The sequence below is a fragment of the Thermococcus sp. genome (genome assembly GCF_026991495.1).
Taxonomy (GTDB): Archaea; Methanobacteriota_B; Thermococci; order Thermococcales; family Thermococcaceae; genus Thermococcus.
Genome location: NZ_JALXBJ010000040.1, coordinates 1 through 56145 on the forward strand (window position 1 = coordinate 1; position 56145 = coordinate 56145).

The 56145-nt window shown below is 55.5% G+C and carries 58 protein-coding genes and 2 tRNA genes (1 of these 60 only partly in view); 35 read left to right on the top strand and 25 right to left on the bottom strand.

Annotation, left to right across the window (positions count from 1 at the left end):
- Positions 1 to 118: 118 nt before the first annotated feature.
- The 7 genes from thpR to MVB78_RS05150 form a co-directional block, all read right to left on the bottom strand.
- Positions 119 to 673, bottom strand: coding sequence for an RNA 2',3'-cyclic phosphodiesterase (thpR, locus tag MVB78_RS05120; RefSeq protein WP_297488748.1), 555 nt, complete (start codon positions 671 to 673; stop codon positions 119 to 121).
- Positions 674 to 732: 59 nt separating this feature from the next.
- Positions 733 to 2115, bottom strand: a complete 1383-nt coding sequence (locus tag MVB78_RS05125; RefSeq protein WP_297488750.1) for a hypothetical protein — start codon at positions 2113 to 2115, stop codon at positions 733 to 735.
- Positions 2116 to 2318: 203 nt separating this feature from the next.
- Positions 2319 to 2783 carry a phosphoribosyltransferase gene (locus MVB78_RS05130; protein WP_297488753.1) on the bottom strand — a complete coding sequence of 155 codons (465 nt, stop codon included), beginning with the start codon at positions 2781 to 2783 and terminating at the stop codon, positions 2319 to 2321.
- Between the two features lie 149 nt (positions 2784 to 2932).
- On the bottom strand, positions 2933 to 6805 hold the full coding sequence (locus tag MVB78_RS05135; protein ID WP_297488755.1) for an adenosylcobalamin-dependent ribonucleoside-diphosphate reductase: 3873 nt from the start codon (positions 6803 to 6805) through the stop codon (positions 2933 to 2935).
- Between the two features lie 176 nt (positions 6806 to 6981).
- The gene (locus MVB78_RS05140; RefSeq protein ID WP_297488758.1) at positions 6982 to 7428 is read right to left on the bottom strand and encodes a ferritin family protein; all 447 of its coding nucleotides are present in this window, start codon (positions 7426 to 7428) and stop codon (positions 6982 to 6984) included.
- On the bottom strand, positions 7425 to 8240 hold the full coding sequence (locus MVB78_RS05145; RefSeq protein ID WP_297488760.1) for an HAD-IIA family hydrolase: 816 nt from the start codon (positions 8238 to 8240) through the stop codon (positions 7425 to 7427). The genes MVB78_RS05140 and MVB78_RS05145 overlap by 4 nt, the downstream gene beginning before the upstream one ends.
- An 8-nt stretch (positions 8241 to 8248) precedes the next feature.
- A complete protein-coding gene (locus tag MVB78_RS05150; RefSeq protein ID WP_297488763.1) occupies positions 8249 to 9259 on the bottom strand; it encodes a DUF1616 domain-containing protein in 1011 nt (336 codons plus the stop codon).
- 221 nt (positions 9260 to 9480) lie between these two features.
- On the opposite strand from MVB78_RS05150, the gene MVB78_RS05155 reads away from it, so the two are divergent.
- Positions 9481 to 10236 (top strand): hypothetical protein, encoded by a 756-nt coding sequence (locus MVB78_RS05155; protein ID WP_297488766.1) that lies wholly within the window; start codon positions 9481 to 9483, stop codon positions 10234 to 10236.
- A gap of 49 nt (positions 10237 to 10285) precedes the next feature.
- Here MVB78_RS05155 and MVB78_RS05160 read toward each other — a convergent pair whose 3' ends face one another.
- Positions 10286 to 10963 carry a metal-dependent hydrolase gene (locus tag MVB78_RS05160; RefSeq protein WP_297488892.1) on the bottom strand — a complete coding sequence of 226 codons (678 nt, stop codon included), beginning with the start codon at positions 10961 to 10963 and terminating at the stop codon, positions 10286 to 10288.
- Positions 10964 to 11128: 165 nt separating this feature from the next.
- Here MVB78_RS05160 and MVB78_RS05165 point away from each other — a divergent pair, with 165 nt between their 5' ends.
- The 5 genes from MVB78_RS05165 to MVB78_RS05185 all read left to right on the top strand — a co-directional run bounded on the left by MVB78_RS05165 (position 11129) and on the right by MVB78_RS05185 (position 16440).
- Positions 11129 to 12508, top strand: coding sequence for a CoA-binding protein (locus MVB78_RS05165; protein ID WP_297488895.1), 1380 nt, complete (start codon positions 11129 to 11131; stop codon positions 12506 to 12508).
- Positions 12508 to 12654 carry a hypothetical protein gene (locus MVB78_RS05170; RefSeq protein ID WP_297488768.1) on the top strand — a complete coding sequence of 49 codons (147 nt, stop codon included), beginning with the start codon at positions 12508 to 12510 and terminating at the stop codon, positions 12652 to 12654. Before MVB78_RS05165 ends, MVB78_RS05170 begins: the two co-directional genes overlap by 1 nt.
- 18 nt (positions 12655 to 12672) lie before the next feature.
- Positions 12673 to 14616, top strand: a complete 1944-nt coding sequence (gene iorA, locus MVB78_RS05175) for an indolepyruvate ferredoxin oxidoreductase subunit alpha (RefSeq protein WP_297488771.1) — start codon at positions 12673 to 12675, stop codon at positions 14614 to 14616.
- A 1-nt stretch (position 14617) separates the two neighbouring features.
- Positions 14618 to 15226: an indolepyruvate oxidoreductase subunit beta gene (locus MVB78_RS05180; protein WP_297488774.1), complete on the top strand. Its 609-nt coding sequence runs from the start codon at positions 14618 to 14620 to the stop codon at positions 15224 to 15226.
- 107 nt (positions 15227 to 15333) lie between these two features.
- Positions 15334 to 16440: an ATP-binding protein gene (locus MVB78_RS05185; protein WP_297488777.1), complete on the top strand. Its 1107-nt coding sequence runs from the start codon at positions 15334 to 15336 to the stop codon at positions 16438 to 16440.
- 1 nt (position 16441) lies between these two features.
- On the opposite strand, the gene MVB78_RS05190 is transcribed toward MVB78_RS05185, so the two are convergent.
- On the bottom strand, positions 16442 to 17443 hold the full coding sequence (locus MVB78_RS05190; protein WP_297488780.1) for a histone deacetylase family protein: 1002 nt from the start codon (positions 17441 to 17443) through the stop codon (positions 16442 to 16444).
- Positions 17444 to 18046 carry a DNA-binding protein gene (locus MVB78_RS05195; protein ID WP_297488783.1) on the bottom strand — a complete coding sequence of 201 codons (603 nt, stop codon included), beginning with the start codon at positions 18044 to 18046 and terminating at the stop codon, positions 17444 to 17446. It lies immediately after the preceding gene.
- A 75-nt stretch (positions 18047 to 18121) separates the two neighbouring features.
- Between MVB78_RS05195 and speB the strand changes: the two genes are divergently transcribed.
- The 3 genes from speB (at position 18122) to MVB78_RS05210 (ending at position 20964) form a co-directional block, all read left to right on the top strand.
- Positions 18122 to 18982, top strand: coding sequence for an agmatinase (gene speB / locus MVB78_RS05200; protein WP_297488897.1), 861 nt, complete (start codon positions 18122 to 18124; stop codon positions 18980 to 18982).
- A gap of 183 nt (positions 18983 to 19165) precedes the next feature.
- The gene (locus MVB78_RS05205) at positions 19166 to 19660 is read left to right on the top strand and encodes an HPP family protein (protein ID WP_297488786.1); all 495 of its coding nucleotides are present in this window, start codon (positions 19166 to 19168) and stop codon (positions 19658 to 19660) included.
- A complete protein-coding gene (locus MVB78_RS05210) occupies positions 19648 to 20964 on the top strand; it encodes a cation:proton antiporter (RefSeq protein WP_297488788.1) in 1317 nt (438 codons plus the stop codon). Before MVB78_RS05205 ends, MVB78_RS05210 begins: the two co-directional genes overlap by 13 nt.
- Before the next feature lie 12 nt (positions 20965 to 20976).
- Here MVB78_RS05210 and MVB78_RS05215 read toward each other — a convergent pair whose 3' ends face one another.
- Positions 20977 to 21447, bottom strand: a complete 471-nt coding sequence (locus MVB78_RS05215) for a hypothetical protein (RefSeq protein ID WP_297488900.1) — start codon at positions 21445 to 21447, stop codon at positions 20977 to 20979.
- A 77-nt stretch (positions 21448 to 21524) separates the two neighbouring features.
- Between MVB78_RS05215 and MVB78_RS05220 the strand changes: the two genes are divergently transcribed.
- The 11 genes from MVB78_RS05220 to MVB78_RS05270 all read left to right on the top strand — a co-directional run bounded on the left by MVB78_RS05220 (position 21525) and on the right by MVB78_RS05270 (position 32640).
- The gene (locus tag MVB78_RS05220) at positions 21525 to 23243 is read left to right on the top strand and encodes a chloride channel protein (RefSeq protein WP_297488789.1); all 1719 of its coding nucleotides are present in this window, start codon (positions 21525 to 21527) and stop codon (positions 23241 to 23243) included.
- 9 nt (positions 23244 to 23252) lie between these two features.
- Entirely contained in the window at positions 23253 to 24509 is a 1257-nt protein-coding gene (locus MVB78_RS05225; protein ID WP_297488793.1) for a TIGR00375 family protein, read from the top strand.
- Between the two features lie 114 nt (positions 24510 to 24623).
- Entirely contained in the window at positions 24624 to 25559 is a 936-nt protein-coding gene (locus MVB78_RS05230) for a thiamine-phosphate kinase (RefSeq protein ID WP_297488795.1), read from the top strand.
- A 21-nt stretch (positions 25560 to 25580) separates the two neighbouring features.
- Positions 25581 to 25967 (top strand): metalloregulator ArsR/SmtB family transcription factor, encoded by a 387-nt coding sequence (locus MVB78_RS05235; RefSeq protein ID WP_366940202.1) that lies wholly within the window; start codon positions 25581 to 25583, stop codon positions 25965 to 25967.
- A 9-nt stretch (positions 25968 to 25976) separates the two neighbouring features.
- Positions 25977 to 26252, top strand: coding sequence for a MazG nucleotide pyrophosphohydrolase domain-containing protein (locus MVB78_RS05240; RefSeq protein WP_297488798.1), 276 nt, complete (start codon positions 25977 to 25979; stop codon positions 26250 to 26252).
- A 90-nt stretch (positions 26253 to 26342) separates the two neighbouring features.
- The gene (locus MVB78_RS05245) at positions 26343 to 27503 is read left to right on the top strand and encodes a glycosyltransferase family 4 protein (RefSeq protein ID WP_297488801.1); all 1161 of its coding nucleotides are present in this window, start codon (positions 26343 to 26345) and stop codon (positions 27501 to 27503) included.
- Positions 27481 to 28197, top strand: coding sequence for a polysaccharide deacetylase family protein (locus MVB78_RS05250; RefSeq protein WP_297488804.1), 717 nt, complete (start codon positions 27481 to 27483; stop codon positions 28195 to 28197). Before MVB78_RS05245 ends, MVB78_RS05250 begins: the two co-directional genes overlap by 23 nt.
- Before the next feature lie 23 nt (positions 28198 to 28220).
- Positions 28221 to 29270: an AmmeMemoRadiSam system radical SAM enzyme gene (gene amrS, locus MVB78_RS05255; protein WP_297488806.1), complete on the top strand. Its 1050-nt coding sequence runs from the start codon at positions 28221 to 28223 to the stop codon at positions 29268 to 29270.
- On the top strand, positions 29271 to 30041 hold the full coding sequence (locus MVB78_RS05260) for a hypothetical protein (RefSeq protein ID WP_297488809.1): 771 nt from the start codon (positions 29271 to 29273) through the stop codon (positions 30039 to 30041).
- Between the two features lie 63 nt (positions 30042 to 30104).
- Positions 30105 to 31979, top strand: a complete 1875-nt coding sequence (locus MVB78_RS05265; protein ID WP_297488812.1) for an S-layer protein — start codon at positions 30105 to 30107, stop codon at positions 31977 to 31979.
- Between the two features lie 22 nt (positions 31980 to 32001).
- Positions 32002 to 32640 carry a hypothetical protein gene (locus MVB78_RS05270; protein ID WP_297488815.1) on the top strand — a complete coding sequence of 213 codons (639 nt, stop codon included), beginning with the start codon at positions 32002 to 32004 and terminating at the stop codon, positions 32638 to 32640.
- A 5-nt stretch (positions 32641 to 32645) separates the two neighbouring features.
- Here the strand turns inward: MVB78_RS05270 and MVB78_RS05275 are convergent, their stop codons facing one another.
- Positions 32646 to 33221 carry a TATA-box-binding protein gene (locus MVB78_RS05275; protein WP_297488819.1) on the bottom strand — a complete coding sequence of 192 codons (576 nt, stop codon included), beginning with the start codon at positions 33219 to 33221 and terminating at the stop codon, positions 32646 to 32648.
- A 128-nt stretch (positions 33222 to 33349) separates the two neighbouring features.
- A complete protein-coding gene (locus tag MVB78_RS05280; RefSeq protein WP_297488822.1) occupies positions 33350 to 34198 on the bottom strand; it encodes an ATP-dependent Clp protease proteolytic subunit in 849 nt (282 codons plus the stop codon).
- Between the two features lie 109 nt (positions 34199 to 34307).
- Here MVB78_RS05280 and MVB78_RS05285 point away from each other — a divergent pair, with 109 nt between their 5' ends.
- The gene (locus tag MVB78_RS05285) at positions 34308 to 34727 is read left to right on the top strand and encodes a DUF356 domain-containing protein (protein ID WP_297488824.1); all 420 of its coding nucleotides are present in this window, start codon (positions 34308 to 34310) and stop codon (positions 34725 to 34727) included.
- 163 nt (positions 34728 to 34890) lie between these two features.
- Here the strand turns inward: MVB78_RS05285 and MVB78_RS05290 are convergent, their stop codons facing one another.
- On the bottom strand, positions 34891 to 35430 hold the full coding sequence (locus MVB78_RS05290) for a multiprotein bridging factor aMBF1 (protein WP_297488906.1): 540 nt from the start codon (positions 35428 to 35430) through the stop codon (positions 34891 to 34893).
- A 68-nt stretch (positions 35431 to 35498) separates the two neighbouring features.
- Between MVB78_RS05290 and MVB78_RS05295 the strand changes: the two genes are divergently transcribed.
- Positions 35499 to 36002, top strand: a complete 504-nt coding sequence (locus tag MVB78_RS05295; protein ID WP_297488826.1) for a GNAT family N-acetyltransferase — start codon at positions 35499 to 35501, stop codon at positions 36000 to 36002.
- A gap of 14 nt (positions 36003 to 36016) precedes the next feature.
- The gene (locus MVB78_RS05300; protein ID WP_297488829.1) at positions 36017 to 36310 is read left to right on the top strand and encodes a hypothetical protein; all 294 of its coding nucleotides are present in this window, start codon (positions 36017 to 36019) and stop codon (positions 36308 to 36310) included.
- Between the two features lie 276 nt (positions 36311 to 36586).
- Here MVB78_RS05300 and MVB78_RS05305 read toward each other — a convergent pair whose 3' ends face one another.
- From MVB78_RS05305 to MVB78_RS05315, 3 genes are read right to left on the bottom strand one after another with little or no spacing between them, the layout of a single operon-like run.
- A complete protein-coding gene (locus MVB78_RS05305; protein ID WP_297488832.1) occupies positions 36587 to 36991 on the bottom strand; it encodes a Zn-ribbon domain-containing OB-fold protein in 405 nt (134 codons plus the stop codon).
- Position 36992: 1 nt separating this feature from the next.
- Positions 36993 to 38159, bottom strand: coding sequence for a thiolase domain-containing protein (locus MVB78_RS05310; protein WP_297488836.1), 1167 nt, complete (start codon positions 38157 to 38159; stop codon positions 36993 to 36995).
- A gap of 10 nt (positions 38160 to 38169) precedes the next feature.
- Positions 38170 to 39222 carry a hydroxymethylglutaryl-CoA synthase gene (locus MVB78_RS05315; RefSeq protein ID WP_297488910.1) on the bottom strand — a complete coding sequence of 351 codons (1053 nt, stop codon included), beginning with the start codon at positions 39220 to 39222 and terminating at the stop codon, positions 38170 to 38172.
- A 171-nt stretch (positions 39223 to 39393) separates the two neighbouring features.
- Between MVB78_RS05315 and MVB78_RS05320 the strand changes: the two genes are divergently transcribed.
- Positions 39394 to 40800, top strand: a complete 1407-nt coding sequence (locus MVB78_RS05320; RefSeq protein ID WP_297488839.1) for a CGP-CTERM sorting domain-containing protein — start codon at positions 39394 to 39396, stop codon at positions 40798 to 40800.
- Positions 40801 to 40809: 9 nt separating this feature from the next.
- On the opposite strand, the gene MVB78_RS05325 is transcribed toward MVB78_RS05320, so the two are convergent.
- The gene (locus MVB78_RS05325) at positions 40810 to 41490 is read right to left on the bottom strand and encodes a fibrillarin-like rRNA/tRNA 2'-O-methyltransferase (protein WP_297488841.1); all 681 of its coding nucleotides are present in this window, start codon (positions 41488 to 41490) and stop codon (positions 40810 to 40812) included.
- Positions 41491 to 41495: 5 nt separating this feature from the next.
- Positions 41496 to 42764 (bottom strand): C/D box methylation guide ribonucleoprotein complex aNOP56 subunit, encoded by a 1269-nt coding sequence (locus MVB78_RS05330; RefSeq protein WP_297488844.1) that lies wholly within the window; start codon positions 42762 to 42764, stop codon positions 41496 to 41498.
- Positions 42765 to 42906: 142 nt separating this feature from the next.
- On the opposite strand from MVB78_RS05330, the gene MVB78_RS05335 reads away from it, so the two are divergent.
- Positions 42907 to 43929, top strand: a complete 1023-nt coding sequence (locus tag MVB78_RS05335) for an SPOUT family RNA methylase (protein WP_297488912.1) — start codon at positions 42907 to 42909, stop codon at positions 43927 to 43929.
- A 57-nt stretch (positions 43930 to 43986) separates the two neighbouring features.
- On the opposite strand, the gene MVB78_RS05340 is transcribed toward MVB78_RS05335, so the two are convergent.
- The 3 genes from MVB78_RS05340 to lonB form a co-directional block, all read right to left on the bottom strand.
- The gene (locus MVB78_RS05340; protein WP_297488847.1) at positions 43987 to 44703 is read right to left on the bottom strand and encodes a DUF92 domain-containing protein; all 717 of its coding nucleotides are present in this window, start codon (positions 44701 to 44703) and stop codon (positions 43987 to 43989) included.
- Between the two features lie 106 nt (positions 44704 to 44809).
- On the bottom strand, positions 44810 to 45259 hold the full coding sequence (locus MVB78_RS05345; RefSeq protein WP_297488915.1) for an Lrp/AsnC family transcriptional regulator: 450 nt from the start codon (positions 45257 to 45259) through the stop codon (positions 44810 to 44812).
- Positions 45260 to 45531: 272 nt separating this feature from the next.
- Positions 45532 to 47430: an ATP-dependent protease LonB gene (gene lonB / locus MVB78_RS05350; protein WP_297488850.1), complete on the bottom strand. Its 1899-nt coding sequence runs from the start codon at positions 47428 to 47430 to the stop codon at positions 45532 to 45534.
- Between the two features lie 156 nt (positions 47431 to 47586).
- On the opposite strand from lonB, the gene MVB78_RS05355 reads away from it, so the two are divergent.
- The 6 genes from MVB78_RS05355 (at position 47587) to MVB78_RS05380 (ending at position 51114) form a co-directional block, all read left to right on the top strand.
- Positions 47587 to 48378, top strand: coding sequence for a DUF2666 family protein (locus tag MVB78_RS05355; RefSeq protein WP_297488918.1), 792 nt, complete (start codon positions 47587 to 47589; stop codon positions 48376 to 48378).
- 12 nt (positions 48379 to 48390) lie between these two features.
- Positions 48391 to 48759 carry a Mov34/MPN/PAD-1 family protein gene (locus MVB78_RS05360; RefSeq protein WP_297488854.1) on the top strand — a complete coding sequence of 123 codons (369 nt, stop codon included), beginning with the start codon at positions 48391 to 48393 and terminating at the stop codon, positions 48757 to 48759.
- Positions 48760 to 48808: 49 nt separating this feature from the next.
- Positions 48809 to 49246, top strand: coding sequence for a metal-dependent transcriptional regulator (locus tag MVB78_RS05365; protein WP_297488921.1), 438 nt, complete (start codon positions 48809 to 48811; stop codon positions 49244 to 49246).
- Between the two features lie 143 nt (positions 49247 to 49389).
- Positions 49390 to 49695, top strand: a complete 306-nt coding sequence (locus tag MVB78_RS05370; protein WP_297488857.1) for a Gar1/Naf1 family protein — start codon at positions 49390 to 49392, stop codon at positions 49693 to 49695.
- 6 nt (positions 49696 to 49701) lie between these two features.
- Positions 49702 to 50613: a transcription initiation factor IIB gene (locus MVB78_RS05375; RefSeq protein WP_297488860.1), complete on the top strand. Its 912-nt coding sequence runs from the start codon at positions 49702 to 49704 to the stop codon at positions 50611 to 50613.
- Between the two features lie 9 nt (positions 50614 to 50622).
- Positions 50623 to 51114: a metallophosphoesterase gene (locus tag MVB78_RS05380; RefSeq protein WP_297488863.1), complete on the top strand. Its 492-nt coding sequence runs from the start codon at positions 50623 to 50625 to the stop codon at positions 51112 to 51114.
- Positions 51115 to 51151: 37 nt separating this feature from the next.
- On the opposite strand, the gene hpkB is transcribed toward MVB78_RS05380, so the two are convergent.
- On the bottom strand, positions 51152 to 51355 hold the full coding sequence (gene hpkB, locus MVB78_RS05385; protein ID WP_297488866.1) for an archaeal histone HpkB: 204 nt from the start codon (positions 51353 to 51355) through the stop codon (positions 51152 to 51154).
- Positions 51356 to 51706: 351 nt separating this feature from the next.
- On the opposite strand from hpkB, the gene rbcL reads away from it, so the two are divergent.
- Positions 51707 to 53041, top strand: coding sequence for a type III ribulose-bisphosphate carboxylase (gene rbcL, locus MVB78_RS05390; RefSeq protein ID WP_297488869.1), 1335 nt, complete (start codon positions 51707 to 51709; stop codon positions 53039 to 53041).
- On the opposite strand, the gene MVB78_RS05395 is transcribed toward rbcL, so the two are convergent.
- Together MVB78_RS05395 and MVB78_RS05400 are read right to left on the bottom strand one after the other, a co-directional pair.
- Entirely contained in the window at positions 53042 to 53221 is a 180-nt protein-coding gene (locus MVB78_RS05395; RefSeq protein WP_297488924.1) for a class III signal peptide-containing protein, read from the bottom strand.
- Positions 53222 to 53271: 50 nt separating this feature from the next.
- Positions 53272 to 54480 (bottom strand): hypothetical protein, encoded by a 1209-nt coding sequence (locus MVB78_RS05400; RefSeq protein ID WP_297488873.1) that lies wholly within the window; start codon positions 54478 to 54480, stop codon positions 53272 to 53274.
- Positions 54481 to 54576: 96 nt separating this feature from the next.
- Here MVB78_RS05400 and MVB78_RS05405 point away from each other — a divergent pair.
- From MVB78_RS05405 to MVB78_RS05415, 3 genes are all read left to right on the top strand, one after another.
- A tRNA-Thr gene (locus tag MVB78_RS05405) sits at positions 54577 to 54653 on the top strand.
- Between the two features lie 9 nt (positions 54654 to 54662).
- Positions 54663 to 54740 (top strand) — tRNA-Pro (locus MVB78_RS05410).
- A gap of 140 nt (positions 54741 to 54880) precedes the next feature.
- Positions 54881 to 56145: the 5' portion of an ABC transporter substrate-binding protein gene (locus tag MVB78_RS05415; protein WP_297488927.1), read on the top strand. It continues 583 nt past the right edge of the window; 1265 of the gene's 1848 nt are visible here — the first part of the coding sequence; the start codon lies at positions 54881 to 54883; its stop codon lies off the right edge, out of view.

The window sequence follows — 56145 nt, forward strand, 5'->3', positions numbered from 1 at the left end:
AATTCATTCTAACGTGGGTTTTCCACTTAGAACCGATCAAAAGAAGGCCAAGTAAAAAAGTTGTATGGGTGTATAACAGGATGAAAAGGATTGGTCAAGATCTGTAGCTCCCCCAGCTTCATTCGGCCAGCTCGAACCTCGCCACCGTCTCGTAAATCGGCCCCTTCGGCGTCAGCGTGCTCTTCTTCAGCTCTATCGCGTTAACCTCGAACTCCCCGAAGTCCTCGTTGGCGAGGTCTTTAAGGGCCATCGCGAGCTTGGTCTTATCCCTGACGAACTTAACGCGGCCAATGGTGATGTGCGCCACGAAGTCCTTGTCCTTCTTGAAGCCGAGTCTCCTCATCTCCCTCTCCACATCCTGGGCAATCGCCTTTATCCCTTCGTCGTTCTCTATTCCGGCCCAGATGACGCGGACGTAGTTTGGATTCGGGAAGACGCCTATTCCCTTAACGCGAACGCGGTGCTTCTTGTACTTCTTTGCTATCTCCGCCAGGGATTTCTTGACCTCTTCAGCTAAAGCTTCGTCTATCTCCCCGAGGAACTTCAGCGTTACGTGGAGGTTCTCCCTTTCAACGAACTTTATCTTCGCTGATTTAGTCCCTATTCTCTCCTGCGCTTTGAGGAGGTTGTCCCTAACTTCTTCGCTGACATCTATAGCTATGAACGCCCTCATAGCACCACCGGGAAAAGTTGGGGAAGGGGGTTAAAGGGGTTTTGGAAATAAAAAGCAGTTCAACTGTAGTCGGCTTCCACGTAAAGACCGATTGGAACGTTCACATCCTCGTGCGATGTCCAGAACCAGTGTTTCACTGGAATCTCGACCTTATACTTGCTCTCCATCGCGTGGAAAGTTACGGTGCTGGAAGGCCCTTTGTTTTTTACGTGGCCAAGCATGACGTAGCTGGAGTAATCGCTGACACTGAAGCCGACCGTTACCGTTGCAAACCATGGTGGAAGACTGCCATCTGCCAGAGCATCTAAGATTGCCCCAACGGGTACGCCCACACAGAAACTGCAACCGTTACTTCCCGTATAGATTTCTCCATAGAAGTCCGCAACATAAATCGGTCTGTTGAGGGTTCCATTAATTCCACTTGATCTCTCCATCCAGCTGCTTGGAAAGTTGTATGGTGGCTTCCCGAGTGTTGAACCGCTCGTTATGTGTTTGACATTCCCACTGACCCTGTCTATGGTGAAGCTGTCTATCTTTGCAAAGTATCTTTCATTTCCGGTAAATAGGCACGTTGGCTGTGGGTGATAAGCGCTTTTGTAGCAGAAGTACTCTTTCTGGTAGATGTAGTGAACGGTCCCTTTAATCCACACATAGCCCCACCGGTATTCTTTGGGCACTGTAATGTCGTCCCCTCCAGCGTAGTAGTCTGTTATCGACCTTTCAAGGACTTTAACTTTTATGGAGCTCGGATCAAACTTAACCTTCTCCGATATCATGTCTCCAAATGCCACTGTAACGTCCGGCCCCCAGTACTTCAGGGCAGTTATCCCAATATCTGCCGTGCCAAAGATGTCACTCCAAACGTTGTTGTGGATGATGAGAATAGGTATCTTGACGTTTTGGAACCTCTGCTCCCTTATTGTTCTCCATTCATACCAGTGCTTTGTTGGGCTCTCTGGTGTGATTCCTTTTGATAGAGTTTTTATCCTCGCATGAGGGATGGGTACTGCGGAAGCATCTTTTAAGTTTAGCGTGAGTTCTATGCTCTTCTCAAATCCCCATCCACTTAAGGCACTCAGGGGCTTATCAACCCCATCAATCAAACTGTACACTTTACCATCCTTTTCTATCCACAGATCCACCCCTATGAAGGAGGTTTTTGAGCCAATGGTCTCCGCACTATTTTTAATCTTCTGAAGTTCACCTTTAGACAGATAAATACTGTTTTTAAAGAAGAGGTGACCACCGAGCGTGCCCCTCTTTATGACTACAATGCTTCCATTCTTGGTGAATGTCCATATGTCGTAGTACACTTTGGCTCCCTGTAAACCCTGCGGTGTGGAAACTTTTACATCAATCTTACCAATTGGTGTGGCACTTGCTATTATAGTTAGGAAGATGGAAGCTGTTAATAAGACTCCTACGAGTAGCTTCCATCGCACCAAGCTCACCTCCGAAAGTTTTTGCATTATATTTTGACCAACTTCATCTTATAAGTTTTTCTTTTTACTATACGTAAAAGCTCTTCCTTTTTTTCGGGTATAAATTCATTCCGAGTTTCATTTTTCTCTTAGAACAAACCAAAAGAAGCCTGAGTAAAAGAGTTGCATGGTGATGCAAAGAAAGAGCAAGGGGTAAAAAGAGCTCACCCCCTCACGACAACCGGGAACTCCTCCCAGGGGAAGACGATCCACTTGTCGGTCCTGAAGACGTAGAAGTCGGGAACGACCTTCGTCCAGGGCTTCATGCTGAGGCAGGCAACCTTGACCTCGCTCGCCCCGGCCTTCTTGACCTCCTCGATGACGACCTCAAGCGTCTTTCCGGTGTCGCTGACGTCGTCCACTATTACAACTTTCTTCCCTTCCAGCGAGCCGTGAAGGGGGATCGTTATGACCGGCCTCTCCATCCTCTCGTTTATGTCCTTGTAGAACTTGACGTCTATGACCTTGACCTCGACGTCGCCGAGGATGTGACTGAGCCTGACCGCTGGGATCAGGCCCCCCCGGGCTATGCCTACAATGACGTCCGGGGTGAAGCCCTTCCTCAGCTCGTCCGCTAAGGCAAAAACTGCCCTATCAACCTGCCACCACGTGAGGTAAACCTTGTCCATCTCCTCACCCCCGAATGGCGGGAGCCATCCCGACCCCACCTAAGGCTTTCCTTTGGATAATGGACGTTGAAATATTGAGGTTAAAAAGGCTATCTTAACAGGAAGCTGTCAACCCAGTCCGGAAAATGGGAAGGGGAGAAAAGGTGAACTCAGCTTATGACGCACTTGCTCCAGCCGCAGCGCGGGCAGGTGGCGCAGCCGCTCTCCATCCTGAGCTCAACTAAGACGCCGTCCTTCTCGTAGCAGACCGGACAGTAGGCAACACCGAGCAGCTCCTGTATCTTCTCCTCCGGGATCTCCGGCTTCTCGGCGTGGTGTGGATGTTCATGGGGCGGTTTTGGAGCGGAGACGTGGGAGACCGAGAAGGTCAAGCCGGGCTGAGGTTCCTTCTTCCCGTTCGTCCCGTTGATTATGGCCTCAACGTTGATGAATCTTGAAAGCCAGGGCTCGGCCTCGACCACGGCCTTCAGCTTCTCAACCGCGTACTCGCTCGGCTTCGCCTTGACGCGCTGCTTCTTCTCACCTTCAACGCTGTAGACCTGGACCGAGAGAGAGCCGTCGCGGTAGACGGTGACTCCCTTGCATCCGAGTTTGTAGGCCAAGATGTAAGCGGCTTTTACGTCCTCAACGGTGGCGTCGTTGGGCATGTTTATCGTCTTGCTCGCAGAATCAGTGAGCCAGAGCTGGATGTTTGCCTGGGCTAATATATGGTCGAGCCAGTGGATGTCCAGGGAGGTTACGAAAACGCGCTGCATCTCCTCCGGGATCTCCTCAAGGCCCTGTATTGAGCCGTAGTTGTCGCTTATCTTCTTGAGGAGCTCGTCACTGTAGAGTCCGCGCTTCTTCAGCTCGGCTTCGAAAACCGGGTCCACGTAGTAGAACTCGCCAACGGTCACGCTCTTCTTGTAGACGAGGGCGAATATCGGCTCTATTCCGCTGGACGTATCTGATATCATCGAGACGCTCCCCGTCGGCGGGCAGGTCGTGACCATGGCGTTCCTGACGCCGTGTTTCCTGATGTCCTCCACGAGATCGTCCCAGGGAAGGTTCCATATCTCACGGTGGTAGAAGCCCTCTATGGGGAGGTCTCCCTCAGGGTATTTCGTCCTCTCGTAGAGCGGGAAGCTTCCCCTCACTTTGGCCGTCTCGACACTCTGCCGGTAGGCGTAGAAAGTTAGGTACTCCGTTGCCTTCCTCATGAAGGCGAATCCCTCTTCGCTGTTGTATGGAATGCCGAGCTTGAAGAGCGCATCCGCTAAGCCCATCATCCCAACGCCTATCCTCCTTGTGAGCTTCGTGTTGCGGTCTATCTCAGGGAGCGGGAACTTGTTGACATCTATTGCGTTGTCGAGGTACTTCGCGACCTTCCGGATCACGTAGGCGTACTCGTCCCAGTCGAAGTAGGGCTTCCCTTCGTCGTCATACTTTACGAACTTGGCGAGGTTTATGCTGGCTAAATTGCAGGATTCATGGTCGTAGAGGGGCTCTTCTCCACAGTTGTGGCTCATGAAGCCGTTGCTTATGTAGGAGTGGTGCTCAGGCACCGTGAAGTCGTAGACGATTTCCTCTCCGAGGACTTCGACGCTCTCAACCGTGACGACCGGTTCGTCAATCTTCGTCTTCTTGAGGCTGAGCTTCTCCGTCTTGTAACCTTCGAAGCCTATCCTCTCCGCGAAGAGCTTCCTGCTGTAGTTCGCTATGACGAGCTCGTAGTAGCCCTCGGCCCTGTAAGTCCTCTCCTCGCCGTCCTTTGTGGTGTAGTGGAACTCTCTCTCATAGGGCCTCTCGTAGATTTTGGAGAGGATTCCAAAGAGCAAGAGCAGGTCCTGAACCTCCCTTAGGAGGTTCCTGTCCTTTGAGGTGAGTCTTACCGCTATGTCGTTGTCCACGTAGCCGTCGGCGCTGAAGAGGCCCCTCAGGAAAGCCGCTATCTCCTTCGGTTTGAGTCTGTAAACTATCTCTGGAACCCTCTTCTCGTTGCCCTTTACGAGGCTCTCAAGCCATCTGTACACCTCCCCGCGGACGCCGAGCTTTATCTGGTTGCCGTAGCGGTGGGGTTCCGCCTTGATCCTGAAATGCTTTGCGAGTATCCCCCTGATCTTCCAGGCGGTTTCTTCTTCCTTCTCGACGTTGAAGTAAAACCAGGCCCTCCTGTCGTTCACGTTGAGGTAGCCGTCTCCGATGAACCAGCCGAGGACGAATGCCAAGTCCTCCCCTATGCTCTCGCTTCCGAATTCGTCCTCCACTTCAAAGCGCGGTAGGAGGATTCTGTCTCCTTTTTTGAGCTCACCGACCTCTCTCCAGCCCTTGGGGGTCATGAGCCTATGGTCGAGGGTCGCGGTGATCTCGTAGCCCTCCTTCGTCTTGATCCTTGCGACCTTCTTCCTTCCGACCTTCCATACGTAGGCGGGGACTGCAACCGGATCAGCAACGGCAAGGGTTTTTCCGTGGATGGTTTCATATTTGACTTCCTCTCTGCCCGGCAGAAGAATCTCGACCGAGTAGGCGTAGGGTTCTCCACCCTCAGCTATCCCTTCAACTGCAACTGCCTCCTTTTTGCCTCTCTCCTTTGAGAGACTGAAGAGTTCCTCCGCCTTCAAGTAACCTTCCGGCGTCAGAACCCTCGTGTTCCCAACAACACATGGGTTAGTTGCCCTTATCTTCTCGCCCTTCGCAGGCTCCAAGACGTTCCTTCTGTTTATCACATCAAAGAACACCACACCTGGATCGGCCTTGGCCCAGGCCATGTAAGCTAACTCTTCAAAGAGGCTCTTGGGGTCTATGTCCTTGACCTTCTCGCCCGTTCTCGGGTTCACCAGCGGGTAGCGCTTGCCCTCCTTTAGAGCCTCCCAGTAGTCCTCCCAGAGGCCGACGCTTATGTTGAAGTTCGCTAAAACGTTCGTTCCAATGTTCTTCTCCTTGGCGTGGATGAACTTCTCAACGTCCGGGTGCCAGACCTCTAAGATGCCCATGTTCGCTCCGCGCCTCACACCGCCCTGCTTTATGACGTCGCTGACTGCATCTATGAGGTGCATGAACGAGACCGGGCCGCTCGCCGCTCCGGTCGTTGTTCCGACCATGTCCCCCTCAGGGCGGAGTTTGGAGAAATTGATTCCGGTGCCCCCGCCCATCTTTTGTATAACTGCCACATCGTGCGCGGCTTTCATTATGCTCTCCATGTCGTCCTCTATCGGGACAACGAAGCACGCTGAGAGCATGCCGAGGGGCCTTCCTGAGTTTATGAGGGCCGGCGTGTTGGGCATGAAAATCTGGCCCGTCATTAGCCTGAAGTACTCCTCTATCTCGTCCTCGTATTTATCAAAGGCCCCGCTCTCAAGCATCTTAACGATTTCGTCAATTGAAACCTTCATCTGGCCCTTTTCAGCGAGCTCGCGGTAGAGGTTGAGGAGCCTCTCGAAGTGCCACTTGTTGAGCTTGAAGCGCCCTATCGAGAGCTTCCCATCGTATTCGTCGAGGTTCTCCATGTACTTTTCGAGGGCTCCCAAATCGGTCTCGTGCCCCCCGTTCTTGTCGAAAACCCTCTCATCGTAGAGAACGTCGGGGATCACGGCCAGCGTTGAGACGCGCTCGTATAACTGTCTGGGGCTCTCTATTATCTCCCCTTTCTCGTTCTTCATGAGGTATCTGCTCGCTAAGACGCGGAGGGCGTTCGTCGAGAAGCGCTTGTCTATTTCATCGAGCTTGTCCTTGTTGAGTATCTTCTTCTTTTCCTCGCGTATCTCGGCCTTCTTCTTACGGTAGAGGATGTAGGCCTTGGCAACGTTGAAGAGGCCGGCGCGCATCAGCTCAAGCTCGACTATGTCCTGGATGTTCTCTATGTGCGGTGTTTCCCCTTCGTAGAGCTCGTTTATCCTCTTCACGACCCTCTTCACGACCCTGTTCAGGAGCCTCTCGTCCCTGACGCCGACTTCGAGCATTGCCCTCTGGATAGCCCACTTTATACGGTCTTTATCGAATGGTACGATTCTACCATCCCTTTTCATCACTTTTTCAACTGGCATATAAACACCCCTGACTTGTAGTTACCCTTTTCCCCTGTTATTGGTAGAATCAACAGCACAGGGCGGTTCGTCTAAAAGGTAAATATACCTTGCCCCCTCCCCAACTGCCACAGTGACAACTTTTTAGAAGATTTGCTGCCTATGGTCTCAGCTTCCTGGGGAAAATATGGGATAATTTATCCATCTAATTCGAGGCCCTCGTAGATAAGCCTCAGCCTGTAGGCGTGCTTGAGCTCCTCCCCGGCCATCATCCTGAAGATCTGGGAGAGGGAGCCCCCTGTTACCTCGGAGAGCTTTGTGTACATCTCGTAGGCGTGCTTTTCCCTCACTATTGCCTCTACGACGAGCTCCCTCAGGCTCGCTGGTTCAGCCCTTTCATCGGCGAGCATCGGCTCCAGGGAGAGGACATCGGTGTAGGCTCCGACACCGGCTTTCTCCAGGCTCTCGTTGGACAGGAGGTCTTCCATCGTCTTCCTGTGCCTCAGCTCCTCCTCCGCCATCAGCTTGAAGGTCTCGACGAGTTCTGGCCTCTCGAAGGTTGCGAAGGTCTCACCGAGCTTGTGGAGGTTGTAGAGCTCGTTCTCCTGCCAGATCACCCTCTCCAAAAGCCGCCCCAATCTCATCCTTCTTCACCCAGCTCCGCCTCAATGTACCCTGGGAGCTCCCCTATTCCAGTCAGCACGAGGTCGGGCCTTATTCCGCTCCCTTCGACATCTTCAAGGCTGCTCACACCGGTGAGGACCATTACCGCCTTCATTCCAAAGCGCTTTGCGAAGGCGATATCGGTGTCCAGCCTGTCGCCGACCATCCAGATTTCTTCAACCCCATCGAGCTTCTCCCTGGCAACATCGTAAGCCGGTTCGTTGGGCTTGCCTATTATGAGGGGCTCCGCACCGGTTGATGCCTTCAGCGCGGCTATTATCGCGCCCGCGCCCGGGTAGAGGCCCTCCTCAGCCGGGTAGGTCGTGTCCGGGTTGGTGCCTATAAACCGGGCCCCTTTTCTTACCGCCAGCGTCCCGTACTTGAGCTTCTCGTAGGTTAAATCGGGGTCGAGGCCGACGACGACGTATTCGACATCTCTCCATCCGCCCTTTTTAGCCCCTTCAACGTCCACAACGCCCCAGCCGAGGCACTTCATCTCCTCCAGAAGGCCTTCTCCCCCGATGACGAAGGCTTTTCCCGGTTTGAAGTGTTCCTCCATGTAGAGCCTCGTCGCGAGGCCTGAGGTGACGATCCTCTCCTCAGAAACTTCTATGCCCATCCTGAGAAGCTTCTCGCGGTAGCTCCCCGGGGTCTTCGTGGAGTTGTTGGTCAGCAGGACGAAGGGGATCCCCCTCCCCTTCAGGAATCCTACTGCTTCCCTGGCCCCCTTGATGGGCTCCTCACCCCGGTAGAGCACTCCGTCCATGTCGAGGATGATGCCGAGCTTCATCATTCCACCCCCTAAGGTCTCACGTGCACGTTGAGCTTTAAACTCTGGACGGTTCCGTTGACGGCCCCAAGGATGAGCCTCTCGGCGGCTGTTCCCGCGTAGTCCCCGTTCGCGGGCTTCGGAGGCAGCCCCGGCTGCCCGTCCTTGAAGAGGAGGAACCAGACCTGCCAGTCCCCGGGTTTCCCGATGCTGAAGGTGTAGTTCCTCTCGAACTCCGGCGTCCAGTTTCCTCCGATGTTCACAGGGACGGGTGGAAGCGTGACGTTGAACCAGCCGGGCATCGGGTACATCTCGTGTATCAGCGTCATGTTAGTCCTGTTGTCCCATGTGAGGTTCACCAGCCAGATCTGGACGTAGTAGGTGATGTTCCTGCCCTCGTGGTTGGCTATGCCTATGACCACCGTCCCGTTCTGGCCAACCCTGAGGTCGGTTGGGTAGCCGGCCGCCTTTCCCCCCGGTCCGAGGATGTAGAACTCGGTGAACTTCTCCCCGGGCTTCGGGTGGGTTATGACGTAGCCGAGGGTTCCGATGGAAGTCAGGATGGCTACTATCAGGACAACCGTCAGGGCCTTGTCGAGCCCGCTCGATTCCTCCCACTCCAGCCACCTCTTGACGTCCCCCATTTCCACCCGCGGAATCCACGGGTCGAAGGCCCGCTCCCTCCTGTAGATCCCGACCACCGAGAAGGTGATGTTGAAGACCGTCAGGCTGACGAGTATCGGGGTCAGCCTTATCCCCCAGGGGGTGTAGTTGAGGGCGAGGCCGATCAGGGGGACGATCGCTATGCTCAGGCCAAAGCTTAAGGCCAGGCGTTCGAGGTTGTCGAGTTCTTTCCTGTTGGGGAAGAGGGCAGTTATGAAGACGTAGCCCGGGAAGGAGATGATGAAGGAGTACTGACCGAGACCGGTATCTCCAACCGTCCTGCTTATGATAAGAATTATGAGGTAGGAGATGAGCTTGTAAAGGCTCTGACCCACCAAAAGCCAGCTTGCGTTGGTTATGAGCCTCTGCTTTAAACTCATTCTCTCCCCGGAGGAGATAGGGAGAACGTTTATTAGAATTTTGGTAAGGTGCCTTTTGGTTGTTCATTATTTTACTCAGCTTAGGCCTGTTTAATGTTTCTTGTTTTGATTTGTTTTTCAAACCTTTTGAAGCACACGTGAGTTTTTCACGTGACTTCATGTTCTCTTTTGAGCTAGGTTTTTAAATTAGCAAGTTTGACATCTAATTAGGTGATGATTTTATGGGAAATGCACTACTGGATTTCAGGAAGTTACTTAAGCTTCTCGCCAAGCTGTACGGTGAGAATGAATTCGATTCTCGAACTGTTGCGGAAGACTTGCAACATTTTTTCCAGCAAGTCGATGATCCAGAGGTTAGGTCAAGGCTCCTTGAGAGGATAACGCCAAAGCTGATATCCAACGATCTCCGCAGGTTATATATGATGGGCTTCCTCAGGCGCCGGAAGGTTCCGAGGGAGTGTGAAAGCAAGAAGGGAAAGAGATACAACTGTGGCTATAAATATATGTACAGCATAAACAATCAGGGGTGGAGTTATCTGAGAAAACTTGTGAAGAACGAAGAAAAACATTCCCTTCTATTTTCCACTGTTTCCGAGGACATCGAAGAAATCTTGGAGAAGATGAGGGTTGGTATGATGAAACTTAAAGTGGTGACTGCCTTGGAAAAAGGAAACATTGAATTGGCAATGATCCTATGGGACCTTTATGGGGGTGAGTCAGAGAAAAAATTCCAGTCCAGGGGGTTTAGACGGTTCATCCGAAAGAAGGAGTTATTTAAAATGGATACAAACTGCTGGATGAATATGTTCTACTTGGGGAGGCAGATATTTTCTCTCAAAAGGGAAATACGGCTGAAAGATTTAATGATAGACCAGCTTAAGAGAGAACTCGAAGCGTGTATTAAATCCAAGCGTGTGGGGTTTAGAGAGATTCTAGAAATGTCCAAGAACCTTCACCCGATTAATGAAGAACTTTAGCGTCTTTGGGTTCTTCTGTAATCCTCAGATTCAAAAAACAGAAAAGACATCAAACCTCAAGCTCCTCTCCAGGTTTGAGGATGACAACTTCGGCTTTATCGCCAACGAGCCTCTTGAACTCCTCCGGGTCCTGAGCTATCGGCGGCCAGGTGTTGTAGTGCATCGGCACGACCTTCTTCGGCTTCAGCAGTTCGACAGCCTTTGCCGCTTCCCTCGGCCCCATCGTGAAGTGCCCGCCTATCGGGAGAAGGGCAACGTCAATCGGCCCGTAGAGCTCGCTGAAGAGACCCATGTCGAGGAACACGAAGGTGTCTCCGGCGTGATAGATCGTCTTCCCGTCGAGCTTGACTATGAAGCCCGAGGCGTTGCCTATGCTGTGAACTCCGTCACTGCTTGAGTGCCAGGCCGGAACCTGGACTATTCCAATGCCGTCAATCTCAGTCGGCCCGTAGTTCATCCCTATTGTCTCAACCTGCCCGTTGGCCTGCCCGCTGATGTAGTTGGCAACGTCGTACATTGCCACTATCTTTGCACCGGTTCTCCTGGCGATCTCTATGGAATCGCCTATGTGGTCGCCGTGGGCGTGGGTAACTAAAATCAGGTCTGCCTCAAGCTCATCCGGCTTGGCGGCCGCCTGCGGGTTGCCGCTGAGGAACGGGTCTATCAGGATCTTCTTGCTCCCCTCGATGTAAAAAGCTGCGTGTCCTAAAAAGCGCACCTTCACCATCTCCACCACCTCCAACTTAAAATAACCCAAGCTTACTTAAAGCTTTCGATGGCCCAGAAAAGCCCACTGATGCACTTGTTAAGCTCAATGATGTCCCAACTATCTCCGATGTCCGTTTTGGGAAAGCTTATATACGATTCCACGGAGATTTTAACGGTGAGGTTCATGACACTCGACTACTTCTTCAGGCCAAGGGGCATAGCTGTCATCGGCGCATCGAACGACCCCTTAAAGCTCGGCTATGAAGTCTTCAAGAACCTCAAGAAATACAGAGACGGGAAGGTTTATCCGGTAAACGTTAAGGACGAGGTCGTTCAGGGCGTTAGGGCCTACAAGAACGTCAAGGAAATCCCCGGTGAAGTTGACCTCGCGATAATAGTTGTTCCCAAAAGATTCGTGAAGCAGACGCTTATTGACTGTGGGAAGAAAGGCGTTAAAGGAGCGGTAATCATAACGGCAGGTTTTGGCGAGACGGGCGAGGAGGGCAAGAAGGAGGAGCGCGAACTGGTGGAGATTGCCCACCGGTACGGCATGAGGCTCATCGGCCCGAACTGCGTCGGCGTTATGAACACCCACAACGAGGTGAACGCGACCTTCATAATGGACGCAAGGAAGGGAGATATAGCCTTCGTCAGCCAGAGCGGAGCTTTGGGAGCGGGAATAGTCTACAAAACTGTGAAAGAAGGAATAGGCTTCTCCAAGTTCGTAAGCGTTGGGAACATGGCCGACCTCGACTTCGCGGAGCTAATGGAGTATTTAGCGGACACCGAGGAGGACAAGGCGATTGCCCTCTACATCGAGGGGGTTAAGGATGGCAGGAAGTTCATTGAGGTGGCGAAAAGGGTTACAAAGAAGAAGCCAGTCATAGCGCTAAAAGCCGGGAGGAGCGAGAGCGGAGCAAGAGCTGCATCGAGTCACACGGGTTCTTTAGCAGGAAGCTGGAAGATTTATGAAGCTGCTTTCAAGCAGGGCGGTGTCCTCATAGCCGAGACCATAGACGATATGCTCAGCATGGCGAGGGCCTTCACACAGCCACTGCCCAGAGGAAAGCGCGTCGCGATAATGACGAACGCAGGCGGTCCGGGAGTTTTAACGGCGGATGAGATAGACAAGCGCGGGCTGAAGCTGGCGAACCTTGAGGAAAAGACGATAGAGGAGCTACGCTCCTTCCTTCCGCCGATGGCGGCAGTAAAGAACCCGGTTGACATGATAGCCTCCGCTCGGGGAGAAGACTACTACAGGGCAACCAAGGCCCTTCTGCAAGATAAGAACGTTGACATGCTCATAGCGATATGCGTCGTTCCAACCTTCGCTGGAATGACACCGACGGAGCACGCTGAGGGAGTCATCCGGGCAGTTAAGGAGGTAAACAACGGAAAGCCTGTTTTAGCACTCTTCATGGCGGGCTACGTGAGCGAGAAGGCCAAAGAACTGCTTGAGAAGAACGGAATCCCAAGCTATGAGAGGCCGGAGGATGTGGCAGCCGGTGCCTACGCCCTCGCCCAGCAGGCGAAGAACGCCGGCGTTTTGGGGAGGAGTGAGTGATGGAGGTCAAAGCGGATTCCCGTGAAAGAAAAGTTCCCAAGACCCCCACCAATCCCGTTACTATAGACGACCTCTACGGGAGAATGAAGGCTCTGGTAGGTGAAGTTAAGGAGGATTCACACTTAGTTTTGGCGGAAATTAGATGAGTTGGAGGTGCCGTTTAGATGGCGAAGGTTACAGAGGTAGTGTTGTGGGACAGGCCCGGGGAGAGGGTTCTCCTCCTCGGAAACCACGCGATAGCAAGGGGAGCGCTCGAAGGCAACATAGCGGTTTTTGCAGCGTATCCCGGAACGCCCAGCTCAGAGCTTACTGACACGATGGCGGCAGTTGCAAAGAAGGCGGGCGTTTATATGGAGTACTCCACCAACGAGAAGGTGGCATTTGAGACAGCTTTGGCGGCGGCCTGGAGTGGCGTTAGAGCAATGACGGCAATGAAGCACGTTGGCCTAAACGTCGCCATGGACAGCTTCATGACGGCAAGCTACATGGGCGTTGACGGCGGGCTGATAGTTATGGTCGCCGATGACCCGAGCATGTGGAGCAGTCAGAACGAGCAGGACACGAGGGCGATAGCCAAGAACACCGGGGTTCCCGTCTTAGAGCCTTCGAGCGTTCAGGAAGCGAAGGACATGGTGAAGTACGCCTTTGAGGTGAGCGAGAAGTACGGCCAGATGGTGATACTCAGAACGACGACGAGGAGCTCCCACATGCGTGGCGACGTCGTTCTTGGAGAACTGCCCGAGGAGATAAAGAACGCAAAGAGAAAGTTCGGGAACTTCAAGAAGAACCCGGAGAGGTACGTTGACATACCCGCCTTCCAGAGGAAGAAGCACCCCTGGCTGCTCGAAACTATCGAGAAGTTCCGCGAGGAGTTCAACGAGAGCCCATTCAACTGGATTGAAGGCGATGAGAACGCAAAGGTCGGTATAATCGCTCCGGGCCTCAGCTACGCCTACGTGAAGGAGGCTTTAGCATGGCTCGGCGTCGAGAACGTCAAGTTGCTCAAGCTCGGAACGCCTTACCCGGTTCCCTACGGCCTGCTTGAGAAGTTCTTCGATGGGCTTGAGAGGGTTCTCATAGTTGAGGAGCTTGAGCCGGTCGTTGAGGAGCAGGTGAAGGTCTGGGCCTACGACAAAGGCCTGAGAATCCCAATCCACGGGAAGGACATCGTGCCAAGGGTCTATGAGATGACGACGAGGAGGGCTGTGGAGACCGTAGCAAAGTTCCTCGGACTGGAAACTCCGATAAACTTCGAGGAGATAGACAGAAAGTACGAGAAGGTCTCAAAGATAGTCCCGCCAAGGCCACCGAGCCTCTGTCCAGCGTGCCCACACAGGAACACATTCTACGCGATTAGGCGCGCCGCATCGCCAAGGGCCATATTCCCGAGCGACATAGGCTGCTACACCCTCGGCGTTCTGCCACCGCTCAAGACAGTTGACACCACAATAGCGATGGGCGGCTCGATAGGAATGGCTCACGGCCTCGACGTCGCTTTGAACGGCGTTCCAGGCGAGGAGGAGAGAAAGACCGGCAAGGAGAAGAAGATAATCGTTGCTACCATAGGAGACTCGACCTTCTTCCACACCGGTCTGCCGGCTTTGGCAAATGCCATCTACAACCGCTCCAACGTGGTCATAGTCGTCCTCGACAACCTCGTTACAGCGATGACGGGCGACCAGCCGAACCCCGGAACCGGCGATACACCTCACGGACCGGGCAAGAGGATACTCATTGAGGAAGTCGCGAAGGCGATGGGAGCTGACTTCGTCAAGGTCGTTGATCCGTACGACATAAAGGCAACTGAGAGGGCAATCAAAGAAGCTCTGGCCGTTGAAGGCGTAAGCGTCGTCGTTTCAAGGCAGCCCTGTGCACTCTACAGGATAGGCCAGATGAGAAGGAAAGGAGAGAAGTGGCCTATCTACCACGTCATCGAGGACAAGTGTACCGGCTGTAAGATCTGTATCAACGCCTACGGCTGTCCGGCAATATACTGGGACGCCGAGACAAAGAAGGCCAAGATAGACCCGACGATGTGCTGGGGCTGCGGCGGCTGTGCTCAGGTGTGTCCGTTTGACGCTTTTGAGCCCATGGAGGAGGGTGAGTGAGATGAGAGAGTATAACATCGTTATCACCGGAGTAGGCGGTCAGGGAATTCTCACTGCGGCCAACCTGCTCGGCTGGGCGGCTTTGAGGGCAGGCTATAAAGTCCGCGTTGGAGAAGTCCACGGCATGAGCCAGCGCTTTGGGAGCGTTATCGCCTACGTCCGCTTTGGCGAGGACGTTTACGGAGCGATGGTTCCCGAGGGAAAGGCCGACGTTGTACTCTCCTTTGAACCTGTCGAGGCTTTACGCTACATCAACTACCTTAAGAAAGGCGGTCTTGTCTTCACGAACGCCCGCCCGATTCCGCCTGTTCAGGTCTCAATGGGACTCGCTACCTACCCGACGCTGGAGGAGATGAGGAAGATCATCGAGGAGGACTTCGGGGGCAAGTTCATGGCCTTCGACGCTGAAGAGTTAGCCCTCAAGGCGGGGAACATCGTTACTACCAACGTCGTCCTCATCGGGGCTCTAACCCAGACGCCGGGCTTCCCGCTCTCAGCCGAGCACGTCAGGGAAGTTATTAAGGTAAGCGTTCCGCCGAAGACGATAGAGGTAAACATGAAGGCCTTCGATTTGGGGGTTGAGGCCGCGAAGGAGATGCTGGGGCTTTGAAGGCTCTCTTGTCCCTTTTTCCTTCCCCTGGCTGAGCCTTTTACTGCCCTTTATCTCACGAAACCCTTATAACTTACCCCCCGGTAAGTAACTTACGGTGGGGTAAGTTGCTGTTCGATCTTCAGCCAAAAACCCGGCGTGAGGATCTGTACGACAGGGAGAATGGACTGAGGGAGTTTCAGAGCGCAGTGAACCTGGGTGAGAACCTGATCCTCCTGCTCGGCATAAGACGCCTCGGGAAAAGCTCCCTCCTCAACGTTGCGCTCGCAGAGTCTGGAATGCCCTACGCAAAAATCGACGTCCGCTCCCTCTACTTCACCCACGGCTCAATACCCCAAGAGATTCTTGCCCGAAAAATCCTTGATTCTCTCCTCTCAACCGTTTCGGCCCGTAAGTCGCTAAGGCTTAGGCTTGAAAAGGCCTTGAGTTCCATCCGCGGGCTGAGGGTCTCGGGCCTGAGCGTGGAGTTCGAGAGGAAACCTGACCTTGCAGAAATCCTTGAAAAGATAAGCTCATGGGCTGAGAACGAGAACCTGAGGGCGATAATTGCCTTTGATGAGGCCCAGTACCTCAGGCTTTCGGGGATTCGCTACGACGGTTTAATAGCTTATGCAGTTGATAACCTCCCCGGGATAACCTTTGTTTTAACCGGCTCAGAGGTTGGAGTGCTCCACGACTTTCTTGGCCGTGAGGATCCCAAAAAACCCCTCTTTGGCAGATACGCGAGGGAGATAGTGCTTCAAAGGTTCAGGCGGGAGGAAAGCGTGGACTTCCTCAGAAGGGGTTTCGAAGAGGTCGGCATTGAACCGGGTATGCAAGAGATCGAGGAGGCCGTTGAGAGGCTCGACGGCATAGTCGGCTGGCTCACGATGTACGGTTATCTCCGCGGGATTAGAAAGCTTCCCCATGTCCAAGCTATGGACGAACTCTTCAACATGGCCGAAAAGCTGATCCGGGAGGAGCTTTCGTCCCTCATCCAGAACAGTAGGAGGTACGGGGTTATACTGAAGGCAGTCGCCATGGGAAACGTTAGGTGGAGCACCATAAAGGAGTACGTGGAGTTCAAGATGGGGCCGATAAACGACGCAAAGTTTTCCATTCTCCTAAAGAACCTCCTCAAGTACGGCTACCTTGAAAAGAGAGGAAACGAGTATGCAATCCCCGATCCGGTCGTTAAGGAAGTCGTGAAGAACCTTCAACTTGCCCCCTGGTAATCTACAGCTCCCACCACTGCCCTTGTACCTCTTTTACGGCCGAGACCGTCCTTAGAGCCTCATAGGAAGGCGTAATAGGAACTTCCCTTATCTCCCCCGACAGGTAGCCCTTGATGAATGCCGGCAGGCCTTTGTCAAGGCCAACGGAATAGCCACCCTCGAAGATTACAGCGAGCGGATAGCGGGAGAGCGTTGAGCCGGCGTAGGCAAAGAAAACCTCGCTTAACCTGAGTGTCGTCAGGTTCTCGCCGAGAAAGCCGTCGAAGCCGGCCGAGACAACGATGAGCTTTGGTCTGAACTGGGCTATTATTGGCAGGACGATTTCCTCCCAGGCGTAAACGTAGTCATCGTCTCCAGCGTAGTGGGGCATGGGGATGTTGATTTTCGTCCCCTCTGCTCCCCTGCCCCCGACCTCGTATTCGTACCCGCTCATCGGGTAGATGTCGCGCTCGTGGAGGTCTATGTGAACAGCTTTGCCGTCGTTCCAGAGTATCTCCTGTGTGCCGTTACCGTGGTGGGCGTCGAAGTCTACAACCAAAACCTTTCCGAGCTTTTCCTCCGCCACTTTGGCCGCGTAGGCCGAGTTGTTGAAGATGCAGAAGCCAAGAGTCGGAGCATTTAAAGCCCTCCCGTTTCTGCCCGCGTGGTGTCCGGGGGGTCTGACAAGGGCCAGGTAAAGCCCCTTCCTCTCAACTGCCAATTCAGTGGCTTTTTTAGACGCTCCGAAGGCCGTAAGGGAAGCCTTCCACGTTCCTGGGGAAACGTAGGTGTCCGGGTCGAGGTGGGAGAAGTCCCTGGCCATGTCCTTCACGAGCCTGACGTAGTCCCCATCATGAACCCTCAGAAGTTCCTCCTCCTGAACCGGCTCCGGTTCGATCGGCTCCCAGAGGCCGGTCCTCTTAAGGGCTTCTATCGCCCTTAAAAGCCTCCCGGGGTTCTCGGGGTGGTATTCCTTCGGCCTGTGCTCGAGGAAAGTGGACGAATAGAGGACTCCAAACCCCACTCAGAAGTACCCCCTGTCCTCCTCCTTCATGGACTTCTTTATCTCGCTCAGGAGCGCCTCCGCCTCCTCGGGCTTCATCCCCACCTTCTGGGTCAGGAACTTTACTATCTCCTCCTCGCTTGCCCCTTTCTTGATGCGTTCTAAGACCATCAGTGCTATCCTCTCAAAGATGGCCTCGTTAAACTGCTCCGAGAGCCCGAGGGTATCCATCAGGACGCCCATCCCGACGAGGAGGGCCGTGAGAGCGTCGTTGAACTCCTCCTTTCCAAGGGTCTTCTCGTCGAGGTCGACACGGAGCGTGACCTCATCGTTCACACCGCTCAGGGTGAACTTTATGAGGTTCAGGCGCTCGTTGAGGACGAGGAGGGCGTGGTAGGTCTTGACCCTCTCCTCAAGGTTCATTGCTATCGTCTCGATCCCTGAGGGCACGGCGAGCCTCACGAAGCCGTCTGGAAAGAGGACGTTCAGCAGAAAGGGCACCTTTGGGTGTTCCGCCACGTACTGCCCCTTCCCCACCTCCTTGACGCTCCATGGTAGGTCCACGGGGTCTTCCGCATCGTCCCTTCCAGCCCTGAGCCACCCGAGCACGGTATCCTCTATCATGGAATCACCATGGGATGTAGGCTCAACCCCATAAAGTTTTTTTGCCCTTCGCCCTCTCATGGCCGGGTGGTGCACTTGGATTTCCTGTACACGTACCGCACGTTCAGCCTTGAGCTCCCGCTCACGGAGCCTGAAAAAGCTCGCTTCGTCATCCTCGGTGTTCCATTCGACGGCACGACGAGCTTCAAAGGGGGCGCCCGTTTCGGGCCGACTCTGACGAGGCACGCAACCCTGAACCTTGAGAGCTACATCCTCGACTACGGCCTGGACATCGCCGACCTTCCCGTTGCAGATATCGGCGACATCGCGGTCGTAGCAGGGGATCCGAGAAGGACAGCCGACAGGGTGAGGGAGACCATAGAGGAGCTCAAAGAGGCCAACCCGAAGGCGGTGCCCGTACTCCTTGGAGGGGAGCATTCGCAGACGTTAGGGGCCGTTGAGGCTCTGAAACCTAAAAGCTACGTTGTCTTCGACGCGCACCTCGACCTGAGGGACAGCTACGGCGACAACCCCTACAACCACGCCTGCGTCGCCAGGAGGATAAGCGAACTGGGCGTTGGAGAGGCCATGTTCGGGATAAGGAGCGGAACTGGGGAGGAAGTGGAGTATGCGGACGCGAGGGGCATAAAGTGGGTTCACGCGAGAGATTACAGCTTCGATGCATTCATAGAGCTTGTCAGGCCCCTCCCAGAGCCGGTTTACCTTTCGATCGACGTTGACGTCTTCGACCTCGGCCTCGTCCCATCAACGGGGACGCCGGAGGCCGGCGGCCTCTCCTTCTGGGACGTGGTGGAGGCGGTGGAGTGGCTGACCGAGAAGAAGTCCGTGGTCGGCGTTGACATAATGGAGGTCGCTGGTGAGGCCTTGGGTGACCCAACTTCCCTGACCGCTGCTAAGCTGCTCTTCTACCTCCTCGGGGCCATGGGCAGGCTGTGAGCCGGTTCTATGGTTTGGCTTTCGTGTTTTCCCCTCCTTACCCTTTGATATTTTCGATCAGGCTGGATGAATGGCCCAAACTTCCATCGGCGTCTTGCAATGTACCCATTGTTCCATCGGTGGACTTTCCTTTCCATAAACCCTTAAATAGGCCTTTTCCAATTATCACATCGGTGAGGTAGTATGGGTCTCGAAGAAACCCTCGAAACCTTCCATTCACTTAAGGTCAGGGCCGTAACCCCCAGACCGGACTCAATGCCGATAGTTGAGGAGGGAACGGGTATCTTAGACGTCCTCAAGATACTCAGGACGAGGCACCACGTCTGGGTCGTTGAGGACAGGGAGACCATGAAGCTGACGGGTGTTATAAGGTACTTGGATGTCATAGACATCCTCCTCCCCCCCGAGGCGCACCGCTTCAGACTGGGGATGACGGGGAGAACAATGAAGTCGGCCCTCGGCGGCGCGAGCAGCGCGGGGGACGTTGCCGAGAGGCATCCCCTAACCATCAACGCCGACGCCACGGTTCTCGACGCCCTGATGAAGATGAAGAAGTACAAGATACAGGTCTTGGCGGTCGTAGACGACGGAAAGCTGGTCGGTGAGGTCAGCCTGAGGATACTGATAGACGAATTGCTAAGACTAAGCCGGGTGGGTGGTGCCCAATGGAAACCGTGACGTGGCTGCTCTTCACGATAGGCATCGCCCTCATCCTCGCCAAGATAGGGGACAGCATAATAGAGCGCTTTGAGCTCCCCGGAGTTTTGGGGGAGCTGATAATGGGTATGATACTTGGAAACCTCGTCTACTTCGGCCTCGTTTCCCCCCACTACCTGCCAATAGTGAGCGGGCAGGGCTTTACGACGGACATAACCCAGATATCCGAGTTTTTAGCAAAGCTGGGAATAATATTCCTGCTCTTCCTCGGTGCCCTCGATACCGACATCGATCAGCTTAAGAGCACCGGGGTCACGGCAACCGTTTCAACTGTCTTAGGCGTTTTCACGCCCCTCATAATAGCCTGGTACGCCCTCATGGCGATGGGCTACCCGAGCAGGGAGGCTTTCGCCGGCGGCGTCCTCCTCACGGCCACGAGCATAGGCCTCACCGTTCGCGTCATGATGGATCTCGGGGTGCTCAAGAGTGAGGTTGGGGCGGCCTCCCTCAGCGCGAGCGTCATGGACGACTTCCTCGGCATAGCCCTCGTCATCTTCGCCGTCGGGACCGGGAGTCTGCTCAACCTGACTGTCAAGATAGTGGCGTTCTTTGTAATAACGGGTGTAATCTGGTGGTACCTCGTTGACTACTACATCAAATTCGCCGAAAGGCTTCACGTTGAGAAGGGAATCCTCGGGATGGCCCTCGGGATGATGTTCCTCTTCGCGGCTTTAGCTGAAGGCTGGTTTGCAGCTGCTATTGAGGGCGCATTCATGATGGGCCTGACCCTCTCAAAGCTCCCAGAAGGAAAGCGCATGATGGACGACGTTAGGGCCATAGGCTACGGTCTGCTTATACCTTTCTTCTTCGTGCACACAGGCGCTATGCTCAACCTCACCGTCTTCGAGCACAGGAACGCCCTCGTCCTCGCGACCGTGATGAGCCTAATAGCGGTCATTGGGAAGATAATAGGCAGGGGATTCGGAGCCTGGATAACGGCCTGGGGTAGAGGAAGGAGCTTCCTCACGACGAGGGAGAACTTCTGGATGTCCCTGCAGATGGGCATAGGCTCTATCCCGAGGACCGAGGTCGCGCTGGTTGACCTGATGGTTGCGATACAGGGGAAGGCCATACCACCGAAGGACGCGCCGGACTTTGTAGCGGCAACGCTGATCTTCATAACGGTCTCCGTCCTGATAACGCCGCCTCTCCTCAAGTGGGCCTTCAAGGCGGAGATAGAGAAGGCGAAGAGGGCGAGAGCGGAGGAGAAGATAAGGCGCGTCCAGGAGACGAAGGAAAGGATAAAAGAACTCAAGGGGCGCTGAGCCCCTCTTTTTTCACCCGAAGAAGGCCCCCATCATGTCCATCTGCTCGTCGCTCATGCTCTTTATTTTGAACTCCGGCATCTCGGGGAGAAGCTTCTCGTAGTCCTCCTTCGTTACCTCCTTAGCTTTTCCGTTCTCGACGAGGTAGAAAACCCCGTAGTCAGGATCGCGGTAGGCAACGAGGAACCTCTCAACTTCGATGTCGTCGAAGTTCACGAAGATGACGTTTCCCCCGGTATATGGGCGTTTGCACTTGAAGGGGAAGCTTGAGGAGTTGAGCATCGCATCGCCGAGGGCCTGGTTTGCCCTCTCGCCGTTTATCTCGGTCCAGAATTTCCTCCCCTCGAAGTCTCCCTCAACGACTATCAGGAACCTCTGACCGTCGAGTTCAACTATGGGGGCACCCTTCTCCTCGAGTATCTTGAACAGCTCGCCGATTGTCTCGGCGTTCCTAAGCGAGGCAACGAATCCTTCAACCTTCATAGCGTTCACCGCTACCCATTGAAAGGCCGGGTATAAAAGCTTAAGTATCGCCCACCCTATTTATTCGAGGGGCCGGCTTGGCCTGGGAAAAACACTACGTCAGAAAGTGGACTGAAGTCCTCGTCTTCTCATTCCTCGCGGGCTTAGTTGGGGGACTGGGGGCCGTGGTTTTTAGGTTCCTCATAGCGGTTATCCACGGGTTCTTCTTTGGTAAGCTCCTGCCCCTCGTAACTCTCCAAGCCGGAAGATTTAACCTCGGCTACATCCTTCTTCCTGCAACTGGGGCCCTCATCGTGGGCCTAATAATCCTTAGGTATCCCGAAATCAAGGGCAACGGCATACCGGAGGTGATAGAGGCAGTTATCTTCAAGGGAGGGAACATCCCCGGGAGCTTTACCATAGCCAAGATAGTGGCGACCTCGATAACGATAGGCTCCGGCGGGAGCGCGGGCAGGGAAGGGCCGATAGGTTTCATTGGGGCTTCCCTGACTTCACTCTTAGCCAAGTGGTTCGGCCTCTCAAGGGAGATGAAGAAGCTCCTCGTCACCTGCGGTTTAGCTGCCGGAATCGCAGGAACCTTCAACACGCCCTTGGCTGGGGCGATGTTCGCCCTGGAAGTTGTTTACATGGGTGCCTTCTCGATAAACCTCGTTCCGATATTCCTCTCAGCTATAACGGGCAACGCCGTAACTCTGGCACTCCTCAAAAGGGCCTTTGAGGTAGAGATACCAACGAACCTTGGAAACACCCTCGTGGAGCTTCCTTTCTTCTTTCTCCTCGGGATAATCCTCGGCGTTCTCGCGGCTTTCTACGCCCGCTTTCTCTATGGCATCTTTGATAGGTTCTCGGCTTCAAGGGTTCTAGAGTGGACCAAACCATTCCTCGGCGGACTGGGGGTTGGTCTAATAGGCTTCCTATTCCCGGGCTACGGTGTCTTTGGCATAGGCTACGATGGGATGAGACTGGCCTTCTACGGGAAGCTCGGGATAGGTCTTCTCCTCATCCTGGCGCTCGCCAAGATGCTCGCGACTGCCCTAACGATAGGTTCGGGCCAGAGCGGTGGAATCTTCGCGCCGAGCCTCTACATAGGGACGATGTTTGGGGCGTCTTTTGGTGAAATGCTAAACCTTCTCCTCCCGTCAATTCACGCTAATCCCGCGGTTTACGCCCTCGCCGGAATGGCGGCCTTCTTCAGCGGGATGACGCAGGCGCCTATAACCCAGATTCTTATGGTGACGGAGCTTACGAAGAGCTACGCTGTTTTACCTGCCGTCATGACCTCCGCGACCATGGGCTTCCTAAGTGCGAGGCTATTCCTGAGGGGCGACTCAGTTTACACCATGAAGCTCACGAGGAAGGGCTACCACATAAAGACCGGGAAGCCGGTCATCCTTGAGACCATCTCGGTGGGTGAGATAATGACGGGGGAGCCAGTTTACGTCACCGCTGACATGACGCTCTTCGAGGTGGAACGTCTCATATCCGAAACCGGCCACGACTGCTTTCCAGTGGTGAACGAGGGGATGAAGGTCATTGGAGTTATCGGCGTCAAGGACATTCTGAAAAAGCCAACGTCCCTCAAAAGGATCAAGGTGGGTAGGGTTCTCGGTCAGGATTATGGAGTTACCTTTCCGGCCGAAACGGCCCAGGATGCCCTCGAAAAGCTGATGAACTACGACCAGAACCTCCTGCCTGTCGTGGAGAGCCCAGAAAGCAGAAAGCTCATCGGCGTGGTCACCAAAAGGGACATATACCGCGCCTACTACCGCGGACTGGAGGGCATGTACATAGAATGAGGTGGTTCCATGCAGGTTGATGCCGACCTTCACATCCACTCGCGATACTCCAAAGCGGTTTCGAAGGCCATGACGATTCCAAACTTAGCGGAAAACGCGCGCTTCAAGGGTCTCGACCTGGTGGGAACAGGAGACATACTGAACCCAAAGTGGGAGGAAGAGCTTCTCAGATACGCAGAAAAGGTCGATGAGGGAGCCTACGAGAGGAACGGAACCAGGTTTCTCCTCACGACGGAGGTCGAAGACAGTAGAAGGGTTCACCACGTCCTGATCTTTCCGGACATAGAGACCGTCCGCGAGATGCGCGAGAGGCTGAGGCCCTATTCGAGCGATATTGAAACGGAAGGAAGGCCACACCTGAGCCTTTCAGCTGGAGAGATAGCGGACTTAGCGAACGAGCTGGACGTTTTAATAGGCCCGGCCCACGCCTTCACTCCCTGGACGAGCCTCTACAAGGAGTACGACAGCCTTAAGGAGGCCTACGGCAACGCGAAAATCCACTTCCTTGAGCTGGGCCTCTCTGCTGACAGTGAGATGGCAGATAAAATCAAAGCTCACCACAGGCTCACCTACCTCAGCAACAGCGACGCCCACTCGCCAATGCCCCATCGCTTGGGCAGAGAGTTCAACCGCTTTGAAGTTAAGGAGGCAACCTTCGAGGAAATCAGGAAGGCAATTCTGAAGCGCGGTGGGAGGAGAATCGTCCTAAACGCGGGTCTCGATCCTCGCCTTGGTAAGTACCACCTTACAGCCTGCTCCCGCTGCCACACGAAGTACAGCCTTGAGGAAGCGAAGGCTTTCCACTGGAAGTGTCCGAAGTGTGGAGGCCGAATAAAGAAAGGCGTGAGAGATAGAATTCTTGAGCTTGCCGATACTGACGAGAGGCCGAAGGACAGGCCCCCATACATACACCTCGCCCCCCTTGCGGAGATAATAGCGATGGTCATCGGGAAGGGGGTTGAGACGAAGGCAGTGAGGATTGTATGGGAGCGCTTTTTACGGGAGTTCGGGAGCGAGATAAGGGTTCTCGTTGACGTCCCGGTCGAGGCTCTGGCAGGTGTTCACGAGGACGTTGCAAAGGCTATCTGGGCCTACAGGAACGAAAAGCTAATAGTCATCCCCGGCGGTGGCGGAAAATACGGGGAGATAAGGCTGCCCGAGGAGATAAGGAAGGCTGAGATTGAAGAGCTTGAGAGCGTTGAGGTTGAGCTTCCCGAGGAGAAACCAAAACAGAGGAGCATAACGGAGTTTTTGGGAGTTAGGTAAAGTTGCCGGATATGAGTGGCAAAATTTGACAAAAGTTGTTAGGTAGAATTGGCAAGATTTAACGAAAAATGCGGAATATGAGTTGCAAGATGGCAATGCACCGGAGGTGAAACCTTGAGGGAATCGGAAATAATCCGGCTCTTCATGAGGCGTCTAAAGAACCAGGGGGATTTGCCCCTCGGCGACGATGCTGGAGCTATTAGGCTCGGCGACGTATGGCTCGTAGCTACAGACGACATGCTCGTCAGGAAAACCGACGTTCCAGATATAATGACGCCGGAACAGGTCGGCTTCAAGGCGGTAACGATGAACGTGAGCGACGTTGCAGCGGTGGGGGCAAAGCCCTTAGGCTTTCTCTTCTCCCTCGGCGTTCCATGGGATGTGAATGAGGACTACCTCGAAGGAATCGCTGAGGGGATTGAAAAAGCCCTTGAGTTCTATGACGTTCCCGTTTTGAGCGCTGACACGAACGAGGCTGACGACCTGATAATAGACGGTGCTGCCCTCGGAGTTACGGAAAGGCCGCTCACCCGCTCGGGGGCAAAGCCCGGTGATCTAGTGTGCGTTACCGGTGATCTGGGAAGGGCCTTAGCGGGCTACCTCGTCTGGAGGGAAGGCCTTGAAGCGCCCGAGAAGACCCTTAAAGTCCTTTACGAGAAGTTTCTTGAGCCCAAGGCGAGGGTGAGAGAAGGGATAAAGCTCAGCGGAATAGCCAATTCTGCCATAGACGTGAGCGATGGCCTCTCCAAGGAGCTCCACCTCCTGGCGAGAATGAGCGGTGTGAGGATAGAGCTCGGCTCCGAAAGCCTCCCGATAAGGGATGAGGTAATTGAGGTTGCCGGGCTTCTCGGGAAGGACCCCGTTGAGCTGGCCCTTTTGAGCGGGGAGGAGTTCGAGCTCGTTTTCACCGTCGAGCCTGAAAAGGCACCAAGTTTAGACTTCGACTTCTCGGTCATCGGGAGGGTCGTTGAGGGTGAGGGCGTTTACCTCGATGGAAAGCCGCTTTCCCCCCTCGGCTGGGAGCATATGGAACACATGAACGTTTATTAAGGATAGCGACAAATTGATACGGTGGTCACCGTGAAGGTGGGGGAACTCCTCAAGACCGTAGAGCCGGGGCAGAGGAGGAGCGTTGAGAAGTGCATGGAACTGTGCGATCTCAAGGACCCCAACCAGGAGATAGTGAGGGAGCTCAACGAGGACGTCGTGAGGTTCGTGAAGCTGCTCTCCAATAAGCTGCGCTTTCAGATACTCAGGATGCTCCTGGACAGGTGGCTCTGCGTGTGCCTCATAGCGAACGCGCTCGGTCAGGATCAAACGCTGATAAGCCACCATCTCCGGTCCCTGAAGTCCCTCGGCCTCTTGGAGGAGAGAAAGGAGGGGAAGCTGAGGCTCTACAGGGCCAAGAGGTCAGTGGTTGAGGAGTACCTCAACATGCTTTCCTCCGAGCTCCTGTGAGGTGTTCCAATGAAACTCCAGGGGATGGTGGATGAATTCGTCCGCGGCTCAGGAGGCTACTGGGAGCCCTTTGAGATGTTCGCAGCATTGGTTGAGGAGGTCGGTGAGCTCGGAAGGGCACTCCTATCCAAGGAGGGCGTCAAGGGCTCCCCGGAAGCTTCGAACCTCGGTGAGGAAATGGGGGACGTACTCTTCGCCCTCGCGTGTCTGGCGAATTACTACGGTGTAGACTTGGAAAAAGCCCTCGCCAGCACCGTTGAGAAGTACCGGAGCCGAGAGATCTAACGCGGCCTTTCGATTTACGTGGAAATGAAGGTTTTTTAAGGCACTCCCCAACATCCCTTGGCTGTCTATCCTACCGGCGGGGGCAAGATCATGGAAACTTTAAGGGTTGCACTGGCATCGGACTGGTACTACCCCAAGATCGGCGGCGTCGCGGTTCACATACACAACCTCGCGATACACCTCTCCCGCCTTGGTCACGAGGTTGACATCATAACAAACGACGTGAAAACCGGCAAAGAGAGGGAGCTCGAAGAGCTTGGGATCGGCCTTTTAAAGGTTCCCGGGCGTGTTCTCAATGGTTTAAGCCTTAACGTGGGAGTTTTTTCGAGGGGAGCCTCGGCCCTTGCGCCCCTCCTCAAGGACTACGACGTGATCCACGGACAGCACGCCTTCACCCCCCTCTCGCTGAAGGCTACCTCAGCCGCTAAGAAGATGGGTAAGGCAGCCCTCATAACCACCCACAGCGTTGACTTTGAGAACTCCAACGCCATCAAGCTCCTGGCTAGAACATCCTTCCCCTACTACAAGTACTACCTCGGAACCCCCCACAGGATAGTGGCGGTCAGCAAGGCCTCGAGGGAGTTCATCAAAAAGTTCACCAACGTTCCGGTTGAGGTGATCCCGAACGGCATAGACACGTCCTTCTTTCACGACGGCTGGAATAAGGAGGCCGTTAAGGATGAGCTCGGGCTCTCCGGGAAGATCGTCCTCTACGTTGGCAGGATAGAGCCGAGGAAAGGCCTCAGCTTCCTCATCTCGGCGATGAAAGATGTTAATGGAACGCTTTTGATAGCCGGAAAGGGGAGCACGATGCCCCTGCTAAGGGAGCGGGCGAGGCTCTTAGGTTTGAAGGACAAGGTTCGGTTCCTCGGCAACGTGGACTACTCCGAGCTTCCAAAGCTCTACGGGGCGAGCGACGTCTTCGTCCTTCCGAGTCTGAGCGAGGCATTTGGCATAGTACTCCTCGAGGCCATGGCCTCCGGCGTTCCAGTGGTCGGAACGTCCGTTGGGGGGATACCCGAGATAATAGACGGATGCGGTGTTGTGGTACCCCCGGGGAGTTCGAAGGCCATTGCCCGGGCAGTAAACCTCCTCTTAACAGACGAGCGCCTCTCCAAGAGGCTCGGCACGCTCGGGAGGAAGAGGGTTGAAAGGCTCTACGACTGGAGTATGATAGCGAGAAAGGTCTCGAACCTCTACTTCCACGTCCTCGACGAGGTGGCTGCTAATGATGGTCACCCTCAGCTTTGACGTTGAGCAGGACTGCCCACCTTTCGCATCGACCTTCAAAGGACTCCGCGAGGGCCTTCCCGAGGTTATGGACATCCTCGAGGGGTACGGCATCAGGGGCACTTTCCTCTTCACGGGCCGGGCGGCAGAGGCTTTTCCCGAACTCGCGAGGAGGGCTGCGAAAAAACACGAGCTCGGCTGCCATGGCCTTGAGCACGAGCGCTTTGACAGACTTACGGCCTCCGAGGCCGAAGGGCGCCTCCGCAAGGCCCTCTCCATACTGAGGCGCTTTGGAAGGGTAGTCTCCTTCAGGGCCCCCAACTTCCAGTTCCCTGACGGTTATTACCCCGTCCTTGAGAACCTCGGCATCCTCGTGGACTCGACCAAGGCCAGGCACAAGGGGTGGAGGGGGGGAGTCACTCCAATAGGCGGTCTGCTTGAGGTTCCAGCTTCGATGACGTCGATAGTTACCCGCCTCCCCTGGCGCATCCAGCTTAGGGTGCACGAAAAACTCGAGGAGCCGGCCGTTTACATTTTCCACCCCTGGGAGTTCGTAAGGATGCCGCGGAACCTTAGGCCTGACTGCTGGTTCGGCACCGGAAAGCCCGCCCTCTCCAAGCTGAGGCGCCTCATCGAGTACCACGTCGAGAAAGACGCCACATTCCTGACTCTCGCCGAGTACCTCGATGTCTACCAAAAGCTTAAACGCGGGTGATGCGAGGTCTAACCGGTGAGACCATGAGGGAGGCCATGTACTGGGAGCCCTTGGGGGACGGGAGGGTTCGCTGTAAGCTCTGTCCCCTCAACTGCATCATCAACGAGGGCCAGAGGGGCTCCTGCAGGGTCAGGAAGAACATCGGCGGCAAGCTCTACACCCTCAACTACGGCAAAGTCTCGGCCATTGGGACCGACCCGGTCGAGAAAAAGCCCCTCTTCCACTTCTGGCCGGGTTCCTGCGCCCTCTCGATAAGCACCGTGGGCTGCAACATGCACTGCAAGCACTGCCAGAATTGGGAGATAAGCCAGTCGGATGAGAGCTTCCCCTACCTCCACGACATGACGCCGGAGATGGTTGTGGAGATCGCAAAGCGCTACTCCTGCGAGAGCATAGCCTACACCTACAACGAGCCGGTAATCTGGTACGAGTTCGTCCTCGACACTGCGAAGCTCGCTAAGAGGGAGGGCCTCTACAACCTTCTCATAACCAACGGCTACATAAACGAAGAGCCCTTCCGGGAGCTCGCGCCCTACATCGACGCCATGAACATCGACATAAAGGCCTTTGATGATAAATTTTACATGAAGATAGCGAGCGTCCCGAGCGGGGAGCCGAGCAGGAGGACCGCGGTGATAGCGAAGAAGGACTACGGGATTCACGTCGAGCTGACCTACCTGATAATCCCGACCCTCAACGATAGGGAAGAAGAAATCCGCGCCTTCGCCCGCTGGGTGTTAGAAAACCTCGGCGACGACACGCCGGTGCACTTCTCGCGCTTCTTCCCCCACTACAAGCTCACCCACCTCCCGCCGACCCCAGTGGAAACGATAGACATGGCTTACAGGGCCGCGAGGGAAGAGGGCCTGAAGTTCGTCTACGTTGGGAACGTTCCAGGTCATCCCGGCGAGAACACCTACTGCCCGAACTGCGGCAGGCCGGTGATAGTAAGGCAGGGTTTTGAGGTACTTGAATACCACATCACAGAGGACGGAAGGTGCGAGTACTGCGGTGAGAAGATCCCCATCGTTGGGACGTACAGGGGAAAGAGGTACCCCGGGATGTGGTGGTAGGTGAGGGCGATCTTCTACGTTGAGGTCCTCGGCAGAACCCGCTGGGACGTGAAGGAGGAGGTGGAGAGAATAGTAAGCTACCTCAAGTGGAGGAACCTGAGGCCGAGGGAGGTTGGGGAGACCATAGAGGACGAGTCAATGGCGCCGGCGAAGTTCTCCGCGTACGTAGAAGCCGAACTCAGCGGCAGCCTCGGAGATCTCCTGAACGCTGCGGTTGATCTCTCGCCCACGATGGTTGAGGTTCTCTCACCGTCCAAGCTTGAGATCCCGGCTGGAGAGCTCTCGGGGATCCTTAGGGGAGTGGCTGAAAGGGTAAGGGGGCTGATGAGGGAGCTCGGCTTCTCCCCCCTGATTCAGGACATACCAGACCTGCCAACGCCGGCAGTCGGCTTCGATGAGGATGAGCTCTGGGATCTCGTATACCAAGACAGGAAGCTGCTCGTCAGGATGGGCTTGGATGTACCGGGGTCAGAGGAGATGGAGCGGGCCCTCGTGAAGCTGCTCGCTATAGACGGCTGCGGTGTAAACTCCATAAGCCGGAGCGAGGGGGGTCTGACACTGGAAGTCATCGGTTCCTTCGAGTCCGTGCTCGGCTTCATCTCCAAGTATCCTCCAGCGGAGTTCGAGGTTCTTGAGCCGGCGGCTGTTGAGCTTACAGCCTACGAGCTCCAGAACGCGATGAGCGACCTGGGCGGCTTCCTCAGGGGGGTCAGGCAGAGGGACATCTTGGGTGAGGCCTATGAGAGCGACGCTTTCTCCTTTAAGCTCTGAACGTCGAAAAGTATATAGAGGTGGAGGCGGAAGGGAGAGTAGTAAGCAACGGAGGGTATACTCATGAGAATTGGGGGAGTAATCAAGCTTTCGGCTCTGATCTTTGGGTTCCTCGTGCTTACGTCCATAGGAGCCTCGGCAGTGCCTTCCTACATAGTCCCAAGTGGCCTCCACGACATAAGCGAAGTTCCAAGGAGCTTTTTCGTCTCTCCGGACGGCAGTCCAAACGTTAAAATAGTCGTTGGCAGCTTTTCAAGCGCGAACGATGTTGCCAGCGCGGCCGATATAGCGGCTGCCCTCGGCAGCATCCTCTACCGGGAGGAAGAGGCTAAAGACATATCCGTCAGGCTGAGGAAAGCCGGGGACACAAGCGTTGTCTTCAGGCAGGTCATCTACCGCTACGACTACGACACCATGACCTCCGACCACAACCTCCCGTACAACGGCGGCCTCGTTGGTTGGGCCCGCTCCTACGATGAGCTTCCGGCCAACTACTGGTACAACGGCGTCAAATACACGGGCAACTACAGCACCTGGGCCAAATCCTTCCACGTTTCGCTCAGGGTCAAGAACGGGGACTCCGTGAACGGGAACTCCCTCTACGGATGGGACATAGAGGTCAAGGGGCTGTCCCTTCTCCCGCGCGACCCGGCAAACTGGAACGGGACGGCACCCCCCAAGAAGGCCGACATCGGCATACCCCCCAGGGGGATTGAGGTGTCCGTTGATTACAGGCTCTACAACTACACCGTCACCTACGAAAAGACCGTGAGAGAGGCCTACTCTGAGTGGGGTGTTCCTGCTGAGAGGGAAGTTGTCAACGAGACGAGGATAGGGAACCTCGTTGACGTTCTCGTCGACACCGGCGGCAACTCCAGCATAAACTCCGTTGTGAGCCCCGGCGTCCAGGCGGGGGACGAGTTCACCCTCCTTAGAACGAAGTACCACGTCTTCTCAGTCGGCCTCAACAACTTCACCGCCGGCGAAGTCCTCGGAACGGGCTGGTTCGCCCAGAACGAGACCAAGCTCCTCGGGGACAGGTGGAAGATAACCCTCATAGGTGCGGATCCCCTGGAGCAGAAGGCCATAGTCACGGTCGTCGACTCCAAGACCGGTGAGCTCTACGGGCCCGCGGTTTTGGAGCTCGGCCAGCCCGAGGATGTAGTCGTCAGCGGCGATACCGTCGTGCTTCAGCTCAAGCTCGACGCCATATCAGAGAACCTGATACTCGGCAAGATAGCCCAGATAAGCGGCTACTCCAACATAAGAACCTACGCCAGCGGTGGGGAGGTGAGCTACGGCAACCAGGAGTGGTACATAACCGTTGACTCGGATGGGCAGTACATAAAGTCCATCGGCCTAACCAACGCCAACGAACTCGTGGGCAACCCCTTGGGAATACTCGGGGTCTACACCTTCAACTACTCCTTTGAGATGCGCTCCCTAAACGAGAGGGACGTTGACTACGACATAAACCAGGACGGAAACGTAACTGACACGAGCTTCGTCGTTGCAAACGCCGCCATCACAATAACCGAGAACGCCCCGGTGATCCACGAGGTGAGCGTCCCAGTGGGCGGGACTGTACCGGGAACGGACTACGTGATCGAGGGCGTTGAAGGGGTTAAGAGGATAATAATCCACACCCCAACCGAACCCATAGCCATACTCGACAGGGAGGTCAACCTTGAGAACCCGACCTCCAACTACATCCTCGTGGGCTCCAGCGAGGACAACATCCTGACGGCCATGATATTCGGCCACTACCACCTGCCAGCCGACTTCAGGGTCTGGTTCGGCAACTACCCCGTCCTCGGTTACATACCGAAGTGTAGCCTGCTGAAGGGCAAGGGGGTCATAATAGTTGCCGGTTCAAGCCCAGAGGTAACGAGGAAGGCTGCAGTGATCCTGATGCGCTACATAGCCGGCCTCTCCTGATTTCATTTTTGGTGGGGTGCGGATGAGGCGAAAGCTCCTGGCCCTCCTCTTTATTCTCCTCCTCATCCCGCCTTACGTTTTGTACTCATGGTACTCCTCATACACGGCCCTTTTCACAAAAAAACCCGTTTCTGAGGTCTTCGTTAAGGGGCCCGCCGGGACGGTGGTGGTGGAGGGCTATAGAGACGATCCCCTGAGGGAGCTCAACCTGACAGTCTACCATGTCTACGACAGGGTCATCATAGTCCCAGGTAGCGACGCGGTGAAATCCTACTGCGACAGGACTGGGAAGTGCCAGTACCTCCTGATGGCGGTCTCCGAGGTTTCCTGCACCGTGGGAAAGGTTCTCGGCGCCCATTACTACGAGATCTCCAGGGAAGCCGGCCACAACTCCTCCCGGGCTAAGATGATCGCCTTCGAAAGGGTCTCAAAGAGCGTTTCAACCCTCTGGCTCTCCCTGGGCTTTAAGCTCTCGCTCGGGAGGGGAAGCGCTGGGAACGGAAGGGTTCTGGTCGTCATATTCAGGGGTCCCTTGGACGGGGCTGAGGAAAACAGGATATACTCACCGAGGATGGGGGTTCTCGTCTTTGAGGGGAGGAGTTACAGGGATCTATACAACGAGGCCCTAATCTTTGGGGCCCTGACTGGAATAAAATGTTGAGGGGGCTACCACTCCTCCTCTTCCTCTATGAGGCTGTACTTCTCCAGCTCCCGAATTAGCTTCTTGACGGCGTCCCATGCGTCGCTTTCACTCTTTGCACCGGAGCAGACGATCTTTCCGGAGGAGAAGAGGAGTATGACGGCCTTGGGCTGCTTCACGCGGTAGATGACACCGGGGAACTGCTCGGGCTCGTACTCGCAGTTCGGCAGGCTCAGGGCGACCGCATCGAGGTTGAACTCCATCCCTATGTCGCCGCTGAAGACCATGTTCTGGATGTCTATCTTGGGCGGTTTGGTGAACTTCGTCCCGACCTTCCTCTTGAGCATCTCGGTGAGCTTGCTAACCGCGTTCTCGATGTCCTCAACGCTCTTGGCCCCCGTGACGACGAGCTTTCCGGAGCTGAATATAAGCAGGGCCACCTTCGGTTTCTCAAAGCGGCATATGATTCCCGGGAACTCCTCGGGGTTGTACTTGGAGTTTGGACATATCTCTATTACCTTCTCAAGGTTCAGCTGCGCAAAGAGATCCACAGAAGCGACTATGTTTTCTATTCTGAGCTTAACGTTGCTCATGTTGACCAAGGCTTACACCTCCGGCGGTGGGTTTAAAAACCCTTTATAAATGGGTTACACCACTTTTTAAGCTTTTAGGTCAAAATCCCCGTTCCCCTTCGAGCCGCCGCCCGCCACTAAAGGAAAAGGATAAAGGATCAGTGGCTCTCCTGCTTCGAGGGGTAGGGCATGAACTCGACGGTTCCCCTCTGCTTTATCGGCTGCTTGTAGAGGTCCATGAGGGCGTAGACCTCCTTCGGGATGTCCGTGCTGACGTGGAGTCCGAGCTCCTTCGCGTGCTCGTACGTTATCGGGTAGTCGTGGGTCCACCTGCCCTCGGTCAGTATCTCCGAGAGCTCCTTGGCTTTCTCCTCGCTGTACCTGCCCTTGAGGAGGTTGTAAAGGAGCTCCTGCACCTGTTTTATTGCCTTTTCCGCGACGTCCGCAAGGATAAGGGTCTGATCGTCCACCTTCTCCGGGCCCTTCTTCTCCACGGCCTTCACAATGCTCGGGGCGGGGTACTGGCCGAGCTGGGGGTCAACGGGGCCGAGCACCGCATGGGGATCCATGATTATCTTGTCCGCGGCGAGCGCTATTAAGGTGCCGCCGCTCATGGCGTAGTGCGGCACTATGACCCTCGTCTCCGCGGGGTGATCCCTCAGGGCTTTGGCTATTTGGGTCGCGGCGAGCACGAGCCCTCCTGGTGTGTGGATTATCAGGTCAATGGGCTTATCCTTAGGGGCGCTCCTGATGGCCCTCAGAACCTCCTCGCTGTCCTCGATGCTTATGAACTTGTAGACTGGTATTCCGAAGAGGCCTATGCTCTCCTGCCTGTGTATCATGGTTATTACCGTTGAGTTCCTCTTCCTCGAAAGGGCCTCCATGATCTTGGCCCTCGCGATCTGAAGCTGCCTGTACTGCATCTGCGGCCAAAGCGGCAGGAACAGCAGGTAGAGGAAGAACAGCCACCAGATCAGCGACCCCATCGAAACTCCCGCCGGGTTCATGACACCACCTCCAGTTCTTATCCCGGCCTCCTCCCCCTTCCCCAGGGGGATAAAGCCCTTAGCCTCCCAACCTTTAAAAGGCCTTCCCTCAACTTCCGCCGGTGGGAGGATGAGAAACACGATAGTGCTCGTGAGGGCCGACAGCTTCCACAAGGCGAGTACAGCCCTATCAGACCTCGTGAGATACGGGGGGATGGAGATCAGGGGTGACCCGAGGATAATACCGCCCTCCCTGTCTGAGTGGGCCTTTGAGAGTATAAGCGGGGAGAGGCCGAAGAAGAAGTTCAGGGCCCACGTGGTGGCGCAGGTAGACCTTCCACCTAAGAAGGCCATAGGCAGACTTATGGACATTCATCCCCCTGCTCACGTCCTCGTAATCCCGCCTGGCACCGAGGCCTGGGAGGAGCTGCTGCGCCGCTGGAGGACGTTCGAGAAGCTCCGCGGATTTCACCCGCCAAAGAGGACGAAGGTAGGGGAGCTGGGTAAAAGGCGCGAGAGGGGAAAAAGAGAGAGCCCAGAGAAGTTTTAAGTTCTCTTTTCTGGCTGCATTTTTCAAGTCCCCCTCAAGGGCTGCGGCCCTTTCAATCTCATTCGGTCTTTAAATTTCCTGTTTCCTCGAGTCCATTGGCGCGCTCCTCACAATACCCCCATAACCTCCCGCAAGCAAAGGTTGATGGGGAGAATCTGAACCCTCACTTTTTCCGCTTCTTGATCCTGATGTTGGCTATCTCCCCTAAGGTCGGCTCGTAGTCCCTCGGGATGGTCTTCCTGCCCTCCAACGGCTCCTCTCCACCGCTTTCTATCAGCTTTATCCCGAAGTACCTCTCGAGCTTTCTGGCCTCCTTTATCGTAGGCTCGCGGTAGCCGTGGGATATGGAGCGTAGGTCGTTGACCGACAGCCCGACCTCGTGCGAGAGCTCCTCGTAGCTCTTCCCGCTCCTCTGTATGGCCCTGTAAACCCTTTCGGCGTAGTCTTCGACGATCTCCTCTGTATAAAGCGGCCTTTCGCGCCTTGGTTTAGGCTCCCGCTTTGGCCTTGGGCTCGGCCTTGGAACCCTCCTCGGTTCCCTGCCGGTCGGCATTATGCTGAAGGTTCCCGGTTTCTTCTTTCCGTATTTCTCATAACAGCGATCGCAGACGAGAAGTTCCGTCCCCTCGATCCTTATCCTGTGTCCCGGGCCCTTTATCGGCGCCCCGCATATCTCGCAGTACCTGGGCTTCTTCTTCCCCATTTCCACCACCACTCGGCTGATTATCTTAAGGGCGAGGCTTTTTAAACTCCACGATCAGTCCCATACCGATGAGCGGGGTCAGGATCGAGAGGCTTAAGGGCCTCGACCAGGAGACTCTTGAGAAGCTAGTGGAGATCTACATGCGCGGTTACGAGGGTATGCGCGAGTACGGCGGCGAGGGAGAGGGCTACGCCAAGCGCTATCTCCGGTGGTGCTGGAACAAAGCCAAAGACGGCTTCTTCGTGGCAAAGGCCGGGGAGGAGATAGTCGGCTTCATAGTCTGCGACCGCGACTGGTACAGCAGGTACGAGGGCAGGATCGTTGGGGCCATCCACGAGTTCGTCGTTGACAAGAAGTTCCAGGGGCACGGAATTGGCCACATGCTCATGGGGAAGTGCCTCGAATACTTGGGAAAATACAACGACAGGATAGAGCTCTGGGTTGGGGAGAAGAACTACAATGCCATGAGGTTCTACGAGGAGTACCTCTTCAGGCGGGCTAACAGGAGCGGCATCTGGGTGAGGATGGTGAGGGATCTGCGAAAAGATGATAAGGGTAGCCAGCAACTTTAGTTGGGTGCAGAAAAATGCCGTGCATAAAACCGGCCCAGCCGGAGAACGTGAAAGGGATAAACGAGGAGACCTTCATAAGGGAGGGGAAGGGAAAGCTCAAGGTCATGGTGGAGAGCGGCGACGAGACCATGGAAACCACCATGAACGGTTCCCTGAAGAGCGTTGAGGAGATTGCCGAGATGCTTGGAGTTGAAGCCAGGGACGGGAAGATAGAGGCCGTTGTTGACGGGGTCAAGGTCAGGATGGAGCGCGGGAAATTAGAGCTTGAGTTCGAGAGCGGGGACAGGATGAAAATAGAAAAGGCGTGATACTAAAACCCTCTCGATTTTCGTTCCTCGGCGTTCCAGTATTACCGCGCTTCCAAGGAGCTTAAAGTGGTGGCCTGTCGTCAGGACTACCGCGTTGTATTTTCTTCTTTAAACTCAGGGGCGTTTCGGGCAATTCCGAGTAGCTTTGGTCATGCCCCGCGTTTTTCTTCCCCTTTAGAATCCCTCTGAGTTCCTCCTCGCTGGCCGGAACTTAACCTCAAGAACCTCCATTATCTACCATTAAAAGGTTAGGAAGAAAAGATAAAGGCTTGCGCCTCACTTCAAAACCGGCCTGAACTTGTATGCGTAGAGGATTATGCCGTCCTCGTCGAACTCCCTGACCTTCCTCGTTACCATCTCGACCTCCATTCCGAAGTCTATCCCGTCCGGCTCGACGTCTGTGAGCTGTGCTAAGACGACAGGCCCCTCCTCGAGCTGAACCAAAGCGAGGGGGTAGGGCTTGTAGTACTCGAACCCGCTCGGCGGGTTCCTCACTATCGTCCAGCTTATCACCTTCCCCCTTCCGCTGAACTGGTAGTCCTCGACGTTTCTTGAGCCACAGACCGGGCAGACGGGCCTCTTCGGGAACATAAGGTGGCCGTTCTCGCACTTCCCGCCTATGAGGGCGTACTTCTCACGGAAGTGCCTCCAGTGCCTGGCAACCTGCATCGGCTTCCCCATTTCAGACCCTCCTCAATATGTTGACGGTTATGTTTGAACCAGTTCCACCTATGTTCTGGGTCAGGCCGATTTCGGCATCGGGAACCTGTATCCCGTCCGGCGCCTCCCCGCGGAGCTGGAGGACAGCCTCGACCGTCTGGTAAACGCCGGTGGCTCCGACGGGGTGTCCCCTGCTCTTAAGTCCGCCCATCGTCTGTATCGGGTAGTCGGCATCTATCACTATCTGCCCCTCCTTGGCTAACTTAGCTCCCTCACCCTTCTTCGCGACGCCGATGGCCTCCAAGCTTAAAGCCGCCATCACGGTAAAGGCATCGTGAACCTCGAAGAAGTCTACGTCCTTAGCTGTAACGCCGGCCATCTCGTAGGCCTTCTCCGCCGCTACCCTGGCCGCCGTTAGCGTGAGGAAGTCCTCCCTGTTGGCGAGGTTTATGGTGTCTATCGCCCTCCAGAAGCCGGCCAGCTCGACCATCTTATCCTTCGGAACTCCAAGCTCTCTGGCCTTTTCCTTCGAGGTTATTATAACAGCCGCCGCTCCATCGCACATCGGCGCGGCGTCGAAGAGCTTTATCGGATCCGCAACGTAGGGGCTCTTGAGAACGGTCTCAACGCTGACCTCCTTCTTGAACATCGCGTAGGGGTTTTTGGCGCCGTTTCTGTGGGCGTTGACCGAGAAGTATGCCAGGTCCTCCTCGGTGTAGCCGTAGGTCTTCATGTAGAGCCTCATGATGAGAGCGTTGAGGGCGACGAAGCTGGCCCCGTGGAAGAGCTCGTACTCCGCGTCCGCCGCGTACCCGAGGTACCGCGTCGCATCGGTTGGCCATGCATCCGTCATCTTCTCGACGCCAACTACTGCAACAACGTCTTCGAGTCCGGCCATGACCGCCTTTGCACCCTCCTGGACTGCTGCACCACCGCTACCGCAGGCTGCTTCAATTTTGACGGCCGGGATGTGGCCGAGGCCGGCCCAGTCGGCTATCAGGGCCCCGAGGTTTTCCTGTTCTATGAAGGAGCCAGAGGCCATGTTGCCGACGTAGAGCGAGTCAACCTTGTCTATCCCTGCGTCATCCATCGCGTTGAGAAGGGCTTCCGTTGCCATGTCCCTAAGGCTAACCCTCCAGTGCTCGCCAACGGGCACCATTCCGGCACCTATTATAACGGGCTTCTCCATCTCAATCACCTCAGACGATGTACTTCCTCCTCGCCTTTGCGTAGAGGGCGTAGTCTATGTACTTCTTCCTGTTCACGTAGTCCATGGTCTTCGGGGCTAAATCGCGCTTCTCCTCTATCGCGTCCTGAACGACGACGCTGAAGGCGTCGCTTCCCGCTCCTGAACCGAAAGAAACCCATAGAATCCTGTCTCCGGGCTTGGCTATGTCGAGAACCGCGGAGACGCCAACCAAAGTTGCCCCGCTGTAGGTGTTGCCTATTACCCCGCTGAGGAGCCCGGGAAGCACCTTTTCCTTGGGGATTCCGAGTATCTTCGCCACCGTAAGCGGGAACTTGACGTTGGGCTGGTGGAAGACCGCGTAGTCGAAGTCGTTTGGGGAGTAGTCGAGTTCCTCCATGAGGGTCTTGGCGGCGCTTATTATCTGGTGGAAGTAAGCCGGTTCACCCGTGAAGCGGTTTCCGTGCCTCGGGTAGTGCTCGTGCTGCCTCCTCCAGAAGTCCGGTGTGTCCGTAACGTATGAGTAGCTCGCCTCGAAGTAGGCAACCGTTTCAGAGCTCTTCGGGGTGAGGATGTAAGCTGCCCCACCGGCCGAGGCGGTGAACTCAAGGTGGTCACCGGGCCTCCCCTGGGAGGTGTCCGCTCCAATCGCCATCGCGTAGTCTGCCATTCCTGAGCCAACAAAGCCGATAGCGGCCTGTATCGCCTCGGTTCCGGCCTTGCAGGCGAACTCAAAGTCGGCGGCGTTCAAATCGGGGGTTGCGCCTATGGCCTCCGCGACGACGGTTCCGCTTGGCTTTACCGCGTAGGGCTTGCTCTCCGTTCCGAGCCAGATGGCCCTTATCAGCTTGGGGTCTATTCCGGCCCTTCTGAGCGCGTTCCTTGCCGCTTCAATGCCGATCGTTATAGCGTCCTCGTCCAGTCCCGGGACAGACTTCTCCTGGATGGGGAAGCTGCTTATGCCCCAGACCCTTCCTATTTCCTCTGCCTTGATTCTATACATCGGCACGTATGCACCGTAGCCGAGTATGCCCACTTCGCGTTTCGGCTTCAGCAATTTTTCCATCGCCATCACCCGAAAAAGTTGAAAGTAACTTCGCCTAAGGTTGAAACGGCCCTTATAAAAGTCTTTCGGTGAAAGTGAAAGGGGATTTCGACGATTGCCTGTCACCCGTCCATTAGACCATCGAAAGGCGTATAAGTCCATCTCCTGGAAAGTAAAATTGGGGATGCTGTCATGAAGAAAATCTACGCATCCGTGACCATATTAACGCTTCTCGCTGGTTTTGTACTTCTGCCGGGCGCATTTGCGGCCGAGGCCCCGTACTGGATCGGGACGTACAGTGGAACGGTTTTGATCTCGCCGTCGCCTGTTCTCTTCTTCTCAGACGGAAGCGCGGTTTTCGTCTCGTACATTAAGGAGGATAACATGGTGAAGTACAGCGTCCTGAGGAAGGTTGCGCCCAATGGGAGCGTGGAGTGGGCTGTGAAGTACGGGAGCGGGTTTATCGTAAGCGCCCTCGCCAAGAGCCCCGGCCGGGATATGGTGGCGGCCGGTGCCTGCCTGCCGAAAGGCCTTGCCAATCCAGACGGCTTTTTGATGAAGTTAGACAAGAAAGGAAGGGTTCTCTGGGCGAAGCGCTACGGCGGCAGCGGCACGGATTCCTTGACGGCCCTCACCGTCCTTGAGAACGGGGACATCTTGGCCGCTGGGATGACCACGAGCTTTGGAGACGGCAGGGGCGATGTGTGGCTTCTGAAGGCCGATGGGAAGGGGAACGTCATCTGGGAAAGGACTTATGGTACGGGCTGGATGGATGAGCCGCTGAGCATCCTTGTGGAGCCGAACGGAGATATCCTCATAGGCGGGGTCTCAATTCACGACAACGTCCCCTATGGCTTGATCCTTGCCGTGGAGGGCAACGGGAATCTGAAGTGGGCGAAGGAGTACCGAATCGGCACGGGGCTGGTTATCCGTGGCCTCTCCTACCTCAACGGTGATGTCTACGCTTCCGGCTACACCAACCCGGGCAACGACACCATCGCTGCAGTCTTGATGAAGCTCGATGGAGAGGGGAACCTCCTGTGGAGCGGCTCCTACTACAGGAAGGGCTTCTTCCTGCTTGGGGGGAACGTGGTCTCTGACTCCAGCGGTCTTTGGATCCCCGGGGCCCTTGTGGGGTTTCTCAACGGAACTGCCTACTACGGGGTTCTCCTCCACGTCTCCAGCGGCACTCCCGTGGGGGTTAGGTCCTATGGGCCGGGCATGTCCTTCAGAGCCCTAAGGATAGCTCCCGACGGGAGCATTCTCGTCTCTGGGGTTATGGCGAACAACGGGAGTGGCGGCCCTTTGCCGTTACTGGCGAGGCTTCCCGAGAACGGCAGCCTTCCCAACTGCAGGTACCTCGCGAACCTCACCGTTGAGGAAGGCACTCCGAAGGTCATGGGTTCTCCAATTAACCTGAGCACGGGTGAGCCAAAGTTCACCGTGGGGGATGCCTCGGTTGCGTTCGAGGGGATGACCGGCAGCGCATCGCTCATCTGCACCTACACGCCGCCGGCCGAGAAAGGAAAGGGTATATGCGGGCCGGGGTTTATCGCCCTCTTAGCCCTCTTCGCCGCCTTCTCGTCCAAGAGGCATTAATCTTTCTTTTCATGGTTTTCTGACCACAAAGAGCGCGTGGTCCTTCTCGTATGGCTCCAGCGAAAGCCTCTCAACGACTTCAAAGTACGTCGAGAGCTCCTCCTCGACCCCCTCAAAGACCTCCTCCGGCTCCTTGGTGACGTCAATGCTCCTGCTCTTGACAGATATCATCCCGTAGCCGCCGTTCTTGAGGTAAACCTTAGCGTTGTCTATCAGGATCTTCGCCTGGGTGGGCTGGGCGACGTCCTCGAAGACCACGTCAACCTTGGGAACGAGAGCGCGGTAGCCTTCGGGCTTGGTTGCATCCCCTAAGATTGGCACTATGTTCCTCCTCTCCTCAACCAGAGGGACGAGCTCCCTCAGAACCCTCGGCGAGAACTCAACGCCGAATACCTTCCCACTCCAGCCGACCACGTCGCTCACGTGGGAAGCGGTGGTTCCGCTCGCTATTCCGAGGTAGAGGACCGTTGAGCCTGGCCTTATCGGGAAGTTCTCCAGACCGTTCAGTATGGCGGCGGCGAGCTTCGACCTGCTCGGGTTCCATATTCTGTACTCCTCCCCATCGAACTTGACGACCCTCTCGCCGTAGACCCTCTGCCCTGGAACGAGGTTTTTGGTTGCTATCTTCTCGTTCCCGTCCTCGTCAATGAAGACGTAGACGCCAGGGAACCTGCCCTTCCTAACCCTCATCCCAATCACCTCTTACCTCCCCTGGACTTCTTTTTCTTTGACTTCTCCTTCTTTCCTTTCATGCCCCTGCCCTTCTCCCTCTTCTCGAACTTCCTGCCCTTCTTCTTGGCCTTGAACTTCTCCTTCTTTTTCTTCTCTGGCTTGGACTTCCTCTTCGGTGGGTTCGGGTACTTCTTCTTTATCTCCTCTATCCTCGCTTCCAGCTCTTTCTTCAGCTCCTCACCTATGTATTCGCCCGAGAAGTAGTCAACGCGCGCCGCTATGGCGAGCTTTCCGGCGAGGGCGCGGGCGATCTTGCCCCTCTGCCACCAGGGTGAGCGGTTTATCGCCGGGTACTGGAAGATGACGCCGTGCTTGGGCGGCTTGGCGCCGCTCCGGAGGTGTCTGAAGAGGGCCTTCTCTGCCCCGAGGACTTGGATGGTTGAGGCCGGCATCATCGCCAGCTCTCTCAGTCCCCCCGAGAGACTCAGGAGCCTTGCGCCGAGCTTCGCGCCGACCAGGGCTTTGAGGTTCGGAGCGACCTCGGCCATCGCGTTCTCAAGGTAGTCCTCTATCTCCCCCCTGAGCCTGTAGAGGTCGATTATCTCCCCGGCGAGCTTCCTTATAATTTCGCTGTCGAACCTGCCCAGTTCTGCCCCCATGGACTTCTCCGCGGCCTTCAGGATCTTCTCCGCCTTGGCCTCCGGGAAGCCTAAGGATCTGAGTTTTTCGGGGGTGAGGTTCTCACGGGCCCCTATCTCAGCCACAAACGTCACGTACTGCTCGTGTTTTGGAAGGAGTTCATCGAGCTCCGGGAAGTGGAGACCGTACCACTCCCTCAGACGGGAGACGAGGAGGTTCGTGACCTTGTCAATGTCGTCGAGGGCTTCTATTGCCTGGATTATCATCTTGTCCCTTGCGCCGCTCTGCTCCTGTATGCGGAGCCTCGTCAGTGAAACCCCTATCCTGTAGTACTCCCCGAACCAGTTTTCACCGAGGAACTCCTCCGGGCTGGAGCGGAGCCTCTCCCCTGCGACGTTCGGAAACTCTGAGGTTGCGCTGTAGCCGAGCTCCTTGAGGTTCCTCGCGAGCTCTGAGTCCTCGACGACGAACTCAGTGTAGCCGGATGCGCTTAGCCCTTCGAGCAGTCCGGTGAGCTCATCAACGGGCTTTCCCTTCATGAGCCTGTCGATCTTTGCAGCCGGATCTCCGGTGAAGTGTGCGCTTGAGATCAGCCTGCCGTCGCCGTCAAAGGCGTAGACGCCCCTGACGTTCTCAGCTATGTAGACCCTCACTTTCTATCACCCCTACACTCTTTGCGGTGTTCGTATAAAAGCTTATAGATTTCCGAACCTTAACTTTAAGAGCCCCCGGGTCAATGGTCTGGGGGTGCTGGCTGTGAACGGCAAAAAGTTCATTTTGAAGACGCAGAGGGGCATGGAGGGCGTGGCGGCCGGCTACGTGAGGGACGTCCTACCAGACGCTTCCGTCTGGCCCTCCCCGATGGGGTACTCCGGGCTCGTAATAGTTGAGACCGGTGATGAGTCCGCTCGGGAAAAGCTCCTCGGAATACCGGAGGTCGAGAGGGTCATACCGGTTCTTGTGGAGACGGAGGCAGACCTTGAAAGGATAGCCGGAGCTGCCGAGGAGATAGCCCGTCTGATAAGGGAAGACGAGACCTTTGCAGTGAGGACGAAGAGGCGGGGGAAGCACGACTTCTCGAGCATCGACGTTAACAGGGTTTTGGGGGAGAGAATGAGGGAGCTCACCGGGGCCGACGTTGACCTAAGCTGGCCCGACAAGGTCGTTCAGGTTGAGATAATCGGGGACAGGGCTTACATCTCGGTGCTTCCGGGAGAGGAGTTCAGGAAGTACACCCCGGAGAAGATAGACGCGAGGAAGCTTTTCCGCAGGCTCACCGTTGTCCAGATGCCCTACTGGGGGGACTACAAGGCCTGCCGTTCCTTCGGCGAGAAGATAGGTCGGGCCGCCCAGGCCTTTGAGGTGAGGGAGCTTATAATAGCGCCGAAGGAAAAGATGGACGCCTTCGAGCTCATGGAGTTTCTGCGCGGGCTTAAGGTTGGCCAGGAGAGCAGGTACAGCATACAGAGGGAGGCATACCCCTGGAAAGTCGAGAAGGTGCCTGTCTCGGTCTGGGATCTCTACCAGGTCATCAGGGATAAGAGGAGGAACAAGAGGCTGATCATAATCACAGACCCGAAGGGCCCCACCCTGGCGGAGGTTAAGGGGAGGCTCGTTAGGGACATGCACCATGCCAAGGAGATCGTGGTTTTCATAGGCTCCCGGGAGGGGATTCCACGCGGGCTCTTCCGCTTCGCTGACTACGTCATCGACCTCGCGCCGTACATGACCTTTGCCACCGAACACGGCATTCCAGCGGCTCTGGTCTCGCTGTGGGAGGTCTATGAAGAGTTCCTCAGGGAAAATGGGGAAGGATAAAGCCTTTGGCGTCAGACCCTAAGGTCGTCCTCACCGGTCGGGAATCCGCCGTAGTCATCATCCGCCGAGGAGGAAGAACGCCAATCCACCGGTTAATCCCCCGATAACGGATGCTATGAGGTTCGTGGTGTTGTTGTCGGTTATCCCCCTGTTCTCAAGGGTCGCCCCGATGAGGCTGTCGGCGTTAACCCCGATGAGGCCTCCCAGTCCCACTGCAAGTGCCACCTGGAGCCAGTGGGAGGTGAGCGGAAGGACGAATGGCACGATCATGCCCACGCCCAAGAGGGCCGCGAGCTCTCCCTGAATGGTTATCCCGCCGTTTGTCCCGGGGTGGACCGGTTTCAGGTTCGTTATCAGCCTCGGCCTCTTCCCCAAGACCTTCCCGAGCTCACTCGCCAGCGTGTCCCCGTTGACGGTCGCTATTGCCGAGAAAGTAGCCGCCCAGAAAACGTCCCTACGGGTAAGCATTTCGATTATCAAGAAGAGGAGAACACCAAGTCCGTTTCCGAGAACGTTTCCGGCGCTCCTGGTCTTCTCGTATCTCTGGGACGAGCCCATCCTCACCTTCTCACTGAACCTGTAGCGCGTGGCCACAACCCCCGCCACAACGAACGTCACGAGTGCGAGGAAGGGGTATATGCCACCGAGGAGGAGAACGAGGGAGCCGATTACTACGGAAGTAGCGATTCCCTTGTCATCCAGTGCTCCCGTCCTGTACGCTGCGGCGGCGAGGGCCGCTATGAGACCAAAGCCCACTTCTGTTGAAGTCTGCATACATGGCACCCCGGCTTATTTTAATCGCCGGCCTAAGTCCGCTGTTGAAGTTTATTACCCTTTCCCTCGACTATTAACGAAGAAAAGTTAACCGTGAAAAGAAACGTCAGAAGATCTCGTGCTTGCAGTCCTCGGTTATGAACGTGACGTCTATGTGCTCTATTCCCGGTGTGCTCTTCGAGATCTCGTTGATGATCCTCTGGATCTCCCTCATCTCCTTTGGAGCGATTATGTGGGCGACTATGTGGTGTGCCCCTAAGGCTTTCTGGACTATCTTGACGTCGTCCATCTTTGCGAGGGCCTTGGTTATCTCATCGACGTCAACCCCGGCCTTCAGAGTGATTCCGAGGACGACGTGTGAGTAGCCGAGCCTGTCGTAATCCGGCACTATGGTGTACTTTTTGATTATCCCTATGCGCTCAAGCTTGTCCATTCTCCTCGAAATCCTCTGCCTCGTTGTTCCGAGGGTCTCGGCGAGCTCCTTGTAGGTCATCCTCGCGTTCTTGGCAAGAAGCTCGATTATTTTAATATCGATCTTGTCCACCCTGTTCGCCATAACCATCACCCTACATATTGCATTAAAGTGGGAGAGGAGTTATAAAACTTTCGGAAAATTTTCAACATGTTGGTATTAGCATATTATTGTCGTTCCTAAAAGTTTGAGTATTTTATTTAATAGGCCCTTTTCTTCAGATGTGATGTCACATTATGTTACATGTTTTTGGTGTGATTATTTCAAAAGGTCTTCCTGTAGTCATTGTTTACCTTTTCAAATCGTCACTGCTTAATTCCAAGACCATGCATGAAAAGCAGGAAAAAATGAAGAATTTAAGGAGACCACAGCGGAAGTGCGGAACGTATTCTACCCAGGAGTTGCTGCTTCTTCGGACTGTCAACAAGTGCTATTTCGAGCACTTCATCTATCCTTTCGACCGGGATGATCTCTATCTTCTCCGCCCTGTCCCTGCTCAGGAAGACGTCCCTCTCGTTGGACTTCGGGATTATAACGGTCTTGATGCCCGCCTCAATGGCGGCCTCTATCTTCGGCGTTGCACCCCCTATCGGGAGAACTTCCCCGCGGACACTCAGGGATCCCGTCATCGCGACGTCCTGTCTTATTGGAATCCCCTCAAGGGTGGAGATGACGGCCGTTGCAACGCTTATGCTCGCCGAATCCCCCTCGACCCCCTCGTAGGTCTGGAGGAACTGGACGTGTATGTCGTACCTGCTTATATCTTCTCCCTTATAGCGCTTTATTATCGCCGAGACGTTCTGGACGGCCTCCTTGGCAATCTCACCGAGTTTTCCAGTGACTATGATCCTTCCCTCCTCCCTGCTGGCTGAGGGGGCCACTATGGCCTCTATCGGGAGGACTATGCCGCTCTGCTCGCCTATGACGGCCAGGCCGTTCACCCTTCCTATCTCTCCTCCCTCAGTTTTTATCACCTGGTACTCCTTCTTGTTCTCGATGTACCAGTCTGCCAGCTGCTTTTCGAGCGGCTTTGCCATCTCCATTGCCTCAAGCACGTCCTCCCTCTCAACGTACTTCTTCCCCTTCTTGACGGCGATGTCGCCGGCTGCCCTCACTATCCCGCCGAGGTCACGGAGGCGCAGTGTGAGGTGTCCCTTCCTTCCGCCCCTTCTTTGGGCTTCCCTCACTATCTCCTCAACCGCATCGCGGGTAAAGTGCGGTATCTTTCCATCCCTCTTTACCTCCTGGGCCACGAACTGAACGAGCTTGCGTCTGTTCTCCATCGTGTCCGGCATCGTCGTCCTCATGTAGACCTCGTAGCCGTAGCCCCTTATGCGGGAGCGCAAGGCCGGGTGCATCTTGTCAACGGTGTCGAGGTTTCCGGCTGCGACGAGGATGAAGTCGCACGGCACGGGCTCGGTTCTCACCATGGCCCCGCTTGAGAGCTCGCTCTGGCCGGTTATTGGGAACTTCTTCTCCTGCATGGCCGTCAGTAGGTTCTGCTGCATCTTGAGGGTCAGCGTTGCTATCTCGTCTATGAAGAGAACACCTTTGTGGGCGCGGTGTATCATACCCGGCTCAACGCGTTCGTGGGCGGGCGTGCCGAGGCCGCCAGACTGGAACGGGTCGTGTCTCACATCGCCGAGCAGCGCACCTGCATGGGCCCCGGTTGCGTCGACGAAGGGCGCCTTGCCCCTCCCGCAGTTGTCGACCAAGAGCTTCGGGACGAGGACGCTGGTCTTCAGACGCATGTTGGAGAGCACCATTATGGTGAGGATTATGACGAAGAGGCCCATCAGGAAGTTGGTGGTGCTGTACTGCATCATTACCGCTATCATTACCATGAACACTATCGCCATCAGGAGGTAGGACTTGATGTTCTCCTGGCTCTTAGCCCTCTCCCTGTACTTCTGGACGATCCTCTTCCCCTGGCAGGCCGGAACGGTCTTTATCTTGGGCATGTTCTCGTCCTCTGGGTTGGGGAAGACGAGTATGTCCTCAAGGCTCTCCGTCGGCAGGAGCTCCGCCATCGCCTGCCCGAGCATTGACTTCCCGGTTCCAGGTTCGCCGATGAGGAGAACGTGCCTCCTCTGCCCCGCGGCAGTCTTTATGACCTCCACCGCATGTTCCTGGCCTATGACCTGATCTATGAGCCTCTCAGGAACTTTAATCTCCTCTGTTGTCTCAAAATCAACGCCCAGCTCAAGGGTCCCGCCCATTCCTTCGTCTGGCAGTGAGGGTTCCCTCTCACCCATTTTATTTCCCTCTTCTCAATGCTCCAATACCGGATACAGCCGGCGGCTTATAACTTTATCTTTTCCCTTGAAAACCTCGCCGTTCACTGGGATAGAAGGTCGGCTTTGGGACAAAGCTAAAATACCCGGGGAGCGTAGCTTTGAGTGGTGGGCGAGATGGTGGTTCAGGATCATATAGTATTCACGGCGAAGCACAGGGAGTGGAAGGTTGGGGAGAAGATAATCTCCATGGACGACAACGAGAAAATAGCGCACTTCTTAGCGAGGGTCTCCAACACCGTGGTTGACAGGATTCCGTCCTACCTCACCGGTGTCATGAACGTGGCCGGGATAATGAGTTTGGCGGAGAGTACAGCCGGGGATGACCTCATCCAGGCGGTGGTAAAGCTTAAGTCCCCCTCAATCCCAAAAAAACTTGGTCAAATGGTTTTCGAGGAGGACAAAAAGCTGAGGAAGCTTCTCATCGACGTTGCCAAGGCCCTTCTCGTGAGGGCGGTTCTCTCAAGGTTTGAGGACATCTCCTACCCAGAAGGGGTTATAAACGAACTTGGAATCGTACTCCCCTACACCGCCGACCACGTTAACTTCACGGCCAAACACGGAAGGTGGGTGGTCGTTAAGAGGCTGGTCATAGACGAGGCCACTCCGAAGGTTGACGTCGCCCGCCTGCTCGCGAGCATCAACGAGACGGTCACTTCCAAGCTCCCCGTCTACGCGGGGATAGACGTTGAAGGCATTGCCTCGATCTTTGCCGGCTTCAAGAGGGTCAGGAAATCGGAGGTACCCCTTGTGATGGAGCGCTACCTTCAGTTCCAGTCGGTTCCCTATGCCCCGAAGCCTTTTGAGCGGCACGCGAGGATATACGCACTCCAGAAGGCTATCGAAACCATCAGACTGCCCTTCCATGTTCCAGCGAAGAGCCTTGAGAAGTACCTCGAGAAGAAGTGAGCGGTGGGGGGAATGAAGGTTCTGATACGAAAGGAGCTCTTAGACTACCTCATAGAGCTCGCCTGGGAGTTCTATCCAAACGAGTTCGCCGGTTTCCTCAGGGAAGTGGATGGGGTTTTCGAGGAGGTTCTGATCGCCCCTGAGGGGAAGTTTGGCTCTGGATCCGTTTACTTTAACCCATGGAGCCTTCCGCTCGACACGTCGATCAAGGGCACTGTCCACTCCCATCCGAGCAACGTTCCATGGCCTTCAGAGGCTGACAGGTTCTTCTTCTCCAAGTTCGGCGGGGTTCACTTCATACTCGCCTACCCCTACTCCCCCGAGAACGTTTACGCATACTCCAGTGACGGAAGCCCGGTGGAGTTTGAAGTGGTTCAGTAGCCCGAAAATTACTTAAATCTTTTTGGTCATCCTAATTCAGGTGAGATCTGTGAAAGTCACCAAGAGGGAGGAGGAGTATCTGGAGACCATGTATCTCCTTCACAGGGACAGGGGCATCATCAGGGTGAAGGATATAGCCAAGTCCCTTCGTGTAAAACCCCCCAGCGTCGTTGATGCCCTGAAAAAGCTCTCCGAAAAGGGCCTTGTGAAATACGAGAAGTACGACAGGATTCTGCTGACGGACGAGGGCTTGAAGATAGCCAAGGAGACTTACTCAAAACACCAGCTCCTGACCGAGTTCTTCGTGGACATCCTCGGGATCCCACCGGAGATAGCCGAGGAGGACGCCTGCCAGTTCGAGCATTACGTTCACCCCATGACTGTGGAGCGGATCAGGGAGTTCGCAGCTTTTATACAGGAGCAGTGTCCCTACGTGCTGAAGCAGTTCCTCAAGGAGAGGCTTGGAGGGGAAACCACCGATCCCTGAGTTCCAATAATGAACCTCATCGTTTATGCTCTACAAATTTATGGTTTATGTGTGCTTCCTTATAAAAACCTTTCGCGAGAACCGAAAACTTTATAAGCAAAATCAGCGAAAAACTTAAAAGGAATGCCCTTTGGGGTGGGGCCATGCGAAAGTTGGGAAGGGTTTCTCACTATGCAAAGCCAGGTTTCCTGATAGTCAGGACGAACTGGGTTCCCAGTATCAACGATAGGGTTGTGGATAAGGAACTCACTCTCATTGGAGTCGTGAAGGATGTTTTTGGGCCCGTGAGAGCCCCGTACGTTGCCCTGAAACCACTCGTCAAGAACCCTGAGGAGTACGTCAACTCAATTCTCTACGTGGACAGCCGGAGGGGGAAACACGAGGGCCGGAAGAAGGCCCGTGGCAGCGGTTCGAGGAGGAGGCGCCCCGCCCCCAAGAGGAGGGGGTGAGGAGTGTTGGCTGATAAACTTGTGTGCCCCGTTTGCGGGTCGACCGAGTTCTTCTACGATAGGAGTAGGGGAGAGCTCGTCTGCAGGGTTTGCGGTTACGTAATCGAGGACAACATAATAGACGACGGGCCCGAGTGGCGTGCCTTCGATCCGGATCAGCGGGCCAAGCGCGCCAGAACCGGTGCGCCGATGACCCTGATGATACATGACAAGGGCCTTTCCACGGACATAGACTGGCGCGACAGGGACATCCACGGCAACCAGATAACCGGGATGTACAGAACAAAGATAAGAAGGCTGAGGATGTGGCAGAGGAGGATGCGCATAAACGACGCCGCCGAGAGGAACCTTGCCTTTGCCCTCAGCGAGCTCGATAGGATGGCCGCTCAGATGAGGCTTCCAAAGAGGGTCAAGGAGGCCGCGGCCGCCCTTTACAGAAAGGCCGTCATGAAGAAGCTCATCCGGGGCAGGTCTATAGAGGGAATGGTCTCGGCTGCCCTCTACGCCGCCTGCAGGATGGAGGGCATCCCTCGGACTTTAGATGAGATAGCCAGGGTCTCAAAGGTCTCCAAAAAGGAGATAGGGAGGAGCTACCGCTTTATGGCGAGGGGTCTCAACCTTAACCTGCGTCCCACGAGCCCGGTGGACTACGTTGACCGCTTCGGGGACGCCCTAAACGTGAGCGCCAAGTCCAAAAAGCTCGCCAAGGACATACTCCATGAGGCTATCGGAAAGGGGATAACCAGCGGTAAGGGCCCAACGGGACTCGCAGCGGCCGCCCTCTACATAGCCTCCCTGCTCAACGGCGAGCGCAAGACCCAGAGAGAGGTAGCTGAGGTCGCCAACGTAACTGAGGTTACGGTGAGGAACCGCTACAAGGAGCTCGTAGACAAGCTCAACATAAAGGTTCCCATATGAGGGGATACCTTGAAGCTGGCCGTGGTAAGCGACACCCACGTGGGGGACAGACTTCGATGCCTTCCGTCCCCTCTCCTTTCTTCCCTGGAAGCAGAAAAGCCCGACCTCATACTTCACGCCGGGGATGTGGCCTCGGCTGAGGCGCTTGAGGTTCTCGAGGACATAGCCCCGACGGTAGCAGTCCGGGGCAACGCGGACCGGCTTCACCTACCCGAGGAGGAGACAGTAGCCGCTGGCGACTTCAGAATAGGCATCATCCACGGCCACCAGCTCTTCTCCCTCAACGCCCAGTCCCTGACCCTGAAGGCGCTTGAGATGGGGGTTGACGTTCTGATCTTCGGCCACACCCACCGCTATTATTACGACTCGTACTCCCTCCACGGCCGGAGGGTTACCCTCCTCAACCCGGGCTCCCCGACCTTCCCGAGATTCGAGGGGCCGGGTTTTGCTGTGCTGAAGGTGGGGGGCGAAATCGAGGTCAGAAGGGTTCTCCTGTATTAATGAACTGAAGATTGAACGAGAAAATAAAAAATGGCCATCATGCCTTGATGGCGAGTTTTATGTCCTCGGCCTTGACGGTCTTCCTGCCGGCGTGCTGGGCGAGGGCGACGGCCCTCTGGGCAATCTCTATGGCCTTCTCCTCAAGGTGCTCGGCGAGAACCTTCGCGGCTTCCTCGCTAACGCGGGCGGCGCCGGCCTTCCTTATCAACCTGTCAACTGGGGCAATTGGCAACTCAGCCATTCACAACACCTCCATCCTTTTGTTTTGCAGGTATCTGCGTTTTGTTTTAAGAGCAAAGCCCTATATAAAGTTTTCGGAAAAGAAGGCTTTAGCGGCTGGTTTTTACCCAGTTTCCGCTTGACCACCGAGAACTGCCCACTACCCCGCCACCCCTACATGTTATACAAAAACAGTAACCCTTCAAGCGAGATTGAAAGGACCGCTTGGACTCCTCAGATGCCCCAACGGCCGGCGTTCCATCCTTGAAATTAGCGGACTTTACTGAATTTTAATGGGTGAAAATGGCCATTCCTTTCCAGCAGGGTTTTTATAGGGTAACGGTGAATCCTTTAGGCACCGGAGGTGATTTAGATGGTTGAGAAGTTTGACAGGATATACGACTACTACGTCGATAAGGGCTATGAACCGAACAAAAAGAGGGATGTGGTGGCCGTTTTCCGCGTTACCCCCGCGAAGGGCTACACGATTGAACAGGCTGCCGGTGCCGTAGCAGCGGAAAGCTCGACCGGAACCTGGACGACCCTCTATCCCTGGTACGAGAAGGAAAGATGGGAGGACATGTCGGCAAAGGCCTACGAATTCACGGACATGGGCGACGGCAGCTGGATCGTTAAGATAGCCTATCCCGAGCACATCTTCGAGGAGGGCAACATGCCGGGATTTCTCGCGAGTGTCGCCGGCAACGTCTTTGGAATGAAGCGCGTTGAATGGCTCCGCCTTGAGGACATCTACCTCCCTGAGAGGTTCCTGCGCAACTACCCCGGCCCGAACTTCGGTATCGATGGGGTCAGGAAGAAGCTCGAAATCTACGACAGGCCGCTCTACGGTGTCGTTCCCAAGCCGAAGGTCGGCTACTCCCCGGAGGAGCTCTACAAGCTCGCCCTCGACCTATACACCGGCGGAGCGGACTACATTAAAGACGACGAGAACCTCACGAGCCCCTGGTACAACCGCTTCGAGGAGCGCGTTAAGGTCGTCACCAAGGCCATGGAGAAGGCCGAGAACGAGACCGGAGAGAAGAAAACCTGGTTCGCCAACATCACCTCGCCAATACTCGAGATGGAGGAGAGGCTTGAACTCCTCGCCGATTACGGCGTTCCTCACGCGATGGTCGATGTGGTCGTCCTCGGGTGGGGCGTCCTCGACTACATCCGCGAGCTTGCAGAGGACTACGGCATAGCTTTGCACGCCCACAGGGCCATGCACACCGCCTTCGCCCGCTACAAGTACCACGGCATCTCGATGTTCGTCTTAGCTAAGCTCTACCGCGTCATCGGCGTCGACCAGCTCCACGTTGGAACTGCCGGTGCAGGAAAGATGGAGGGCGAGAAGTGGGAGGTCGTTCAGTACAAGAGGATAATCACCGAGGACCACTACGTCCCGGACGAGAACGACGTCTATCACCTCGAGCAGAAGTTCTACCACATCAAGCCCGTCTTCCCGACGAGCTCCGGCGGTCTGCACCCTGGCAACATCCAGCCCGTCATAGAGGCCCTTGGAAAGGACATAGTTTTACAGCTCGGCGGCGGAACGATGGGCCACCCGGACGGGCCGAAGGCCGGGGCGAAGGCGGTGAGGCAGGCGATAGACGCCATCATGCAGGGGGTTCCGCTCGACGAGTACGCGAAGAGCCACAGGGAGCTTGCCAGGGCTCTTGAGAAGTGGGGCCACGTCACACCGGTCTGATCAGCCGCTTATGTTTTTCCAGCTTTTGTTTACGTACTCGTTCAACTGGCTCGCGGAGCTGTTTATCATCTGGCCCGTCTGCTCCGCGACCTGTTTCACGTATTTTATGACAAGCGCTACCATCATTAGCGCTACGGTTATCATGAGCAGGTACTCCACAGCGGCCTGGGCCCGCCTCATTCCCCTCACCGTTATACCTTGCACTCCAATGGATTTAAAGCTTTGCAGGATCAGTAGAGCATCACCTCAAAGCTGAGCTCGCTTAGAAGGTCCGCGAGAACCTCACCGTCCACGTAAGCGAGAAGGTGGTGGTTTCCGGCGGTGCCGTCTACGAAATCCCCTGCGTCTTCAACTTCAAGTTTTACCTGTGTCCTGCACCTGAACTCACTTTTTTCAACCCCTATCACCTTGACTCCGGCGACAACGGCCTTCCTCCCCCTTATCTTGAAGAGACTGGCCCTGCCCGGGGGAAGTTCAACCCCGACCCCAACTCCCTTACCGCTCTCGAAGTGGCTCCTGAGAACGTACCTGCCGAGCAGGGGGGCGGTGCAGTGGGCGAGAATCAGGTAGTTCCTTCCGTAGTCCGCCACGTTGCCCATGAAGGAGGGCTTTCCAAAGAACCTCCTCACTATCATCATTCCGAGGAGTGAGTTTAGCTCCCCCTCGCAGGCCGCCGGGATCCCGCGGGTGTTGAACATGGCCAGGGCGAGGCACGGCGTTCCTCCTATCTTGCCTATGAGGTCAAAGCAGCCGATGGTGAAGCCGTCGAGCTTGTAGTCTTTGAGAATCCGCTCTATCGCCACGTATACTCTCCCTGCAGTTGTGAGGTCCCTTTCAACTGGTTCCCTCACTCCCGCGGCCCTTTCCACGACCTCCCTCACAGCCTCAATGCCCTCTTCCTCACCGATTGATTCGTAGTACTCATAGAATTTCCTCAGGCTTATCCTGGTGTAGGGGAGCTCGAACCTCTCGTTTATCAGCCAGGGGGAAACCCTTCCGATGAGTCCAAGCCTCATCCTGAGGAAGCGGTTCCATGTTTCCATCTCGTCCTCGTAGCCTAAGAGCGCCGCCCTGAGCTCTTCGGGGCTTTTGACGAGACTTGATGGGATGAGCCTCTCTCTAAGGTACTCCCTCAGCTCTATCCCGGCGGCGAGCGAGTTGTTGTAAGGATCTCCAAAAATAATGATGGGCCTTCTAAAAACTCCGAATTCTTTGAGGGCGTTCTCAGTTCCCCCCGTTAGCGGGTACAGGAGGATCATGTCCACTTTGCTGAAGTCCAGGGACTCCCTCGCCTCCCTAAAGTCGGCCTTCGTAGTTATGAAAAAACCGCCTTCGACGTCGTGCTCTTGGGCAAGGGAACTGAGAAACCGTGAGGCCTTTCCCTCGAACTCCTTGGGGTTGGCCAGTTCGCTGACCCCAAAGATAACTCCAATCCTCATTGAATCACCTCTACAACTGGGTATCTCCCCATAATTAATGTTGCGGTCCGGCACGGGAGAAAAATTTATAAATACCGGATACCCCCTATCAACGACGCCCCGGTGGCTCAGCCTGGTGGAGCGGCCGCTTGGTAAGCGGCAGGTCGCGGGTTCAAACCCCGCCCGGGGCTCCAAGTTCTTGTGGGGCCGTGGGGTAGCTTGGTCTATCCTTCCGGCTTCGGGAGCCGGAGACCCGAGTTCAAATCTCGGCGGCCCCACCATCCAGCGATTCTTCTGAGAGATCTCCACCCCCCGCGGTTTCTTCGCCTGTGGTTCTTTACGACACCTGTTGGAGAATTTATCCAAAAGCTTAAATATGGGACTCCCCTACTGCACTTGGACAAATAATCCGGTGGTGAAGATGAGGAGGATCGTGATTTTGGCGCTGTCCCTCATATTACTTGGGGCCGTGTTTTCGAGCGGCTGCATTGGAACGGGCACTCAGACTTCCAGTTCAAGCCCTTCCCAGACCCATTCAGCGGTTTCATCGAGCTCAAGTACGAGGTCTACCTCGGGATCCACCTCCCTCAGCTCCTCCAGCGCTGCCTATTACCCGATCACGGTAAAAGACTACCTGAACAGGACCGTTGCAATTAAGGCCGAGCCCATGAGAGTCGTCACACTCGCCCCCGCGATAACGGAGGATCTCTACTACCTCGGTCTCTTCGCCAGGGTCGTTGGGGTCACGAACTACGACGATTTCCCGCCGGCCGTCGGGAACGTCACGAGGGTTGGTGGTTACGGTAAGTACGCCAACCTCGAGAGGATAGCGGCTCTAAAACCAGACCTTATAATAGCGGACACCTTTTCCCAGCCCATACTCTCCAAACTCGAGGAGATAGCCCCTGTTGTGGTTCTGAGGGCCCACAGCATAAAGGACATCGAAGGGAACCTCCTTCTCTTAGGCAGAATATTCAACCGCGAGAACGAGGCTAAGGAGGTTGTCTCAAAGTTCAGCGCTCAGCTTAGGGAGATAAGCTCCGCCGTTGCTTCAGAACCAAAGGTCAGGGTTTTCTACGTAGTCTGGAACAACCCCATCACGACCGCCGGGGGGGACAGCTTCATAAGCCAGCTCATAAACCTCGCCGGCGGCGTGAACATCTTCAACGATACCAAAGGCTGGCCCGCGGTGAGCATGGAGCAGGTGATAGCGAGGAACCCGGACGTAATAATCCTAACCCCCCACTGCGGCATGACGGTTGACGAGGCGTTTAAAAAGTTCAGCGGCACGAAAGCCGCCGCAACTGGGAGGATATATATGATAAAGAACGAGAACGACCTCATACATCCGAGTCCGAGGCTTACGAGGGGCCTTGAGACGCTCGCTAAGCTGCTCCACCCGGATGCCTTCAAGAGCTCCTATCCGATGAGGGTGGTTGACTTCATGAACAGGACGGTGACAATAGAGAAGGAACCGGAGAGGATAGTTTCCCTTGCCCCCAGCATAACCGAGACCCTATTCGCCATAGGGGCAGGAGATAAAGTCGTCGGCGTTACAAAATACGCGGACTGGCCGGCTGCCGTCAGGAACGTAACGAGGGTTGGTGGTTACGGTAAGTACGCCAACCTCGAGAGGATAGCGGCTCTAAAACCAGATCTCATAATAGCTGACGATTTCGCGCTCCC

Coding starts and splice junctions, on each gene's coding strand:
- MVB78_RS05340 (WP_297488847.1), bottom strand. CDS start 44,703: ATGCAGACTTCAACAGAAGTGGGCTTTGGTCTCATAGCGGCCCTCGCC.
- hpkB (WP_297488866.1), bottom strand. CDS start 51,355: ATGGCTGAGTTGCCAATTGCCCCAGTTGACAGGTTGATAAGGAAGGCC.
- MVB78_RS05360 (WP_297488854.1), top strand. CDS start 48,391: ATGAAGGTTCTGATACGAAAGGAGCTCTTAGACTACCTCATAGAGCTC.
- MVB78_RS05215 (WP_297488900.1), bottom strand. CDS start 21,447: ATGAAGGTTGAAGGATTCGTTGCCTCGCTTAGGAACGCCGAGACAATC.
- MVB78_RS05370 (WP_297488857.1), top strand. CDS start 49,390: ATGCGAAAGTTGGGAAGGGTTTCTCACTATGCAAAGCCAGGTTTCCTG.
- MVB78_RS05300 (WP_297488829.1), top strand. CDS start 36,017: ATGCCGTGCATAAAACCGGCCCAGCCGGAGAACGTGAAAGGGATAAAC.
- MVB78_RS05335 (WP_297488912.1), top strand. CDS start 42,907: ATGGAGGGCGTGGCGGCCGGCTACGTGAGGGACGTCCTACCAGACGCT.
- MVB78_RS05195 (WP_297488783.1), bottom strand. CDS start 18,046: ATGATAGAGGATACCGTGCTCGGGTGGCTCAGGGCTGGAAGGGACGAT.
- MVB78_RS05295 (WP_297488826.1), top strand. CDS start 35,499: ATGAGCGGGGTCAGGATCGAGAGGCTTAAGGGCCTCGACCAGGAGACT.
- MVB78_RS05395 (WP_297488924.1), bottom strand. CDS start 53,221: ATGAGGCGGGCCCAGGCCGCTGTGGAGTACCTGCTCATGATAACCGTA.
- MVB78_RS05400 (WP_297488873.1), bottom strand. CDS start 54,480: ATGAGGATTGGAGTTATCTTTGGGGTCAGCGAACTGGCCAACCCCAAG.
- MVB78_RS05250 (WP_297488804.1), top strand. CDS start 27,481: ATGATGGTCACCCTCAGCTTTGACGTTGAGCAGGACTGCCCACCTTTC.
- thpR (WP_297488748.1), bottom strand. CDS start 673: ATGAGGGCGTTCATAGCTATAGATGTCAGCGAAGAAGTTAGGGACAAC.
- MVB78_RS05135 (WP_297488755.1), bottom strand. CDS start 6,805: ATGCCAGTTGAAAAAGTGATGAAAAGGGATGGTAGAATCGTACCATTC.
- MVB78_RS05290 (WP_297488906.1), bottom strand. CDS start 35,430: ATGGGGAAGAAGAAGCCCAGGTACTGCGAGATATGCGGGGCGCCGATA.
- amrS (WP_297488806.1), top strand. CDS start 28,221: ATGAGGGAGGCCATGTACTGGGAGCCCTTGGGGGACGGGAGGGTTCGC.
- lonB (WP_297488850.1), bottom strand. CDS start 47,430: ATGGGTGAGAGGGAACCCTCACTGCCAGACGAAGGAATGGGCGGGACC.
- MVB78_RS05165 (WP_297488895.1), top strand. CDS start 11,129: ATGACACTCGACTACTTCTTCAGGCCAAGGGGCATAGCTGTCATCGGC.
- MVB78_RS05160 (WP_297488892.1), bottom strand. CDS start 10,963: ATGGTGAAGGTGCGCTTTTTAGGACACGCAGCTTTTTACATCGAGGGG.
- MVB78_RS05145 (WP_297488760.1), bottom strand. CDS start 8,240: ATGATGAAGCTCGGCATCATCCTCGACATGGACGGAGTGCTCTACCGG.
- MVB78_RS05355 (WP_297488918.1), top strand. CDS start 47,587: ATGGTGGTTCAGGATCATATAGTATTCACGGCGAAGCACAGGGAGTGG.
- MVB78_RS05205 (WP_297488786.1), top strand. CDS start 19,166: ATGGGTCTCGAAGAAACCCTCGAAACCTTCCATTCACTTAAGGTCAGG.
- MVB78_RS05285 (WP_297488824.1), top strand. CDS start 34,308: ATGAGAAACACGATAGTGCTCGTGAGGGCCGACAGCTTCCACAAGGCG.
- MVB78_RS05210 (WP_297488788.1), top strand. CDS start 19,648: ATGGAAACCGTGACGTGGCTGCTCTTCACGATAGGCATCGCCCTCATC.
- MVB78_RS05130 (WP_297488753.1), bottom strand. CDS start 2,783: ATGGACAAGGTTTACCTCACGTGGTGGCAGGTTGATAGGGCAGTTTTT.
- rbcL (WP_297488869.1), top strand. CDS start 51,707: ATGGTTGAGAAGTTTGACAGGATATACGACTACTACGTCGATAAGGGC.
- MVB78_RS05240 (WP_297488798.1), top strand. CDS start 25,977: ATGAAACTCCAGGGGATGGTGGATGAATTCGTCCGCGGCTCAGGAGGC.
- MVB78_RS05280 (WP_297488822.1), bottom strand. CDS start 34,198: ATGAACCCGGCGGGAGTTTCGATGGGGTCGCTGATCTGGTGGCTGTTC.
- MVB78_RS05345 (WP_297488915.1), bottom strand. CDS start 45,259: ATGGCGAACAGGGTGGACAAGATCGATATTAAAATAATCGAGCTTCTT.
- MVB78_RS05315 (WP_297488910.1), bottom strand. CDS start 39,222: ATGGAAAAATTGCTGAAGCCGAAACGCGAAGTGGGCATACTCGGCTAC.
- MVB78_RS05155 (WP_297488766.1), top strand. CDS start 9,481: ATGGGAAATGCACTACTGGATTTCAGGAAGTTACTTAAGCTTCTCGCC.
- MVB78_RS05140 (WP_297488758.1), bottom strand. CDS start 7,428: ATGAGATTGGGGCGGCTTTTGGAGAGGGTGATCTGGCAGGAGAACGAG.
- MVB78_RS05305 (WP_297488832.1), bottom strand. CDS start 36,991: ATGGGGAAGCCGATGCAGGTTGCCAGGCACTGGAGGCACTTCCGTGAG.
- MVB78_RS05170 (WP_297488768.1), top strand. CDS start 12,508: ATGGAGGTCAAAGCGGATTCCCGTGAAAGAAAAGTTCCCAAGACCCCC.
- MVB78_RS05270 (WP_297488815.1), top strand. CDS start 32,002: ATGAGGCGAAAGCTCCTGGCCCTCCTCTTTATTCTCCTCCTCATCCCG.
- MVB78_RS05320 (WP_297488839.1), top strand. CDS start 39,394: ATGAAGAAAATCTACGCATCCGTGACCATATTAACGCTTCTCGCTGGT.
- MVB78_RS05245 (WP_297488801.1), top strand. CDS start 26,343: ATGGAAACTTTAAGGGTTGCACTGGCATCGGACTGGTACTACCCCAAG.
- MVB78_RS05310 (WP_297488836.1), bottom strand. CDS start 38,159: ATGGAGAAGCCCGTTATAATAGGTGCCGGAATGGTGCCCGTTGGCGAG.
- MVB78_RS05265 (WP_297488812.1), top strand. CDS start 30,105: ATGAGAATTGGGGGAGTAATCAAGCTTTCGGCTCTGATCTTTGGGTTC.
- MVB78_RS05180 (WP_297488774.1), top strand. CDS start 14,618: ATGAGAGAGTATAACATCGTTATCACCGGAGTAGGCGGTCAGGGAATT.
- MVB78_RS05225 (WP_297488793.1), top strand. CDS start 23,253: ATGCAGGTTGATGCCGACCTTCACATCCACTCGCGATACTCCAAAGCG.
- iorA (WP_297488771.1), top strand. CDS start 12,673: ATGGCGAAGGTTACAGAGGTAGTGTTGTGGGACAGGCCCGGGGAGAGG.
- MVB78_RS05150 (WP_297488763.1), bottom strand. CDS start 9,259: ATGAGTTTAAAGCAGAGGCTCATAACCAACGCAAGCTGGCTTTTGGTG.
- MVB78_RS05325 (WP_297488841.1), bottom strand. CDS start 41,490: ATGAGGGTTAGGAAGGGCAGGTTCCCTGGCGTCTACGTCTTCATTGAC.